General features: G+C 69.9%; 52 protein-coding genes and 1 riboswitch (2 of these 53 cut by a window edge). Of the genes, 27 read left to right on the top strand and 25 right to left on the bottom strand.

The window, feature by feature from the left end; all coding sequences use genetic code 11:
- The 10 genes from glcE to pssA form a co-directional block, all read left to right on the top strand.
- On the top strand, window positions 1–671 hold the 3' portion of the coding sequence (gene glcE, locus CDN99_RS29415) for a glycolate oxidase subunit GlcE (RefSeq protein ID WP_238139633.1). It extends 664 nt beyond the left edge of the window; the window shows 671 of its 1,335 coding nt (coding positions 665–1,335); the start codon falls outside the window, past its left edge; the stop codon is at window positions 669–671.
- Entirely contained in the window at window positions 671–1,915 is a 1,245-nt protein-coding gene (gene glcF, locus CDN99_RS21180; protein ID WP_088386889.1) for a glycolate oxidase subunit GlcF, read from the top strand. The genes glcE and glcF overlap by 1 nt, the downstream gene beginning before the upstream one ends.
- 442 nt (window positions 1,916–2,357) lie before the next feature.
- Window positions 2,358–4,058: an alkaline phosphatase family protein gene (locus tag CDN99_RS21175; protein WP_088386888.1), complete on the top strand. Its 1,701-nt coding sequence runs from the start codon at window positions 2,358–2,360 to the stop codon at window positions 4,056–4,058.
- A gap of 144 nt (window positions 4,059–4,202) precedes the next feature.
- Window positions 4,203–6,110, top strand: a complete 1,908-nt coding sequence (locus CDN99_RS21170) for an ABC transporter ATP-binding protein (protein WP_088386887.1) — start codon at window positions 4,203–4,205, stop codon at window positions 6,108–6,110.
- A gap of 85 nt (window positions 6,111–6,195) precedes the next feature.
- A complete protein-coding gene (locus CDN99_RS21165) occupies window positions 6,196–6,657 on the top strand; it encodes a hypothetical protein (protein ID WP_088386886.1) in 462 nt (153 codons plus the stop codon).
- A 174-nt stretch (window positions 6,658–6,831) separates the two neighbouring features.
- On the top strand, window positions 6,832–7,521 hold the full coding sequence (locus CDN99_RS21160; protein ID WP_088386885.1) for a hypothetical protein: 690 nt from the start codon (window positions 6,832–6,834) through the stop codon (window positions 7,519–7,521).
- Complete coding sequence (locus tag CDN99_RS21155) at window positions 7,521–7,829, top strand: HPr-rel-A system PqqD family peptide chaperone (RefSeq protein WP_088386884.1); 309 nt, start codon at window positions 7,521–7,523, stop codon at window positions 7,827–7,829. Before CDN99_RS21160 ends, CDN99_RS21155 begins: the two co-directional genes overlap by 1 nt.
- Window positions 7,826–8,740, top strand: a complete 915-nt coding sequence (locus tag CDN99_RS21150; RefSeq protein WP_088386883.1) for an HprK-related kinase A — start codon at window positions 7,826–7,828, stop codon at window positions 8,738–8,740. The genes CDN99_RS21155 and CDN99_RS21150 overlap by 4 nt, the downstream gene beginning before the upstream one ends.
- Window positions 8,737–9,927 carry a nucleotidyltransferase domain-containing protein gene (locus CDN99_RS21145; protein WP_088386882.1) on the top strand — a complete coding sequence of 397 codons (1,191 nt, stop codon included), beginning with the start codon at window positions 8,737–8,739 and terminating at the stop codon, window positions 9,925–9,927. Before CDN99_RS21150 ends, CDN99_RS21145 begins: the two co-directional genes overlap by 4 nt.
- A gap of 143 nt (window positions 9,928–10,070) precedes the next feature.
- Entirely contained in the window at window positions 10,071–10,688 is a 618-nt protein-coding gene (gene pssA, locus CDN99_RS21140; protein WP_088386881.1) for a CDP-diacylglycerol--serine O-phosphatidyltransferase, read from the top strand.
- Window positions 10,689–10,862: 174 nt separating this feature from the next.
- Here pssA and CDN99_RS21135 read toward each other — a convergent pair whose 3' ends face one another.
- On the bottom strand, window positions 10,863–12,509 hold the full coding sequence (locus tag CDN99_RS21135; protein ID WP_238139632.1) for a S41 family peptidase: 1,647 nt from the start codon (window positions 12,507–12,509) through the stop codon (window positions 10,863–10,865).
- A gap of 127 nt (window positions 12,510–12,636) precedes the next feature.
- Window positions 12,637–12,894: a DUF2917 domain-containing protein gene (locus CDN99_RS28725; RefSeq protein ID WP_158218914.1), complete on the bottom strand. Its 258-nt coding sequence runs from the start codon at window positions 12,892–12,894 to the stop codon at window positions 12,637–12,639.
- 151 nt (window positions 12,895–13,045) lie between these two features.
- Here CDN99_RS28725 and CDN99_RS21125 point away from each other — a divergent pair, with 151 nt between their 5' ends.
- Entirely contained in the window at window positions 13,046–14,500 is a 1,455-nt protein-coding gene (locus CDN99_RS21125) for an aminotransferase-like domain-containing protein (protein ID WP_088386879.1), read from the top strand.
- A gap of 21 nt (window positions 14,501–14,521) precedes the next feature.
- On the opposite strand, the gene CDN99_RS21120 is transcribed toward CDN99_RS21125, so the two are convergent.
- From CDN99_RS21120 to CDN99_RS21100, 5 genes are all read right to left on the bottom strand, one after another.
- Window positions 14,522–15,601, bottom strand: a complete 1,080-nt coding sequence (locus CDN99_RS21120) for an alpha/beta hydrolase family protein (protein WP_088386878.1) — start codon at window positions 15,599–15,601, stop codon at window positions 14,522–14,524.
- 51 nt (window positions 15,602–15,652) lie between these two features.
- Window positions 15,653–16,660, bottom strand: coding sequence for a DMT family transporter (locus CDN99_RS21115; RefSeq protein WP_088386877.1), 1,008 nt, complete (start codon window positions 16,658–16,660; stop codon window positions 15,653–15,655).
- A gap of 21 nt (window positions 16,661–16,681) precedes the next feature.
- Window positions 16,682–17,509: an AraC family transcriptional regulator gene (locus CDN99_RS21110; RefSeq protein ID WP_088386876.1), complete on the bottom strand. Its 828-nt coding sequence runs from the start codon at window positions 17,507–17,509 to the stop codon at window positions 16,682–16,684.
- Between the two features lie 144 nt (window positions 17,510–17,653).
- On the bottom strand, window positions 17,654–18,688 hold the full coding sequence (locus CDN99_RS21105; protein ID WP_238139631.1) for an AraC family transcriptional regulator: 1,035 nt from the start codon (window positions 18,686–18,688) through the stop codon (window positions 17,654–17,656).
- Window positions 18,685–19,578, bottom strand: a complete 894-nt coding sequence (locus tag CDN99_RS21100; protein ID WP_088386875.1) for a GGDEF domain-containing protein — start codon at window positions 19,576–19,578, stop codon at window positions 18,685–18,687. Before CDN99_RS21100 ends, CDN99_RS21105 begins: the two co-directional genes overlap by 4 nt.
- Before the next feature lie 187 nt (window positions 19,579–19,765).
- On the opposite strand from CDN99_RS21100, the gene CDN99_RS21095 reads away from it, so the two are divergent.
- The 3 genes from CDN99_RS21095 (at window position 19,766) to CDN99_RS21085 (ending at window position 24,669) form a co-directional block, all read left to right on the top strand.
- Window positions 19,766–22,366: a TonB-dependent receptor gene (locus CDN99_RS21095; RefSeq protein ID WP_158218913.1), complete on the top strand. Its 2,601-nt coding sequence runs from the start codon at window positions 19,766–19,768 to the stop codon at window positions 22,364–22,366.
- A gap of 23 nt (window positions 22,367–22,389) precedes the next feature.
- Window positions 22,390–24,138: a phytase gene (locus tag CDN99_RS21090; protein ID WP_238139630.1), complete on the top strand. Its 1,749-nt coding sequence runs from the start codon at window positions 22,390–22,392 to the stop codon at window positions 24,136–24,138.
- Window positions 24,139–24,207: 69 nt separating this feature from the next.
- A complete protein-coding gene (locus CDN99_RS21085) occupies window positions 24,208–24,669 on the top strand; it encodes a GNAT family N-acetyltransferase (protein WP_088386873.1) in 462 nt (153 codons plus the stop codon).
- A 37-nt stretch (window positions 24,670–24,706) separates the two neighbouring features.
- Here CDN99_RS21085 and CDN99_RS21080 read toward each other — a convergent pair whose 3' ends face one another.
- Window positions 24,707–25,249, bottom strand: coding sequence for a diguanylate cyclase domain-containing protein (locus CDN99_RS21080; RefSeq protein WP_088386872.1), 543 nt, complete (start codon window positions 25,247–25,249; stop codon window positions 24,707–24,709).
- Between the two features lie 304 nt (window positions 25,250–25,553).
- Between CDN99_RS21080 and CDN99_RS21075 the strand changes: the two genes are divergently transcribed.
- From CDN99_RS21075 to CDN99_RS21065, 3 genes are read left to right on the top strand one after another with little or no spacing between them, the layout of a single operon-like run.
- Entirely contained in the window at window positions 25,554–26,108 is a 555-nt protein-coding gene (locus tag CDN99_RS21075) for an ECF-type sigma factor (RefSeq protein WP_088386871.1), read from the top strand.
- A 48-nt stretch (window positions 26,109–26,156) separates the two neighbouring features.
- Window positions 26,157–28,889, top strand: coding sequence for a serine/threonine-protein kinase (locus CDN99_RS21070; protein ID WP_088386870.1), 2,733 nt, complete (start codon window positions 26,157–26,159; stop codon window positions 28,887–28,889).
- Window positions 28,890–28,928: 39 nt separating this feature from the next.
- The gene (locus CDN99_RS21065) at window positions 28,929–29,321 is read left to right on the top strand and encodes a hypothetical protein (RefSeq protein WP_088386869.1); all 393 of its coding nucleotides are present in this window, start codon (window positions 28,929–28,931) and stop codon (window positions 29,319–29,321) included.
- A gap of 146 nt (window positions 29,322–29,467) precedes the next feature.
- Here the strand turns inward: CDN99_RS21065 and CDN99_RS28350 are convergent, their stop codons facing one another.
- The gene (locus tag CDN99_RS28350; RefSeq protein ID WP_141100900.1) at window positions 29,468–30,220 is read right to left on the bottom strand and encodes a hypothetical protein; all 753 of its coding nucleotides are present in this window, start codon (window positions 30,218–30,220) and stop codon (window positions 29,468–29,470) included.
- Window positions 30,221–30,321: 101 nt separating this feature from the next.
- Here CDN99_RS28350 and CDN99_RS21055 point away from each other — a divergent pair, with 101 nt between their 5' ends.
- A complete protein-coding gene (locus CDN99_RS21055; RefSeq protein WP_088386867.1) occupies window positions 30,322–30,834 on the top strand; it encodes a hypothetical protein in 513 nt (170 codons plus the stop codon).
- A gap of 171 nt (window positions 30,835–31,005) precedes the next feature.
- Entirely contained in the window at window positions 31,006–32,976 is a 1,971-nt protein-coding gene (locus CDN99_RS21050) for an RDD family protein (protein ID WP_088386866.1), read from the top strand.
- Between the two features lie 42 nt (window positions 32,977–33,018).
- On the opposite strand, the gene CDN99_RS21045 is transcribed toward CDN99_RS21050, so the two are convergent.
- The 10 genes from CDN99_RS21045 to glpD form a co-directional block, all read right to left on the bottom strand.
- Window positions 33,019–33,489, bottom strand: a complete 471-nt coding sequence (locus CDN99_RS21045) for a tellurite resistance TerB family protein (protein ID WP_088386865.1) — start codon at window positions 33,487–33,489, stop codon at window positions 33,019–33,021.
- Window positions 33,490–33,533: 44 nt separating this feature from the next.
- Window positions 33,534–34,151: a DUF4276 family protein gene (locus CDN99_RS21040; protein ID WP_088386864.1), complete on the bottom strand. Its 618-nt coding sequence runs from the start codon at window positions 34,149–34,151 to the stop codon at window positions 33,534–33,536.
- Entirely contained in the window at window positions 34,148–35,353 is a 1,206-nt protein-coding gene (locus CDN99_RS21035) for an AAA family ATPase (protein WP_088386863.1), read from the bottom strand. Before CDN99_RS21035 ends, CDN99_RS21040 begins: the two co-directional genes overlap by 4 nt.
- A 111-nt stretch (window positions 35,354–35,464) precedes the next feature.
- Window positions 35,465–37,177, bottom strand: coding sequence for an ABC transporter substrate-binding protein (locus tag CDN99_RS21030; RefSeq protein ID WP_375134456.1), 1,713 nt, complete (start codon window positions 37,175–37,177; stop codon window positions 35,465–35,467).
- Window positions 37,178–37,285: 108 nt separating this feature from the next.
- On the bottom strand, window positions 37,286–37,594 hold the full coding sequence (locus tag CDN99_RS21025; protein ID WP_088386861.1) for a DUF2160 domain-containing protein: 309 nt from the start codon (window positions 37,592–37,594) through the stop codon (window positions 37,286–37,288).
- A gap of 13 nt (window positions 37,595–37,607) precedes the next feature.
- Window positions 37,608–38,435: a carbohydrate ABC transporter permease gene (locus CDN99_RS21020; protein WP_088386860.1), complete on the bottom strand. Its 828-nt coding sequence runs from the start codon at window positions 38,433–38,435 to the stop codon at window positions 37,608–37,610.
- The gene (locus tag CDN99_RS21015; protein ID WP_088386859.1) at window positions 38,428–39,312 is read right to left on the bottom strand and encodes a carbohydrate ABC transporter permease; all 885 of its coding nucleotides are present in this window, start codon (window positions 39,310–39,312) and stop codon (window positions 38,428–38,430) included. The genes CDN99_RS21020 and CDN99_RS21015 overlap by 8 nt, the downstream gene beginning before the upstream one ends.
- The gene (locus CDN99_RS21010) at window positions 39,309–40,499 is read right to left on the bottom strand and encodes an ABC transporter ATP-binding protein (RefSeq protein ID WP_088386858.1); all 1,191 of its coding nucleotides are present in this window, start codon (window positions 40,497–40,499) and stop codon (window positions 39,309–39,311) included. Before CDN99_RS21010 ends, CDN99_RS21015 begins: the two co-directional genes overlap by 4 nt.
- A complete protein-coding gene (locus CDN99_RS21005) occupies window positions 40,499–41,569 on the bottom strand; it encodes an ABC transporter ATP-binding protein (RefSeq protein WP_088386857.1) in 1,071 nt (356 codons plus the stop codon). Before CDN99_RS21005 ends, CDN99_RS21010 begins: the two co-directional genes overlap by 1 nt.
- Before the next feature lie 31 nt (window positions 41,570–41,600).
- Window positions 41,601–43,187, bottom strand: coding sequence for a glycerol-3-phosphate dehydrogenase (gene glpD, locus CDN99_RS21000; protein WP_238139640.1), 1,587 nt, complete (start codon window positions 43,185–43,187; stop codon window positions 41,601–41,603).
- A gap of 262 nt (window positions 43,188–43,449) precedes the next feature.
- On the opposite strand from glpD, the gene CDN99_RS20995 reads away from it, so the two are divergent.
- The 5 genes from CDN99_RS20995 to CDN99_RS20975 all read left to right on the top strand — a co-directional run bounded on the left by CDN99_RS20995 (window position 43,450) and on the right by CDN99_RS20975 (window position 47,252).
- Window positions 43,450–44,214 (top strand): DeoR/GlpR family DNA-binding transcription regulator, encoded by a 765-nt coding sequence (locus tag CDN99_RS20995; RefSeq protein WP_088386855.1) that lies wholly within the window; start codon window positions 43,450–43,452, stop codon window positions 44,212–44,214.
- Window positions 44,215–44,244: 30 nt separating this feature from the next.
- Window positions 44,245–45,738 (top strand): glycerol kinase GlpK, encoded by a 1,494-nt coding sequence (gene glpK, locus CDN99_RS20990; protein ID WP_088386854.1) that lies wholly within the window; start codon window positions 44,245–44,247, stop codon window positions 45,736–45,738.
- Between the two features lie 116 nt (window positions 45,739–45,854).
- Window positions 45,855–46,148 carry an AbrB/MazE/SpoVT family DNA-binding domain-containing protein gene (locus tag CDN99_RS20985; protein WP_088386853.1) on the top strand — a complete coding sequence of 98 codons (294 nt, stop codon included), beginning with the start codon at window positions 45,855–45,857 and terminating at the stop codon, window positions 46,146–46,148.
- Window positions 46,149–46,476: 328 nt separating this feature from the next.
- Entirely contained in the window at window positions 46,477–46,773 is a 297-nt protein-coding gene (locus tag CDN99_RS20980) for an AbrB/MazE/SpoVT family DNA-binding domain-containing protein (protein WP_088386852.1), read from the top strand.
- Window positions 46,770–47,252, top strand: a complete 483-nt coding sequence (locus CDN99_RS20975) for a type II toxin-antitoxin system VapC family toxin (RefSeq protein WP_088386851.1) — start codon at window positions 46,770–46,772, stop codon at window positions 47,250–47,252. The genes CDN99_RS20980 and CDN99_RS20975 overlap by 4 nt, the downstream gene beginning before the upstream one ends.
- Here the strand turns inward: CDN99_RS20975 and CDN99_RS20970 are convergent.
- From CDN99_RS20970 to CDN99_RS20960, 3 genes are all read right to left on the bottom strand, one after another.
- Window positions 47,174–47,752 (bottom strand): TMEM165/GDT1 family protein, encoded by a 579-nt coding sequence (locus CDN99_RS20970; protein ID WP_088386850.1) that lies wholly within the window; start codon window positions 47,750–47,752, stop codon window positions 47,174–47,176. The two genes, CDN99_RS20975 and CDN99_RS20970, sit on opposite strands and share 79 nt — an antisense overlap.
- A gap of 78 nt (window positions 47,753–47,830) precedes the next feature.
- Window positions 47,831–47,964, bottom strand: a riboswitch (yybP-ykoY riboswitch).
- Window positions 47,944–49,401, bottom strand: coding sequence for a M16 family metallopeptidase (locus CDN99_RS20965; RefSeq protein WP_158218912.1), 1,458 nt, complete (start codon window positions 49,399–49,401; stop codon window positions 47,944–47,946). Its footprint overlaps the riboswitch before it by 21 nt.
- On the bottom strand, window positions 49,398–50,729 hold the full coding sequence (locus CDN99_RS20960; protein ID WP_088386848.1) for a M16 family metallopeptidase: 1,332 nt from the start codon (window positions 50,727–50,729) through the stop codon (window positions 49,398–49,400). The genes CDN99_RS20965 and CDN99_RS20960 overlap by 4 nt, the downstream gene beginning before the upstream one ends.
- 162 nt (window positions 50,730–50,891) lie before the next feature.
- On the opposite strand from CDN99_RS20960, the gene CDN99_RS20955 reads away from it, so the two are divergent.
- Window positions 50,892–51,275, top strand: a complete 384-nt coding sequence (locus tag CDN99_RS20955; protein ID WP_088386847.1) for a VOC family protein — start codon at window positions 50,892–50,894, stop codon at window positions 51,273–51,275.
- Between the two features lie 67 nt (window positions 51,276–51,342).
- On the opposite strand, the gene CDN99_RS20950 is transcribed toward CDN99_RS20955, so the two are convergent.
- Window positions 51,343–52,665, bottom strand: coding sequence for an NAD(P)/FAD-dependent oxidoreductase (locus tag CDN99_RS20950; protein WP_088386846.1), 1,323 nt, complete (start codon window positions 52,663–52,665; stop codon window positions 51,343–51,345).
- 62 nt (window positions 52,666–52,727) lie between these two features.
- Here CDN99_RS20950 and CDN99_RS20945 point away from each other — a divergent pair, with 62 nt between their 5' ends.
- Window positions 52,728–53,420, top strand: a complete 693-nt coding sequence (locus CDN99_RS20945; protein ID WP_088386845.1) for a helix-turn-helix transcriptional regulator — start codon at window positions 52,728–52,730, stop codon at window positions 53,418–53,420.
- A 125-nt stretch (window positions 53,421–53,545) separates the two neighbouring features.
- Here the strand turns inward: CDN99_RS20945 and CDN99_RS20940 are convergent, their stop codons facing one another.
- Together CDN99_RS20940 and CDN99_RS20935 are read right to left on the bottom strand one after the other, a co-directional pair.
- On the bottom strand, window positions 53,546–54,628 hold the full coding sequence (locus tag CDN99_RS20940; RefSeq protein WP_088386844.1) for an acyltransferase family protein: 1,083 nt from the start codon (window positions 54,626–54,628) through the stop codon (window positions 53,546–53,548).
- Between the two features lie 164 nt (window positions 54,629–54,792).
- On the bottom strand, window positions 54,793–55,362 hold the full coding sequence (locus tag CDN99_RS20935) for an SRPBCC family protein (RefSeq protein WP_088386843.1): 570 nt from the start codon (window positions 55,360–55,362) through the stop codon (window positions 54,793–54,795).
- Between the two features lie 51 nt (window positions 55,363–55,413).
- Here CDN99_RS20935 and CDN99_RS20930 point away from each other — a divergent pair, with 51 nt between their 5' ends.
- Window positions 55,414–55,896, top strand: the 5' end (the start) of a protein-coding gene (locus tag CDN99_RS20930; RefSeq protein ID WP_088386842.1) for an XdhC family protein. 525 nt of this gene lie beyond the right edge of the window; the window shows 483 of its 1,008 coding nt (coding positions 1–483); the start codon lies at window positions 55,414–55,416; the stop codon falls past the right edge of the window.

Genomic DNA, 55,896 nt, shown 5'->3' with positions numbered 1-55,896 from the left:
AGAACGTCGCCGGCTATGACGTCTCCCGGTTGATGGCCGGCGCGATGGGCGTGCTGGGCCTGATCGTCCAGGTGACGCTGAAGGTGCTGCCCCTGCCGGTCGCGACGGCGACGCTGCGTTTCGACCTGTCGCAGGACGACGCCGTCGTGCGCATGAACGGCTGGGGCGGGCAACCGCTGCCGCTGTCCGCGACGGCATGGTGGGATGGCGCGCTGGTCGTGCGGCTGTCGGGGGCCGAGGCGGCGGTGCGCGCGGCCATGCAGCGGATGGGCGGCGACGTCATTCCGGAGGACATGGCCGCGCCCTTCTGGCAAGGCCTGCGCGACCAGTCCGACGAGTTCTTCATCGGCGCGCGCCGCGCGGTGCAAGGCGGCGCGTCGATGTGGCGCATCGCCGTGCCGGCGACCGCGCCCGCGATGGCGCTGCACGGCGAGCAGTTGATCGAATGGGGCGGCGCGCAGCGCTGGGTCGTCACGCCGATGGCCCCGGCGCAGTTGCGCGAACGGATCGCGGCGGTCGGCGGCCACGCGACGCTGTTCCGCGCGCACGACAAGTCGGCCGGCGTCTTCGCGCCGCTGTCGCCGCCGCTGGCGCGCATTCATCGCGAATTGAAGGCGCAATTCGATCCGCAGGGGGTGCTGAATCCCGGGCGTCTTTATCCAGAGTTCTGATGCAAACCCACCTCGCCCCCGAGTTCCAAGGCACCCCGGAAGGCACGACCGCCGAGGCGATCCTGCGGCGCTGCGTGCATTGCGGCTTCTGCACCGCCACCTGCCCGACCTATCAACTGCTGGGTGACGAGCTGGACGGCCCGCGCGGTCGCATCTACCTGATCAAGCAGGTGCTCGAGGGCGAGACGCCGACGGTCGACACCCAGCTGCACCTGGACCGCTGCCTGACCTGCCGCAACTGCGAGACCACCTGTCCGTCGGGCGTGCAGTACGGGCAGTTGGTCGAGATCGGCCGGCAGGTCGTGGACGCCAAGGTCGAGCGCCCGCGCGAGGAACGTCTCAAGCGCTGGCTGTTGAAGGAAGGATTGACCTCGCCGCTGTTCAAGCCGGCGCTGCGGCTGGGGCAGGCGTTGCGACCGCTGGTGCCGGGCGTGTTGAAGGACAAGGTGCCGCCACGTCCGGACGCGCGCGCCCATCAATGGCCGCAACGTGCGCATCCGCGCAAGGTGCTGATGCTGCTGGGCTGCGTGCAGCCGGCGATGATGCCCAACGTCAACGCCGCCACGGCGCGCGTGCTGGACGCGGCCGGCGTGCAGACGCTGGTGGCGGACGAGGCCGGCTGCTGCGGTGCGATCCGGGCCCACCTGGACGACCACCATGGCGGGCTGGACGACGCGCGACGCAACATCGATGCCTGGTGGCCGATGGTCGACGGGCACGGCGAGCAAGTCGAGGCGATCGTGATGAACGCGTCCGGCTGCGGTGTCCAGGTGAAGGACTACGGCCGGCTGCTGGCCCACGACCCCGACTACGCCGACAAGGCCGCGCGCGTGTCCGCGCTGACCCGCGATCTCAGCGAGTACCTGCCGGCGCTGGCCGCCCCGTTGCGCTCGCGGCTGGGCGCCTCGGGCGCTCGGCCCAGGCTGGCCTACCACCCGCCCTGCACGCTGCAGCACGGCCAGCAACTGCGCGGCGGTGTCGAGGGCCTGATGCGGGAACTGGGCTTCGGCATCGCCATCGCACCGGTCGACAGCCATCTCTGCTGCGGCTCGGCCGGAACCTATTCGGTGCTGCAGCCGGTGCTGTCCAAGCAACTGCGCGACCGCAAGCTCGCCGCGCTCGCGCCGATCGAGGCCGACACCATCGTCTCCGCCAACGTCGGCTGCATTCAGCATCTGCAATCCGGCACCGACACGCCGGTCCGCCACTGGATCGAAGTCCTGGACGACGCGCTGGGGCATTGACCGCGGCGTCGCCCCCCTCAGGCACCGCAAGACCCGGCCGGACGTCGCGTCGGCGCATCATTTCCCGTCTCAACGCCTCCCCCATGAGCAGGAGTTCTCGCCTCGACGGGGCCTCCCAGGGCAAACCCGGGCACGTGCCTTGCCTGGGGCCCGCACAATCGCCTCCCATAACAGGAGGGGAGCGCGAAAGCGATTCCAATCAGAAAGCGAAGAAGGCCGGTCACCGTAGGGGACCGGCCTTTTTTCCGTCCCTGACCCCTCCTGCGTCCCGTCCTGGATTTCCACTTCGGGTCAACCCTGACGCGGTGGCGGCACGGCGGTGCGCTCCGTGTTTCCTCGGTGTCCAGGCGGTCGGCCAGCGCCCTGCGCGGCGCGGCGCGAGGGAGATACTGCGCCGTCACATTTCCTTCACGACGCTTCCCCCACGAAGCCGCTGACCGCCATGTCCCTGACCCGTCGCACCTGGCTGCTCGTTCCCGTGCTGGCCGCGCTGGCCGCCTGCGCCAACTCGCCGTCATCCTCGTTCTCCGCGGCCTCCGTCGCCGCGCCCACGGACGTGGTCGCGCCCGCGAAGAAGCCGCCCAAGCTGATCGTCTTCATGGTCGTCGACGGCCTGCCGATCCGCCAGGTGCTGGGCTACCGCGACCAGTTGCAGCCCGACGGCTTCAAGCGTTTCCTGGACCGCGGCGCCTGGTTCGCCAACGCGTATTACGGCCACGGCTACACCGTCACCGCGGCCGGCCACTCGGTGATGCTGAGCGGCGCGTATCCGCAGCGCAGCGGCATCGTCGCCAACGAGTGGCGCGACCCCGCCACCGGCGCGCCGCAATACAACACCGCCGATCCGCGCTACCAGTACATCGGCAACAAGACCGAACCGCTGGCCGGCACCAGCCCTGAGAACTACAAGGTCGAGACCGTCGGCGACGTGTTGCGCACGCTGCAGCCCGGCTCCAAGGTCATCGGGGTGTCCGGCAAGGACCGCGGCGCGATCCTGCCGTCCGGCCACAAGGGCACCGCCTACATGTTCATGGGCTCCACCGGCCAATTCGCGTCCAGCACCTATTACATGCAGCAGCATCCGGCCTGGGTCGACGCGTTCAACGCGGCCAAGCCGGCCGACCAGTTCTTCGGCAAGACCTGGGCGCCGATGCTGCCCGAGTCCGCCTACGCGCGCAGCGTGCCGGACGGCCAGCCGTGGCAGTCCAACACCGGCAACGGCAACCGGCTGCCGGCGGTGCTGGGGGCCGGCATGGACGGTCCGGGGCCGCGCTTCTACGGCAACATCCTGCCCTCCCCGTTCGGCGACGAGCTGACGCTGGCCTTCGCGCGCGCCGCGGTCGAGGGCGAGCAACTCGGCAGCGACGACCAGACCGACATCCTCTCGGTCAGCCTGTCCAGCCACGACTACGTGAACCACGCCTTCGGGCCCGAGTCGCGCCTGTCGCATGACCACTTCCTGCATCTGGACCGCTATCTGCAAGGCTGGTTCCAGTACCTGGACGCGCGCGTCGGCCGGGACAACTACATCGCCGTGCTGACGGCGGACCACGGCTTCACCGACACGCCCGAATGGGCGAAGACGCAAGGCCGCGACGCCGGGCGCATCGTGCCGGCGCAGGCGGTCGGCTTCGTCAACGCCGGGCTCGCGAAGCACTTCGGCGAGGGACGCTGGGTCGTCGGCATGTCCGGCACCGGGATGATCTTCGACGAGGCGCTGATCAAGGCCAAGGGCCTGCAGGCCGACGACGTCTACGCGGCGGCGAAGGCGCTGGTGGAGCAGGTCGACGGCGTGCGGGTCGCCTTCACCCGGGCGCAACTGGCCGGCGACGACACGGCCACGCCCTACCTCGCGCAGATGCGCAAGTCCTGGTACCCGGGCATCGCCGCGCCGCTGCAGGTGGTGGTGAAGGAAGGCTGGATGTTCGGCTCCCGCCTGATGGGCACCACCCACGGCTCCCCCTATGAGAACGACACGCACGTCCCGCTGCTGACCTGGGGGCCGAACTGGGTCGGACAGGGCCGCGTGGAGCAGCGCGTCGAGATCGCCGACCTGGCGCCGACGCTGTCCAAGCTCCTCGGCATCCCCGCGCCGAGGCAGGCGCAGGGCAAGCCGTTGCCGCTGCCCGTCCAGGCCCGATAGGCCGGACAGGCCGGATCGCCCGCCACCGAAGCGGGCGATCCCGCCATCCGCCCCACCCACCCGCCACCGACCCCGGGGCGGGTCGACGCGCGCCACACACGTCCTGTAGGCTTTGCGGTTTCGCAGAAGTACAGGGAGACCACCGTGTTTGGCTGGTTTGAAAAACTCGTCGATCCGTTTCCACGGACGCCCGCGCCGCAACCGCCCGCGGGTTTCTTCGCCTTCGTCTGGGCCGGCTCGCAGGGGATGCGCGGGCTGATCGTCGTGCTGACGATCCTGACCGCCGCCATCGGCGCCTTCGAGGCCTTGCTGTTCTCGATGCTGGGCTCGATCGTCGACTGGCTCAGCCACGTGCCGCCGGGGCAATGGTGGTCGACGCAGCAGGACAAGCTCCTGATGCTGGGCGGCATCCTGCTGGCCAGCCCGCTGCTGATCGCGCTGCAGGGCATGAGCAAGTACCAGGGCCTGTCGAGCAACTTCCCGATGCGGCTGCGCTGGAACTTCCACCGGCACCTGCTCGCCCAGAGCATGAGCTTCTACCAGGACGAGTTCGCCGGCCGCGTCTCCGCCAAGCTGATGCAGACCGCGCTGGCGGTGCGCGAGTGCTGGCTGATCGTCACCGACATCCTGGTCTTCATCACGATCTACTTCGTGACGATGCTGGGCGTGGTGGGCAGCTTCGACATGACGCTGCTGATCCCCTTCCTGGGATGGCTGGCCTGCTACGTCGTGGCGCTGACCTACTTCGTGCCGCGCCTGGGCAAGGCCGCCGCCGCGCAGGCGGACGCGCGCAGCCTGATGACCGGCCGCATCACCGACGCGTACACCAACATCAGCACCGTCAAGCTGTTCTCGCACTCGCAGCGCGAGGCCGGCTTCGCGCGCGGCGCGATGCAGGACTTCCTGGGCACCGCCTACCGCCAGATGCGCCTGATCAGCGCCTTCGAGATCGTCAACCACGCGCTCTCGATGGGCCTGATCGCCAGCACCGCCGGCATGACGCTGTGGCTGTGGACGCAGGGCCAGGTGGGCATCGGCGCGGTCGCTGCGGCCACGGCGATGGCGCTGCGGCTGAACGGCATCTCGCACTGGATCATGTGGGAGATGGCCAGCCTGTTCGAGAACATCGGCACCGTGCAGGACGGCATCACCACGCTGTCCCGCCCGATCGCGATCCAGGACGCGCCCACGGCCCGGCCGCTGGCGGTCACCCGGGGCGAGGTGCGCTTCGACCACGTGGACTTCAGCTACGGCGGCCGCAAGACGGTGCTGCACGACCTGACCCTGACGATCCGGCCGGGCGAGAAGATCGGCGTCGTCGGCCGCTCCGGCGCCGGCAAATCGACGCTGGTCAACCTGCTGCTGCGCTTCCACGACATCGACAAGGGCCGCGTGCTGATCGACGGCCAGGACATCTCGCAGGTCACGCAGGACAGCCTGCGGGCGCAGGTCGGCATGGTGACGCAGGACACCAGCCTGCTGCACCGCTCCGTGCGCGACAACCTGATGTACGGCCGCCCGGACGCCACCGAGGCCGACATGCGCGCCGCCGCCGAGCGGGCCGAGGCGCAGGACTTCATCGACGGCCTGACCGACCCCAAGGGCCGCCAGGGTTACGAGGCCCATGTCGGCGAGCGCGGCGTGAAGCTGTCCGGCGGCCAGCGCCAGCGCATCGCGATCGCGCGGGTGATGCTCAAGGACGCGCCCATCCTGCTGCTGGACGAAGCGACCAGCGCGCTGGACTCCGAGGTCGAGTCCGCCATCCAGCGCAGCCTGTACCGCCTGATGGAAGGCAAGACGGTGGTCGCGATCGCGCACCGGCTGTCGACGATCGCGGCGATGGACCGGCTGATCGTGATGGACCAGGGACGCATCGTCGAGCAGGGCGACCACGCCTCGCTGCTGGCGCAGGGCGGCCTGTACGCCAAGCTGTGGACGCACCAGAGCGGCGGCTTCCTGGTCGAGGAAGGCCTGGACGAGGACGCCGGGGCCCGGTCGGCGCGCGGCCACGACGCCTCGGATCGCGACGTCGTTCACGACGAGGCGGACTGAATCGCGTCCTCGCGAAACTTGATGGGCGAAGTCCCCGATGTCGCGTCACACTGGCCGGGCTCAATATGGATCGGCGAGGTGAAGGTTGAAACGCGATATCCATACCTATGTGGGCGGCCCCTTCCGGGCCCACGGCCAGATCGAGATGTGGCGCGAGGGCGATGTCATCCGGCTACGCGGGCAAGGCCCGTTCAATCGGGAGGCGGTGCTCGGACTGGGCGCGGCGATGGCGGACCTGCTGACCCGGGATCCGCCGCCGGCGGTGTTCGGCGACATCCTGGAGCTGCGTGGCAGCATGGTGACGTCGCCCGATTCGATGGAAGAGCTGGGGCAGTTCATGGCCCGCATGGCCGCGCACCGGTCGCCCCCGGTGGCGGTGGCCTACGTCGCCGGGCCGGAAGTCGAGGGCCGCGATTTCATGCTGCCCCTGTTCGAGGCGCTGTACCAAAAACACGGACGCCGCTTTGGTGCTTTCGGCTCACTGGACGATGCGAAGGCATGGATGGCCGAGCAGTTGAAGAAAGCAACAGCAAAGGATTCCGCGTAAGCCGGCGCTGACTTATCCGCAGTTCGACGGACACTGCGCGCCACCCGTTCAAGGGGTTCGGCGGGCTTTGCGACCGTCGCCTTGTATGAAACACTGCGCTCGCAGGTCGGACAACGCCGGCCCGCATGAGCGTCTGCCCCTCTCAGGGGCGCGTGCACCACGAAAGCTGAGCATATGGACCACAGCAGCGACACTTCCCAGCAGCCCTCGGCCGCCCCGACGCCCGTGGCGGGTGCCGTTGTCTCGCAACGCCGTCGTCGTTTCATCCAGGCGGGCGTGGTGCCGGTCGGTCTGACGCTGGCCAGCCGGCCGGTCATGGCCTGGCACTGCAACACCACCTCGGCCTGGGGCTCGGCGGTGCTGCGCAATGGCGGCGCCAGCGTGCAGGCGCGCGCCAGCGCCGCGGTGCTGAACAACACCGAGTGCTGGACCGTGGCCAACTGGGTCGGCAACTCGGTGCGCAGCGCGGTGTCGTCCGCGACGCCCTGGAGCTTCGTCGTCGCTCGCTGGTTCAACACCGGCCCCAGCAACACGCGCACCGTCGCCTACGCCCAAGCCAACCTGACCGTGGCGATGGTCTTCCCCGGCGGCCTGAACGGCGTCAGCGTCAACAACAGCGCCAAGGTCACGCAAGTCTTCGGCAACTCTTCCAGCATGGGCACCCTGATGCTGGTGGCGCGCCTGAACACCTTGTTCGCCGGCCACAACGTCGCGCAATGCGTGGTCTCGTCCAACGGCGCGGACCAGTTGGTGAACATGGCCTCGCAAGGCCCGGGCGTCTTCAAGCCGACCAATTCCACCGGCGCGGCCTGGTCGTCGGATGACTTCAAGCGCTACCTCACCGAAAACTACCTCGTGAGCTGATGACGCGCCCCGCGACGTGGCGCTGTCTGCATCCGATCGCTGACGTGCTGCTGGCCTGGGAGGGCGAGCAGCACGCTGTCTTTTTCGACCCCCGAAGCGGGGACACCCACCTGATCGCGGCGCTCGGCGCCCAGCTCGCCGAATGGCTGGCCGACGGCCCGCTGACGCGCGAGGATCTGTTGCATCGGCTCGCCACCGCCGTGGACTGGGACGAGCCCCCCACCCCCGACATGCTCGCCGATCTGCTGGACCTGCACCTGAGCCGCCTGGCCGACATCCAGCTGCTGGCGGAGGAGACCGCCGCTTGAGGCTCCAGGAGGTCGGCATCGACGGGCTGCGCGCCCGCCTGCGCGGCGACGGCGTGACGCTGCGCCTGGCTCCGTTCGTCGTGCGCGTGCGCTCCGACCTGGCCCATCTGGCCGACGACATCGCCGCGATGTACCGCGACTTCGACCTGGCCGACGACGACGCGTTCGTCGACTTCCACGTCGCCGTGCTGCGCAGCCCCCATTGGCTGAGCCGGCTGCGCGGGCGCGCGGAGTTCTGGTTCGACGGCCAGCGCTCGTTCACGCCGCTGCCGGCGGCGCAGGCGCTGGCGATGCTCGAGTGGGGCATCAACTGGTGCATCGCCGCCCATGCCCACCAGTTCCTGCTGATCCACGCGGCGGTGCTCGAGCGCGGCGGCCGCGCGCTGGTGATGCCGGCGCCGCCCGGGTCCGGCAAGAGCACCCTGTGCGCGGCGCTGGCCCATCGCGGCTGGCGCCTGCTGTCGGACGAGCTCGGTCTGCTGGACATGACCACCGGCCTGATCCACGGCATGGCGCGGCCGATCAACCTCAAGAACGCGTCGATCCCGCTGATCCGGGACTTCCTGCCGGAGGCGCGGTTCAGCGCCTCCATGCCCAACACCAGCAAGGGCACCGTCGCGCTGGTGCGCGCGCCGCAGGACGCGATCGCCGCCCGCCTGGCGCCGGCGCGGCCGGCCTGGGTGGTGCTGCCGACCTGGCGCGCCGATGTCCCGGCCCGGCTCGCGCCCATCGAGCGCGCGCGCGCCTTCATGGACCTGGCCGAGCAGTCCTTCAACTACGACCTGCACGGCCAGGCCGGCTTCCGCGCGCTGGGCCGGCTGGTCGACACCTGCGAGTGCTACCGCTTCGAGTACAGCCGGCTGGACGAGGCGCTGGCCCACTTCGAATCGCTGGCGGAGGGGGCCGAATGAGCGCGCACGCCGCCTCGCACGGACACGACCATGACCACGCCCATGGCCGGCCCCACGGCGAGGATCGCCGCCGTCCGCTGCTGGTGCGCGTGCTGCTGCGGCCCGCGATCGCGGCCGGCCTGAGCCTGTCCGACTGGGACCTGCTGCTGCGCCAGGCCCGGCGCTCCAACCTGGCCGGCAAGCTGGCGCACCAGATGCAGGCCGGCGGCTGGCTGGACACGCTCCCGGAGCCGGTCCAGCCGCATCTGCGCTCGGCGCTGCTGCTGTCGCGGCGGCAGGCGCAGATGCTCGCGCGGGAGGTCGACCTGCTGGCGGCGACATTGGCCGAGCTGCCCGGCCCGCTGATCCTGCTCAAGGGCGCGGCCTACGCGCTGGGCGGCCACGCGCCCGCGCCGGGGCGCATGTTCAGCGACATCGACCTGCTGATCCCGCCGGCCCAGCTGCCGCGCTGCGAAACCACGCTGCTGGTGCACGGCTGGGACTTCGGCGACGACCTGGACGCCTACGACCAGCGTTACTACCGCGACTGGATGCATGAGCTGCCGCCGTTGCACCACAAGCGCCGCGGCACCTCGCTGGACGTGCACCACACGCTGCTGCCGCCGACGGCGCGCACGCCGCTGGACAGCCGCGCGCTGTTCGACGCGCCGCGCGCGCTGCCGGATCACCCAGGCGTCTTCGTCCTGCCGCCCGAGGACATGCTGCTGCACAGCGCCGCCCACCTGTTCCACGAGGGCGAGTTGCCCAACGGCCTGCGCGACCTCTTCGACCTGGACGCGCTGCTGCGCGAGTTCGGCGCCATCGAGGGCTTCTGGCCGCGACTGACGGCGCGCGCCCGGCGCATCGGCCTGACGCGGCCGTTGTGGCTGGCGCTTCGCTACACGCGGGCGATGCTGGACACCCCCTATCCGGACGACCTGCCGGCCGAGCTGGGCCCGCCGCCGGGACCGCTCTCGCGGCGGCTGCTGGACGCCTGCTACCGGCGCGCGCTGCGTCCTGCGCACGACAGCTGCCGGTTGCCCGGCCACGAGCTGGCCGAGACGGCGCTTTATGTCCGCTCGCACTGGCTGCGCATGCCCTTCGGCCTGCTGGCCCTGCACCTGAGCCGCAAGGCCTGGGGCCGCCTGACCGCGATGCCCGAGGAACCGCCGGCCCCGGGCGGCGTGCCACCGACCGACAAGACCTGACGCCCTCTCCCCATTCGGCGGGGCTTTTCCCGGTGTTCCCCCGGTGCCCTCGCTCGATCGAGCGATGTGCCGCCGGCAGCGGCCGTTCCCCGGGCGCGGCCTTTGCCACGAGCGCGGCGGACCATCGCTTATGCTCGCCCCCCATGAACCGACCCAAGCCTTTCTCCATGATCCGCGAGTTCCATCTGGCGGACTGGTTCACCCTGGGCAATGCCTTCTGCGGCGTGGGCGCCCTGTTCTCGGTGATGACGTTCCTGCAGACCGGCCTGACGACGCACCTGTATTACGCCTGCGCCTTGATCCCCGCGGCGCTGGTGTTCGACGTGCTGGACGGCCGCATCGCGCGCTGGCGCCAGAAGAGCTCGGCGATGGGCCGGGAGCTGGATTCGCTGGCGGACGTGATCTCCTTCGGCGTCGCGCCGGCGGTGATCGCCTACGGCTGCGGCATGCAAGGCCTGTGGGACCGCATCGTGCTGGGCTTCTTCGTGGCGGCCGGCGTGTCGCGGCTGGCCCGCTACAACATCACCGCGGAAGAGCTCAGCGACGGCGGCGACAAGGTGAAGTACTTCGAGGGCACGCCGATCCCGACCTCGCTGCTGCTGGTGGTCGTGCTCTGGGTGGCCGCCGCGCAAGGCGCCATCGGCCCGGCGTTGTGGGGCGGCGAGCTCAAGCTCGGCGGCTTCACACTGCATCCGCTGGTGCTGATGTTCGCGATCTCGGGCTCGTTGATGATCAGCCGGATCCGGATTCCCAAGCTCTGAACGCCCGCCCATGAACGAAGGCCCGTCCTTGGACGGGCCTTGTCGTTTCCGGCGCGCTCGGGCGCCACACGCGCCGCGGATTCGGCGTGCTCGGCGTGCTCGGCGTGCTCGACGGATTTCACGGCATCCGCGACCGCCTCGCACCCGGCGCCCTGAGCGCGCCGGGCCCGATGCTCAAGGGCGTCCGCCCACGATCCGGTTGCTGCGCGCGGCCAGCCGCTGCAGCGACAGCGCCACCGCATCGGAGCCCGCCTCGCGGACGGCCAGCGCCTGCGCGCGCGGGGCCTCGGACGCCGTCGCCGGGCAGCTGCCGTTGGCGCGGAACTGCAGCGCGGCGGCCAGCATGCCTTCGCCGGTGTCTCCCAGCGCGTGCTCCAGGTCGTCCGCCACCTTGCAGCCGCGCACGCCGGTGGCGCCGCTGCCGCCGGGCACGAAGCCGTCGGCGTAGTCGCCGAAGCCCTTGTTGTTGGTGCCGACGAACTCGATCGGGAAGTAGCTGTAGCCGCAGTTGTCCTTCGCGGTGAAGCCATAGGGCTTGCCGCAGGTGGTGCCGCCGATCAGCACGACGTCGATGTCGACGCCGCGCAGGCCGTTGATCAGCGCCTCGCTGGCGGAGCAGGTGCCGCTCTGCGCCAGCACGAAGACGCGCTTGAGGTTCAACGCCGGCAGCGGCTGCTGCGAGGTGCAGCGGTTGTTCACCAGCACGCAGGAGGTGTCGTAGAACGGCGTCTTGGCGTCGGCGCTGTTGGTCTGCGCGTTGCGGCGGCTGTTGTAGCGCAGTTGCTCGAAGGTCTTGCCGCTGGTCGGCGACGCACCGGCGATCATGTAGGCCAGCTCGCTGGCGATGAACAGGTAGCCGCCGCCGTTGTAGCGCAGGTCCACCACCAGGTCGGTGGTACCGCGCGCGCGGAAGTCCTGCATCGCGGCGATCAGTTGCGACTCGGCCGGCGCGATGTGATCGTTGAACACCATGTAGCCGACCTGCGCGCCGTCGGCCGCGGTCAGCACCTGGTGGATGGGCACCGGCGTCTTGGTGACGTTGCCGGCGGTCAGGCCGACCGTGCGCGTCACGCCGGCGGTGGACGTCAGCACGAAGCTGCGGGTGCGGCCCGCGGTGCCGGGAAACAGCGCGTCGTTGAGCACGTTCACGCCGGCCGTGTCGTTCGCGTCGGCGGAGGTGCCGTCGACGGTCACCAGCGTGTCGCCGCGGCGCACGCCGGCATTGGCCGCCATGCTGCCCGGCTCGACGAAGGACACGCGGATCTTGCGCGGCGGCGTCGGCGACGCCATCGTCCATTCGACGCCGTACCCCAGCGAGACGCCGCCGTCGGACAGCGCGTTCCATTCCCGCGTGCTCATGACGAAGCTGAACTGGTCGCGCCGCTTGCCGGTGGAGGTGATCACCGGCGACAGCAGCGCGTCGAAGTACTTGCTCAGCGCGGACGCGACATCGCTGCCGCTGTAGGCCGCCGCGGACGGATCGACCGTCGGCACGTCCTCGCGCCACAGGTAGGCCTCGTCCATGTAGGAGCGGATCCAGTTCTTCTCGGTGGCCAGGCTGCCGTTGCGGGTCGACGCCTCGGCGTTGCCCGGCGCGCACTGCTGCGCGTAGGTCGAGCTGGCCTGCAGCGGGGTCGTGCCGCCCGATCCGGAGCCGCCGCCGATGATGATCGTGCCGCCGCCGCCTCCGCCGCCCGGGTTGGTGCCCACCAGCGGCGCGCCGCTCTCGTTGCCGCCACCGCCGCAACCCTGCAGCACCATCGCGCCCACGGCGCCGGCCATGGCCAGGCGCGCCGCCCGCTTCATCGCGGATCGATTCATCGCTACTCCCTCGTCGGGTCGACGGACCCGTGTGTGTTCTTGTCCCGGCGCGGGGTGTCAGCACGTGACACCCACCGGCAACGTCGAGGGACGATTTATAGCGGGAAATGGTTGCGAACCGCAGGGATCACGCCAGCGGTTCCGCCTTCAGGGTGACCGCTGATGCGCCGTCGCCACTGACCATCAGGCGCCAACCGAACCAGCGCGACGGTGCCAGTTCCAGCGTCTGGCCGGCCTCGATCCAGTGGTCGTCGGGACAGCCGACGCGAGTGATCCAGGCCCTGCCGCCGATCGCATGCAGACGCACCGGACGGCGCAGACGCAGCGGCACGGCGCGGCCGTCGGCGGGCAGGACGAGGGAGGCTGTGGGGGACGGCGGTTTCATGTGCTCACGATAAAAGTCGGCTGTGTGGCGCTCCATCCACAGCCGCCGGCCGACCCGGGCACACAGCCCTCGCACCGCCGGGCGCTGTGCTGGCCGGCTTGCCGCCCATCTGTATTGGTTACGGCCGGGGCACAACACACAGAATCGACGCATGGACGCGCCGCTGTTACCGCTGTATATGCAACTCGCCGACCGCATGGCCCGATCGATCCGGTCCGGCACGCTCAAGCGCGGCGAGCGGCTGCCCTCGGTGCGGGAGCTGGGCGGCCAGCACGGCGTGTCGCTGTCGACGGCGGTCCAGGCCTACCGATGGCTGGAGGACGCCCGCTTGATCGAGGCCCGCCCGCGGTCCGGCTACTTCGTCGCGGCGCGCCCGCCGCGGCTGCCGGAGCCGCAGGTCTCGCGCCCCGACAACGCCTCGCGCCAGGTGCGGCTGGACCAGCTCGGCGCGCAGGTGATGGCGCTGTCGCAGGACGGATCCTTCATCTCCTTCGGCGCGGCCTGCCCGGGGCCGGAGCTGTTCGACCAGGACCGCGTCCGGCGCGCGATGGCCCGCTCGGTGATGCGCCATCGCGAGCTGCTGTGCACCTACCCCATCGGTCCCGGCATGGAGGAGGCGCGGCGCGCCGTCGCCCGCCATGCGCTGGGACTGGGTTGCGTGCTCGATCCGGACGAGGTCGTGTTGACCAACAGCTGCATGGAGGCGATCAGCCTGTGCCTGCGCAGCGTGTGCAAGCCCGGCGACGTGGTGGCGCTGGAGTCCCCGACCTATTACGGCTTCCTGGAGATCCTGCAGAGCCTGCACCTGCGGGCGCTGGAGATCCCCACGCATCCGCGCCACGGCATGTCGCTGGACGCGTTGCAACTTGCCTTCGAGACCCAGCAGGTCAAGGCCGTGCTGCTGGTGCCGACGCTGTCCAACCCGCTCGGCGCCAGCATGCCGGTGCCGGAGCGGCGCCGGCTGGCGGCGATGCTGTCGCGGCACGACGTGGCGCTGATCGAGGACGTGCTCTACAACGACCTGTCGGAGCAGGAGGACAAGCGCCGCGCGGTGAAGTCCTTCGACACGACGGGCCACGTGATGATCTGCGGCTCGTTCTCCAAGACGATCGCGCCGGGGCTGCGGCTGGGCTGGGTCGAGGCGGGCCGCTGGGGCGCCGTGCTGCGGCAGACCAAGGCGGTGCAGTCCGGCGGCCAGACGGCCGTGCTGGAGCTGGCGCTGGCGGACCTGCTGACGCAGGCCGGCGGAGGCGCGGCGCTGCGCCAGTTGCGCGCGACGATCGCCGCGCGCGTGGACGAGGCGCGGCAGCTGATCGCCGAGAGCTTTCCCAAGGGCACGCGCGTCTCGGATCCCGCGGGCGGCTTCATCCTGTGGGTGGAGCTGCCGGAATCGATGGATGCGGCGCAGCTCTACGAGTCCTGCCTGGCCGAGCGGATCGTCATCGCGCCGGGGTCGATGTTCTCGGCCAGCCCGCGCTTCCGGCATTGCCTGCGGCTGGGCGTCGGCGGCCGGTGGGGGCCAGAGCATCCCGCCGCGCTGCGGCGCATCGGCGCGCTGGCCAAGGCGCTCATGGCGCAGGACCGGGGCGACGACCTGGCGGCCTGAGCGCGGCGCCCGGCCGCGCGCTCAGCCCTGCAGCCATTCGTCATCGGCGTTCAGGCCCTTCGGCGCCTTGAGCCGGGCGATGGCGCCCTCGTCTTCCAACAGGCGCCAGCGCCACCAGTCCGTCGTGATCGTCTTGATCACCGCGGCGTGATGCGCGGCCAGCTTCTCCGGGGCACCGTCGCGCTCGCGGCCCAGCAGCCGCTGGCCGAAACCGGCGCCGCGTTCGCCACCTCCGCCGAAGGTCATGTGGTCCGCGCCTTCCAGCCACAGCAGCGCCTTGGCGCCGGCCGGCAGCGTGTCGTAGACGGCGCGGCGGTAACGGCCGTCGCGCTCCTGGCCGAGCGGGTTGCCGTCCAGGCTGCCGGTCAGGCACAGCATGGGTCGAGTGATGCCCTTGATGCCGCCGGGGAAATGCCCGGCCGACGGGCTGAACGCGGCGAAGGCCTTGAAGCGCGACTCGGACAGATCGGGCGCGCTGCGCATCTGGAAGTCCCGGCCCGCGACCGCCAGCGTGGTCTGCGCGCCGAAGGAGTGGCCCGACATGCCGAGCGCGTCCGGCCGCACGCGCGCCCAGGCGGCGTCGCCGCTCTTCTGCAGTTGCAGCAATTGCTCGACGGCGAACTGCACGTCGTGGCCACGGTCGATCAACTGCTCGGCGCTGGCCGCCGCCTTCACCGCCGCCAGCCCGCCGCTCCAGATGGCCCGGTCGCTGCCGGCATGCTGCAGGTGCAGGGTGGCGATGCCCGCGTCGGCCCAGGCCTGCGCCCATTCCGTGCCGCCGTCCAGGCTGCCACCCAGGCCGTGCGAGAACACCACCAGCGCCACCGGCTTCTCGCCCGCGGGCAGGCGCAGCCGCCAGGGCACGTCGCGCAGGCGTTTCTGGTCGCGCCACACGCCTTGTCGCACCGCCGCCTCGCCCGCCGCGGCGGGTTTCGCCGTGTCGGCCGCCCAGGCGGGCAGCGCCGTCCAGCCGCCCGCGCCGAGCATCGCCGATGCCGCCGACATCGCGGCAGCGCGCGTCAGCAGCGCGCGTCGGCCCGGGTCGCACGCCTGATCGTGGGCCGTGTCTTGAGATCGCTCGAAGTGCTTCGCCTTGTCCATCCGTCGATTTTGCAAAGCGAGGCGCCGGCGACGCGCGGCTTTTACCTGCCTTTACTCGGCGATGCGGGCAGATGCCGTTCCCGGCCCCGCGCCGGGATTCGCGCCCGAGCCGGGCGCCACCGGCTTGAGGCGCAGCGCCCAGCACACCCCGCCGACGAGCAGCAGCACCCCCGCCACCCCCAGCGCCGGAGGCCAGGCCCCACGATGCATCTGCGAGTAACTCAGCGCGGCCAGCGTCTCGAAGACGATCAGCTGGCCGACCAGGGCGGTCGGCAGGCGCTGGCTGGCCTCGTTCCAGCACAGCGTGCCTAGCCAGGACGCGAACAGGCCCACGGCCGCCATCAGGCCGACGTACGGCCACACGCGAGGCCCGGCCGGGAAGTCGAAACCGCTGGGCAGCAGCGGCAGGCCGACGCCGTCCGCCACGGCGAGCAGCGCGAACGCCAGCGCCGCCATCGGCAGCGTGACCAGCCCCTGCGCCGTCGCCCAGGCGCGCGGGCTGCGGTCGGTGTGCGTGCGCAGCCAGTCGGCGTTGCGGATCGGATACCAGGTCCAGCAGGCCAGCGCCACGATCGCCAACGCCGCGCCCTGCAGGTAGCGCCCCATCGCCTGCGGCGCGAGCGAGGCCTGCTCGACCTGGTTGACGCAGCCGATGCCGGCGGCGATCAGCAGCAGCGCGGGCGCCAGGTCGCGCCAGCGGTAATGGCCGTCGCGCGCGGCGTTGCGGCGGTTGGAGCAGACCGCGATGACGACGGGCAGCGTGCCGATGATCATCGTCGGCAAGGGCCCGCCCGCGCGCTGGATCGCCGCGGCCAGCGCCAGGTAGTAGAGGAAGTTGCCGATGGCGGAGAGCCGCACCGCGTCGCGCCAGTCGGCGCGCGTCAGGCGACGCAGCTCGCGCCGGTCGATCAACGCCAGCGGCACCGCCAGCAGGCCGAAGGCCAGATAACGACCGGCCACCAGCATGGCGGCGGGGTACTCCGGCAGCAGCAGGGGGGTGACGAACACCAGGCCCCACATCAGGCCGGCGGCGAGCGCGAACAGGAATCCGGACAGCATGCGGCGCAATGTCGCGCCGCGTCAGGGTCGCGGTCTTGTACCCAGTTGCTGCTGGTAGCGCGCCGGCGTGACGCCGTAGCGGCGCGCGAAGCCGCGCGTCAGGTGGGCCTGGTCGGTCAGGCCCACGGCCGCGGCCACCTGTGCCGGCGGCTGGCCTGCGGCCAGCTGGCGCTTGGCCTCGTTCAGGCGCAGCGCCATCAGCGCCTGCTGCGGCGTGGCGTGATGCTGGGCCTTGAAGCTGCGCAGGAAGTGGAACGGGCTGAGCCCGGCGACGGCGGCGAGCCGGCCGGTGTCCAGCGATTCGTCGAGGTGCGCGCGCATGTGCTCGATCACCGCCGCGAAGCGTGGCGCGGCGCCGTCGTGGCGCGTCGGCGCGCGATGCGCGTGGCGGCTCAGGCCCTGGACCAGCTCCAGCAGCGCGCTGTCGAAGGCCAGCGGCTCGCTGGCGCGCCACAGCGCCGCGATCAGCGCGGCGGCGCGCGTGGCGGCCTGCGCGTCGTGCGCGACGGCGGCATTGAAGCGCCAGGCGGGGCCGCCGTAGAGCTCCGCCAGCAGCGACTCCTCCAGATAGACCATCCGATAACCCCACGCCTCGGCCGTGGCGGCCTCGCCGGTGTGGATGTCCTCGGGATTCATCAGCATCAGCGTGGCGCGCGGCGCCAGGTGCTCGCCGCCGCGCCAGCGGAAGCGGCCGACGCCGCCGGTGATCGCGCCCAGGCCGTAGGCCTCGTGGGTGTGCGGCTCGAAGCTGTGTCGCAGGATGTGGGCGTGGTACAGCTCGACGCCCTCGCGGTGCGCGGGGCGGCGGTACTGGGCCTGATCCTGGGGATGCTCGAACGCCGTGGGCATGGTGCGAGTCTAGGCGTCCCCGCCGGAGCGCGCCGCGCGCGCTCCGTCCGCGGGCCTTCGCAAGGCGTGATGGCCGGGTCCGCGAGCGGCCCCATCGCTCGGGTGGCTCCGATGGATCGCCTGGATCGGAAGGCGCCGGCCGCCTCAGAGCATCCCCGGCGTCATCCCCGTCCAGCGTCGGAACGAGCGCCGGAAGTTGCTCTTGTCCTGGAAGCCCAGCGAGCGCGCCACCGCCTCGCCGCGCTGTCCGCGCAACGTCATGAGGTAGAGCGCCGCGTGCGCGCGGACCTGGTCGAGCTGCGCCTGATGATGCGTGCCGAGTTGCGCCAGCTGGCGTTTCAACGTCGCCGGGCTGACGCCGAAGCGGCGCGCGCTGCGGTCCAGGGACGGCTGCCCGCCGATCTCCGCCAGCAGGTGGTCGTAGAGCGCCGCGAGCTGCCCGCGCCAGGCGGCTTCGGGATCGGCGCCCTGCGCCAATGCGCCCGCCGCCAGCGCGGGTCGGCCCGTCGCGGCGGTGGCCCACGGCACGGTCGCGGCCGCCAGGGGCAGGCGCATCGCGTCGACCTGGCAACCGAAGTGCAGGTCAGGGCCGAGGTAGGCGGCATGCTGCGACAGCTCGCGCGGACGGGTCCGGTTGAAGCTGAAAGTCCACGGCAGCGCGCGCCCGCCGCCCAGCCACTGCGCCATCGCGACGACGGCGCCCATCTGCATGTCCACCAGCAGCGGCTGCAGGCTGGGCGGCGCGCCGCAGGCCTCGGTCCAGACGAGCAGCAGCTCGTCGTCGGTCTGGATCAGGCGCGGCGTCAGCAGCGGCGAGAGCCGCGCCGGCCAATCGCACAGCACGCGCAGGGCCTGGCGCAGATCGCCGGCCTGCTGCAGCGCCTGGCTGGCCAGGCCGTAATGCCCGGGCAGGCTGAGCTGGCCGATGACGAAACCCACGTCGCGCGACAGCGGCTGCAACGCCGCCAGCATCGACAGCAGTTGCCGCGCCGACAGCGCCTGCCCCGGCACGACGCCGCAGCGGTGCAGCCACTCCTCGGGCGCGATCGAGCGGCTGCGGGCGAACTCCGCCAGCAGCGCGCCCTGATAGGCCCACGGGATGAAGGCGTGATCGGCGCCGTAATGTGGCGCGATGCCGGCGGGCAACGCTTGACGCAGGCTCGCCAGCGCGTCGCTCACCGCAGCCGCTCCAGCAGACGCAGCAGTTGTGCTTCGGCGTCCTCGGACGGATGGAGCTCGGCGCTGGCCAGGCAGGCGTCCAGGCGCGTGCGGGTGCGCCCATCGGCGCAGGGATGGACATGGGCGTTCAGCGCCGCCAGCAGGTCGCCGGGCAGGCCCGCGTCGGCCACCGGCAGCAGCGCGACGAAACGGTCGGCGGCGTATCGGCACAGCAGGTCGCCGGGCCGCAGTTGCAGCAGCAGCAAAGGCCCGGTGGCCTGCAGCAGGCGGTCGGCCTCGGCCAGTCCATGCCCGCGTGCCAGCGCGGGCAGGTCCTGCCAGCCGAGCATGACCAGCGTGGCCGGTCCGCCCGCGCGCTGCTGCAGACGGATCTGATCGAGCAGGTAGGCGCCGTCGCCGAGCTGGGTCAGTCCGTCGATCTGGGCGTGCTCGCGATAGCCGCGCTCGCGGCCGGTACGCAGCGCGTTGAGGGCCAGCTGTTCCTGCCGCCACAGGTGCAGGCCGAAGGTCAGCCCGACCATGCCGATGACGTGGAAGGTCGATTCCATGCCCATCAACAGCGTGTACTCGCGCGGCAGCTTCCAGAATTCATCCATCAGGTCGGCCCAGCCGCCCATCAGCATGCCGGACAGTCCCAGGCACAGCCAGGTGGTGACGCGGCCAGCGGGCCGGCTGGCGCGCAGTTGCACCAGCCACAGCCCCAGCATGGCGACAATCGCGGCCTCGCTGACGATGTCGATCCAGCGCCAGACCGCGACCGGCTTGGCGATCGCCCAGTAGGCGAAGAGCCAGGTGATGCCGGCCATCGCCAGCAGCAGCGCGTGGCCGAAGTGACGCGACCCGGCGACCGGAGCGAGCACCAGCGGCGGGCGGGGCAACACGAGTTTCATGGCGCGCGATGCTAGGCAGCGTTTGTGACACTCGCCGTCGTCGCGCGGACGGGGGGTCGGATCGGCTCACCGGCGCGCCGCGATGGAGCCGTCCGCGCCGGACCTTGGCGCGGATGCCGCACTGTCACGGCGTCGCCATTCGCGATTCCTAACGTGCGCCGCATTCCCGACTCACCGACCCACGACCATGCGCACGCCGTCCCGCCCCCTCCCCCGCCCCACCCTGCTGGCCCTGTGCCTGTCCACGCTGTTCGTCGCCGCGCCCGTGCTGGCGCAGCAAGCCCCGGCCGCCGATGCCAGGAGCGACGCCAAGCCCGCCGACAAGTCCGCCGAGAAGGACAAGGCCTCCCCCGCCAAGGACGTCAGGCCTGACGCGCACAAGCTCGACACCGTCGTGACCGTCGGCCAGGCGGCCGCGCTGCGCTCGGCGATCGACAAGCAGTCCGCCGCGCAGGGCATCGTCAACATCGTGCATGCCGACGGCATCGGGCAACTGCCGGACAACAACGCCGCCGAGGCGTTGGCGCGCCTGCCGGGCGTGTCGGTCGAGCGCGACCAGGGCGAGGGCCGCTTCATCCGCGTCCGCGGCCTGGGGCCCGACTACAACGCCGTCAACATCAACGGCGCGCTGACGCCGGCCTCCGAGGCCGACCGCCGCGCGCCGGGTCTGGACCTGGTGCCGGCCGGCCTGATCCGCTCGCTGGAAGTGCAGAAGACGCTGACACCGGACCAGGACGCCAACTCGCTGGGCGGCACGGTGACGGTGCGCACGCTGAGCGCGTTCGACCAGCCCGGCCGCCTGTTCACGATGGAGCTCGGCGGCAACTACGACGCCAACGCCGGCGCGACCCGCCCGCGCGGCTCGGTGGCCTTCGCCGACCGCTTCGCCGGCGGCACGCTGGGCGTGGCCGTGGCGCTGTCCGGCGACCGTCGCCGCTTCGCCAGCGACAACACCGAGACCGGCGGCGACTGGGACGGCGACAAGCTGAACAGCTTCGAGCTGCGCCGCTACGCCATCACCCGCGAGCGCGTCGGCGCCGCGCTCAACCTCGACTTCAAGCCCGACGACGGCACGCTGCTGTACCTGCGCAGCTTCAGCAGCAAGTTCACCGACGAGGAGAGCCGCCAGTCGATGAAGGTCGAGTTCGAGGAGGCGCAGGCCCCCGGCGAGACCGGCGACGGCACCGTCAGCCGCGGCCTGAAGGCACGCCGCGAGATCAACAAGTCCAGCGCCGTGGTGCTGGGCACCGAGCTGACGCGCGGCCCCTGGAAGCTCTGGGGCGAGGCCGGCGCCGGCCGCGCCAGCGAGAACAAGCCCGACACGCTGAGCTCGTCGTCCTTCACCGCCGACTTCTCCGGCCTCGGTTACGCCGACACCGTCAAGCCGATGCCGACCGCGGTCGCAGGCTTGAACGACGCGTCGCGCTACAGCTTCAACAAGGCCAAGGTCGAGCAGAGCCAGGCCACCGACCGCGTCCGCCACCTGAAGGCCGACGTGCAGCGCGAGTTCGGCCTGGCCGGCTGGGACGTCGACCTCAAGGTCGGCCTGAAGGCGTCGCGCCGCGACAAGGACAACACGCAGGAGACCTACGCGCCCAGCGCCAAGGTGCTCAAGAAGGCGCCGTACAACGTGGCGTCGTCGAAGCTGGGCCTGGGCGGCTTCCTGTCGGACGACGCGGTCGACTATCCGTGGACGTCCTTCGGCCCCGGCATCGATCCGGGCAAGCTGCGCGCGCTGTACGGCGCCTACGACCTGAACGCGTTCCGCGATCCGGTCGATTCGGTGGTGAACGACTTCGGCATGAAGGAGCGTGTCGACGCCGGTTACGTCCAGGCGCAAGTCGAGCAAGGCGGCACGCAGTGGCTGGTCGGTCTGCGCCATGAGCGCGTGCGCTTCACCGCCGACGGCACCGCGGCCAAGGACGGCGCGCTCAGCCCCATCCACCAGGAGACCCGCAGCCGTCACTGGCTGCCGGCGGTGCTGCTGCGCCAACAGCTCGGCGGCGGGCTGGTGCTGCGCGCGGCGCTGACGCACTCGGTGGTGCGGCCGGCCTTCGGGCAGTTGAGCCCGGGCGTCACCGTCGACGGCGACGAGGCCACGGTCGGCAATCCGGCGCTCAAGCCGCTGCGCTCGCGCAACCTGGATCTGGGCGTGGAGCAGCGCCTGGGCCGCGACGGCACGGTGTCGGCCTACGTCTTCCACAAGAAGATCCGCGACTTCGCGTTCCAGACCGACCTGGCGGGCGCGCCGGGCTGGGAGGACTTCAGCCACGTCGAGTCCTTCGCCAACGGCGGCGATGCGACGGTGCGCGGTCTGGAGCTGTCCTGGACGCAGGCGCTGAGCACGCTGCCGGCGCCGTGGAACGGGCTGGTGGTCGGCGCCAACGGCAGCTTCGTGAAGTCGCGCGCGACGATCGGCGGCTACGACGACGGCAAGCTCGTCACGCGCCGCATCGCGCTGCCCAGCCAGTCGGACCGCAGCATCAACCTGAGCCTGGGCTGGGAATCGCCGGCCTTCGGCGCCCGCATCGCGCTGAACCACAAGTCGCCCTACCTGCTGGAGGTCGGCGACGTGCTGGACGCCGCGCAGGACCGCAAGGTCGACAAGCAGAACCAGATCGACGCGTCGATGCGCATCCAGCTGGCCAAGGGCCTGCAGTTGCAGCTCGAGGCGCTGAACCTGAGCAACGAGCGCTACTACGTCTACCAGGGCGACAAGGCCCGCAACATGCAGTACGAGCAGTACGGCCGCGCCTACAAGGTGAGCCTGAAGCTGGCGATGTTCTGAAGCGCGGACAGGAAACGATCCCCATGACGATGACGAACAAGACGAAGAAGACCAAGCCCATGAAGCGGACGATCGCGGCCCTGTCCGTGGCCGCGATGCTGGCGCCCGTGGCGATGGCCGCCCCCGCCGCGACGGCAATGGCGCAGGCGACGACGGGCGCCCCCGCGATCCGCGCCTCGACGCCGGCGATCAAGGCCTCGGCGGCCGCCGCCACGACACCGGCCCTTGCCCTGTCGCTCGCCAAGAGCGGGTTGCGCCTGCTCGACGCGCAGGGCCGGGTGGTGGACGAGTTCAGTGTCCGCGCCAAGCGCTGGGACCGGCGCGCGCTGGCCGACGGCACGACCGTCGCGCTGCTGCAGGACGCCGACAGCGGCGCGCTGCGGCTGATCGAGGTCCGCGGCGATCGCCTGCGCGAGCGTGCCCGCTGGGCCGCGCCCGCCGTCGACGTGGAGGCCGTCTGTCTCTACCTGGAGCCGCGTCAGCAGACGTTGCAGGCCTTCCTGCTGGGCAGCGACGGCCTGTCGGAGCAATGGCTGCTGACGACGCCGTCGTCGCCCACGCGCGGCATGGCCGAGGGCCAGGTCTTGCGCCTGTTCGCCGCGGTGCCCGACGCCAAGGCCTGCGCCGTCCGAGACGACGAGGGGACCTTGTACGTCGCCGAGTCCGACGTCGGCCTGTGGGCCTTCAACGCCGATCCGGAACGAGCCGGCCGCGAGCTGGTCGCGCCGGGCCTGGCGCCGCAGGACCTGCCGCTGTGGCTGGAGGCGCGCGCCTCGCGCCTCGCGCCGGTGATCCCGGTCGCGGTGCCGTCCGCGCAGACCGAGCCGGTCCGCGGCGCCGGCGATGCCGCGGACGATCCGGCGATCTGGGTCCACGCCTCGCAGCCGGCCAGGAGCCGCATCCTGGGCACCGACAAGAAGCGCGGCCTGGCCGTCTACGACCTGCAAGGCCGCGAGACGCAGTTCCTGCCGGTGGGCCGGGTCAACAACGTCGACCTCCGTCAACGCCTGCGCTACGACGGCCGCGACTGGGACCTGGCGGTCGCCACGCAGCGCGACCAGCGCAGCGTGCTGCTGTTCGGCATCGATGCCGCCGGCCGCGTGAAGACGCTGGCCGAGCTGCCCACCGGGCTGGAGGACGTCTACGGCATCTGCAGCGCGCGCAATCCGGCCGGCGGACTGGACGTTTTCGTCAATGACAAGGATGGGCGTCTGATCCAGCTGCGCGTCGCCCGCAAGGGCGGCGGCTGGACGGCGGCGGAAGTGGCCTCGCTGAAGCTGGCGACGCAACCCGAAGGCTGCGTCGCTGACGAGGCCGGCCGGCAGTTCTTCGTCGGCGAGGAAAAGCGCGGCCTGTGGCGCGTGGCGCTGGACGCCGACGGCAAGCTCGGCGATGCGACGCTGATCCTGCCGGTCGGGGAGACCTTGCACGCGGACGTCGAAGGCATGGCGGTGCACCGCGGGCCGCGCGGCGCCTGGCTGGTGGTGTCCTCGCAGGGCAACGACAGCTACGTCGTGCTGGACGCCGACGCACCGCATGCGGTGAAGGGTCGCTTCCGCATCGGGCTGAACGCGGCGCGCGGCATCGACGGCGTATCGGAAACGGATGGGCTGGACGTGACCTCCACGTCGCTGGGCGGCGAGTACGGCGAGGGCCTGCTCGTCGTGCAGGACGGCCACAAGCGTTGGCCGATGGGACGGCAGAACTTCAAGCTGGTGCCGTGGGGGGAGGTGGTGCGGGTGATCGAGGGGAGCGGCACGACGCCGCGGTGATCCATCTCTTGATCATTCGGGGCGAAAAGCTAACCATGCGAGCTTTTCGCTCCTCCGCTTCTCGACGTCATGCCCTCCGCCTTCTTGATCCGCGCCGTCCGCCCCTCCGACCTCCCCGCCTGGCGCCCCCTCTGGGACGGCTACAACGCCTTCTACGGCCGGGCCGGCGAGACGGCGCTGCCGGAAGCGGTCACGGCCACGACCTGGTCGCGCTTCTTCGACGAAAACGAGCCGGTGCATGCGCTGGTCGCGGAGCTGGACGGGAAGTTGGTCGGCCTGACGCACTACCTCTTCCATCGCAGCACCAGCCGCAGCGATGACGTCTGCTACCTGCAGGACCTGTTCACCGCCGAGGACGTCCGCGGCCGCGGCGTCGGCCGCGCGCTGATCGAGGCGGTCGCGACGGCGGCGAAGGCAGCCGGTAGCTCGCGCGTCTACTGGCAGACGCAGACGACGAATGCGCCCGGCCGCGCGTTGTATGACCAGGTGGCGCAGCACAAGGGATTCATCGTCTACAGCCGCGAGCTGTGACGGCATCGGGCGTTGCCGAGCGGCGGGCCCGGTGTCTTCAGGCGAGGCGGCGACGCAGATCCGCCCGCGCGCTCTCGGCCAGCTCGGTGCCGCGCACGCCGCCTTCCGGGAAGGCCGCCGCGCCCATCTGCAGGCCGACGTGCATCGTGTGCTCGCCAACGCCGTAGGGCCCGTTGAGCATCTGCAGCAGTCGCTGCTGCACGATGTGCGCCTCGGGCGAGCCCGCGTCCAGCAACAGCACGGCAAAGCTGGTCTCGCCGATCTGCAGGACCATGTCGGTCCCGCGCACCCGGCTGCGCAGCCGGCGGCCCACCGCCGTCATCAGCTCGTTCTGCGTCTCGGCGGGCCAGGACTGGCCCTCGCGCGCCAGCGGCTCGGCCTCCAGCCACAACACCGACAGGTGGCCGCCATAACGACGGCATTGCGTCAACTGGCGCGAGATCATCAGACCGAACTCGGCCAGCGAGTCCACCCGCGGCACCCACAGCGCCGGCGTCTGCCGCGGCGGCTTGGTGCGGTCCGCCCCGGCCTCTTCCACGACGGCGGAAGGGGCGGCGGCGGTGGCGGGGGACGGACTCATGCGCGACTGCTCCAGACTGAAGACGGATCACGCCCGCGTCGCGCCGAAGCGGTCGCAGGGTGTCATTGATTCGGGGTGAGGACACGACCCGCTGAAGCAGCCCGTTCCATGCCGGCCTCCCTTGCCACATGACAGAGCCGTGCCCTCATCTATGTAAAACGGAATCCCGCCGCCAGCCCCGACATCTGCTCACAAAAATCTTCTAGGTGGAAACCCTTGAAATGACGCCGAGGGTGCCGGTTTGATTCATCGCGCGCCCAGTGACGTGTAACAAGGTCATGCGACACCGCTAGAGTTCCGGACCATGACGGACATCACCCAACTGCTGCACGCCGCAGGTCAAGGCGATCGAACCGCCGCCGACCAGGTGGTGGCGCAGCTGTACGGGGAGTTGCAGAAGCTGGCCCGCCAGCGCATCCGCCAGGCCGGCGAGATGACGCTGCTGGACACCACCGCGCTGGTGCACGAGGCCTGGTTGCGGCTGGCCGGCGCCAACGGCCAGTCCTTCCCCGATCGGCGTCACTTCCTGGCTTACGCGGCGCGCGTGATGCGCCATGTGGTGATCGACCTGGTCCGGGCCAGGCAGGCCGAGCGCCGCGGCGGCGACCAGATGGCGGTGACGCTCAACACCGCCGTCGTCGAACAGACGCCGCAGGGCGACGACGACATCCTGCGCGTGCACGAGGCGCTGGAGGAACTGGCCGCCATCGACCCGCGCATGGCGCAGGTGGTGGAGATGCGGTACTTCGGCGGCTTGCTCGAGCAGGAAATCGCGGAAGCCCTCGGCGTCACCGAACGGACTGTTCAACGCGACTGGCAGAAGGCGAGAATCCTGCTTTCGATGAGCCTCAAGGCCTGACCCCGTCCGGCCTCGCCGGCTCCTTCCGACCTTCAGAAGACGGCCCCGATGGATGCACTCGACAAGCAGCGCTGGATCGCGCTGAGCCCGCTGCTGGACGAACTGCTGGACTTGCAGGAGCCCGAGCGCGGGCGCCGCCTGGCGCAGATCCGCGCCGACGACGTCGCCATGGCGGAGCATCTGGAGGCGCTGCTCGCGCGGGACGCGGCGCTGGACGAGGACCAGTTCCTGGAGCAGCCCGCCGCCGAGGTGTTGCAAGGCCCGCTGCCGCCGGCCGAGCCGCCCGTCGTCACGCCCGACCTGAGCGGCGAGACGCTCGGCCCCTATGTGCTGGAACGCGAGCTCGGCCAGGGCGGCATGGGCGCGGTCTGGCTGGCGCGCCGCGCGGACGGCCGCTTCGAAGGGCATGTGGCGATCAAGTTCCTCAAGTCGGGGCTGTTCGGCAAGGGGGATGGCGGCCGCTTCGAGCGCGAAGGGCAGATCCTGGCCCGGCTCTCGCACCCGCACATCGCGCGCCTGCTCGATGCCGGGCTGCACAACGGGCATCAGCCCTATCTGGTGCTGGAGTTCGTCGACGGCCAGGCGATCGATCGCTACTGCCACGCCAACGGCCTGGACATCGAGGCACGCGTGCGGCTGTTCCTGGACGTGCTGGCCGCGGTCGCGCACGCGCATCAGCGGCTGATCCTGCATCGCGACCTGAAGCCGAGCAACATCCTGGTCACGCACGACGGGCAGGTGAAGTTGCTGGACTTCGGCATCGCCAAGCTGCTCGGCGACGCCACCCAACCCGCGGCGGCGACCGAGCTGACGCAGCGCGCCGGCAGCGCCTTCACGCCGCAGTACGCGGCGCCGGAGCAGGTCCAGCAGACCGACGTGACGACGGCCACGGACGTGTACGCGCTGGGCGTGCTGCTCTATCAATTGCTGGCCGGCCGCCACCCGACGGCGGACGACACGGAGACGCACCTGGAGCGCCTGCGCGCGGTCGTCGACCTGGTGCCCAAGCGGCTCTCGGACGTGGCCGGCGGCCAGCTCGACCCGGTCATCGCGCGCCACGCGAAGCTGCTCAAGGGCGACCTGGACACGATCGTCGCGAAGGCGCTGAAGAAGAAGCCGTCGGAGCGCTACGCCAACGCGGAGCTGATGGCCGTGGACCTGCGCCATTGGCTGGCGCACGAGCCGATCACGGCGCGGCCGGACAGCCGGCTGTACGTGCTGGACCGGTTCGTGCGCAGGCATCGCTGGAGCGTGGCCGCCGGTAGCGCCGCGGTGCTGGCGCTGGTGACGCTGACGGCGGTCAGCGTGCTGCAGGCGCGGCGCGCCGAGGACGCGGAACGCCAGGCGCAGGAACGGCGTCAACAAGCGGACGACCTGCTCAGCTACATGCTCGGCGAATTCGCCGACAAGCTGCGGCCCGTCGGCCGGCTGGAGCTGCTGGACAGCGTCGGCAGCAAGGCGCTGACCTATCTGGCGCAGGACGCCGACGCGTCGCCGCAGGAGCGGCTGCAGCGCGCCAAGGCGTTGACGGTCATCGGCGAGGTGCGGGTGTCCAAGCGGAACTTGAAGGAGGCGCTGGAGCCGCTGGAGGCGGCGCGCAAGCTGCTGGTGGGGCCGCCGCCGTCCAAGGAACTGGCAGGGGCCTGGTTCAAGGCGCAAGGGGCCGCCGCCTTCTGGGTGGGCCACGTCCACTATTACGCGCGCGACCTGCAGTTGGCCACGAAGGCCTGGGAAGACTATCGCGACACCGAGCAAGCCTGGGTGACCGCGGAGCCGAGCAACCAGGAAGCAGTGATCGAACTCTCCTACGCCTACAACAGCCTCGGCACGGCGCGTCTGGAACTGGCGGACCTGCGAGCCGCGACCGATTACTTCCGACAATCGATCGAACTCAAGAAGCGCGCGCTCGCGGCTTCGAAGGAAGCGGGCAACGCCGCGGCTCGGATGGATCTGGCCGACAGCTTGAGCTGGCTGGGCACCACCCTGCTGTGGCAAGGCCTGGACCGGGCGGCCGCACGCTCCTTCTCGGAGGGCGCGGAACTCGTCGCCGACGTCCGACGCGACGCTCCGCAGGATGGCTGGGCCTATCGAGAGGCAATCCTGCATCGCTGGAAGGCCGAGGCATTGCTGAATCTCGGACAGCGGCCGGCGGCCATTCAGGATGCTTCCGCCGCGCGCGCACTCCTCGATGCACTCGCGACCAAGGATCCAGCCAACCTGCAATGGCAGATCAATCGCGCGCGCATGCAATTGCTTGAGGTGGAGATCCAGGGGTCGACACTGTCATTGTCGGAACGTCGGGAACGCCTGCGGGCCATTCGGGCCACTTTGGGCACCCTGAGAAAGGACCCGGTTCGCATTGAAGTACGCATTGCGGATGCCTGGCTCAAATGGACCGTGCTTCACGCGCGCGTGTCACTGGAAAGTGGCGACCTCGCCGATGCGCGCCAAACGCTCAACGATGCCGCGGAGTTGGCGCGACCCACGCTGGATGGTCGTCCGGACGACGTTCGCTACCTCGCGGCCTATCTTCTTGTGCGGCAGTACCAAATGGAGCTGTGGAAGAGCCAGCCCGGCAATGCCGGCAACGCCGAGCGACAGTTGGTCTGTCGCGATGTCGTTGACAGGATCGAGAAGATGCACGGACTGTTACGGGTTCATCAGCAGATCAGTCGCGCCTGGATTGATGCCCAATCCTGCTTGGGACAGGGAGGACGCGACGACGTCAAGCGGACCACCGATTGGCTCGAGCGGGATCGCTCCGGCGACTCTCCGACCTGACCCGACCCAATCTCAAAATGCCTGCTCAAGGAGAGTTTCATGTCCAACACGTTCTATGTCGCTGCGGAAATCAGCTCCGACGGCAACTTCGCTGACTGCACTTACTACGCCGATCGCGAGGGCACCCAGCCGATCGAAGGCTCGACGCTCCACATTCCGCGCAATGCGGGCGTGTGCATCTTCGAACAAGCCGACACGACCAGCCTGTTGCTGATCGGCGCCACCTTCAAGACCATCGGCTCCGTGCCGGGAATGAATGTCAGCAATTTCACGCCGGCCGATGACGAGAACGTCATCAGCGTCGCGATGCCGACCAACGGCACCGTGATCACCAAGGGCATCGTGCTGCTGTTCTCCACGCCCGGCACGGTGCAGAACCTGTATCCCAGCAGCGACCCGCAAGTGCTCAATGACGGTCCGCTGACCTGCTGAATCGTTTCCGATTCGACCATCAAGGGGCCGCTTCGCGGCCCTTTTTCATTCCAGCGTCGAATTGGACGTTCATGTTCTCGTCAATGAGAATGGCAAGCTCGCCGAGCATCCGCGCAATCAATCGTGCAATGAATGAACGCGTGGTTTCATTCCGATGAACGTCGTCTATTTCCCAGGGCGTCCTGCAACGCTTCCTCCCCCATTGACCGCCCGAGCTGCCGCGGATCCGCACGCTCCAGCGCGCGGCTGTCGAGCGTGAACTCACGCTGCTGCGTGTATCCGACCGGGCCGATGCGCGGCTGACTGTCGGCCATCTTCGGCCCCAACAACCCGAGCACCGGATAGAGCCGCACACGCGCGATCAGCAATCCGGCTGCCTCGTCGGCGAACACCGCCGTCTCCAGCACTCGCGTGCAGCCACGTCGCTTGACCTCCGCCACCAGTCTTTGCAGGTTGCCCGGCACGTCCGTGGCAGCGACCGGCAGCACCACGCTGACAACTGGCACCCCGGCGGCGGCCAGCGATTCCCGCACCGCCAGGCTGAACGCCCCGTTCGCCTCGTCCCAGCGCCGATTGCGCGTCGGCTGATCGGGATCGAAGTTGCGGCCCTGGCCGAAGAGCATCAGACACGGTCCCTGCATCGCGGCCGGCGCCGAGGCCGGTGACATCGCTGACGCCACGGGCACGGGCACGGGCACGGGCACGGGCACGGGCACGGGCACGGAGGCGGGTGCGGGTGCGGGTGCGGGTGCCGTTGCCGTTGCCGTTGCCGTTGCCGTTGCCGGCACCGGGGTCGTGGAGGCAGCGGGCACCTGCTGCGCGCCGGCCGGGACGGCGGCGCACAGCGACGTCATCAGGACACCCGCAAGGGTCATCGATCGAAGGGAGCGGATCGGCATGGGCGCGGATTGTGCGCCGGCGGCCGTCGCTTCGGCAGGCTGCCGCCAGGGTCTTGCGGGCGCAGCACAATGGCCGTACAGCAGTTTCCTTGGAGACGTCGATGCGCGAATGGATGACCCTGGGCGGCGCCGCGATGGCGGCGGTCGCCACCGTGGCGCTCAGCGGCTGCGCGACGCCGGTCAGGGACGAGCGGCTCCGTCCCGGCGTGAGCACCGGCGCCGAGGTGCAGCAGTACTACGGCATGCCCACCCGCGTCTGGCCCGAGGCCGACGGCGGCCGCACGCTGGAGTACGCCACCCAGCCCTTCGGCCGCACCTGCTACATGGTCCGCCTGGACGCGCAGGACCGCCTGGTCGGTGCGACGGACGCCCTCACGCCCGCCAACCGCAACCGCGTCGAGCCCGGCATGACGCCGCAGCAGGTCACCCGCCTGCTCGGCCAGGAGCGCTCCCGCGTCTTCTTCAATCTCAGCGGCGAGGACGTCTGGGACTGGAACATCGAGCCCGAGATGAACGGCTACCTGCTGCGCTTCAACGTCCACTTCAAGGACGGCGTGGTGCTGCGGACATCCCAGAGCGTGGTCTATCCGGACCGCCGCTTCCTGTGGGACTGATCGGCCCGCCGCCCGCGCGCCGCCGCTGACGACGCCCCTCGCCGCCACCCGAAAGGGGGAGCCGCCGGCGTATCCGTGACCGAATCGATACAGGCGCGAAGGCCTGCTCGCGTGCGCTCCTTGGTCGACATATGCCCTGTCTACACTCCCCGCCGAAAGGGAGAGAAGAGGATGTCGAATCAATCCGTCGGCCTGGCGCCCCGCGTGCTGGCCATGGCCATCGACGGCGCGCTGATGTTCGCCGCGAGCGCGCTGCTGATGTGGGCCTTCTACGGCCACCCGATCGCCCACTGGGACGATGTCCGGCCGGGCAGCCTCGCGATCAACTGGGCGCTGCCGCTGCTGGTGTGTGTCGTGTTCTGGACCTGGCAGGGCGCCACGCCGGGCAAGCTGGTCGCCGGCATCAAGGTGGTCGACGCCGAGACCGGCCGCAATCCCTCGCCGCCGCAGGCGCTGCTGCGCTGGTTCGGCTACTTCATCTCCGCGATCCCGCTGTTCGCCGGCTTCCTGTGGGCCCGCGTCGACGCCCAGGGCCGCGCCTGGCACGACCGGCTGTCCCGCACGGCGGTGATCCGCAGCCGCCCGGCCCCCGCCGACGGCGAGGGCCTCCTGATCGGCTACATCGCCAGCCACTGGCGCGGCGAGCAAAGCCTGGCACGCAGCTACTGGCTCAACCACGTGCTGCTGATGTGGCCGGTGGCCGCCGGCGCGCAAGGCCTGATGGCCTGGATCGCCACCAAGAGCGACGGGCTGCAGGGCGTCGCCATCGCGGTGCTGCTGTGCTGGCCGCTGCTGCTGATCATCGAGACCTGGAGCACCGTCGGCGCCTGGCGCTCGGTGCGCGGCTACGTCGACGCCGGCGGATCCTTCCTGGTGTCGGGGCTGGCCCGGCTCGCGCTGCTGGCGGCGCTGGCGCAGATCCTGATCTCGCTGTGCTTCGGCCTGATCGGCAACTTCGGCCAGTTCTGGAAGCTGGCCCGCGGCATCGATCCCATCGGCAATGTCCGCATGGCCGTCAGCGAAGATGGCCGCACCTTGCGGCTCAACGGCCCCATCGGCGTGGGCGACGCGCGCCGGCTCGCCGCGCTGCTGGAGGCCTCGCCCACGGTGCGGATGTTCGAGGTCGCCTCGCCCGGCGGCCGGCTCACGGAGGCCGAGCGCATCGTCGACCTGGTCCGCAGGCGCGGCGCCAGCACGCGCGCGGTCGGCGACTGCCAGAGCGCCTGCACGCTGGTGTTCCTGGCCGGCGCCAAGCGCCAGTTGATGCCGGGCGCGCAGCTCGGCTTCCATCGCGCCTCGACCGGCACCTACAACCCCGCCTTCGACGAGATCGCCAATCAGGAGCTGGCCCGCACCTACCGGCGCATGGACCTGCCCGAGGACTACATCCACAAGACGTTGAGCACGCCGCCGCATCGCATGTGGTATCCGACCAGCGAGGACCTGGTGCGCCACGCGCTGATCCTGCCGCCGCCCAAGACGCTGGACGTCGCGCTGCCCGAGGGCGACAAGCCGGGCCATGCGGCACCGCTGTCCGACTACGTGGACGCGCTGCGCGCCAGCGATGCGTGGTTCCAGCTGGACAAGCGCTTCCCCGGCCTGATCGACGCGGCGTCGGTCCGCATGCGCGACGCGCACCTGGCGCTGGCCGGATCGCCGCAGGCCGTCGACGCCGCGCAGATGGCGGCGCAGGATGCGCTGGCGCCCTACGTGCGCGAGATGCTGCTCAACGGATCGACCGACCTGCGCCGGCGCTACCTGCAGGTGCTGCGGGCGCAACTGGCCGCGGCGCAGGCACTGGGCCGCGACACCTGCCAGGCCTGGCTGTCCGGATCGCCGGTGCCGCGCCGGCTGATGCCGCCGGAGGCGATGGCCTGGGAAACCAACTGGCTGACCGAGTCCGCCGCCGAGCCCGTGCCGACGCGCGCCCGTGCCGCCACGCCGACGGCCCTGGAACTGGAAGTCGTCTCGCGCACCGTCGGCGGGACGGCGGCGGGCATCTTCTCGCGGCTATGGACCGACCAGCCGGGCGGAGGCGCCCAGACCTGCGAGCGCGCCGCCCAGGTGCTGGACCAGGTCCAGCGCACGCCGATCGCGCCGCGCGAGCTGGCGGAGCGGGTGATGTTCCAGACGGTGCGTTGAAGGCGGGAGCGGCGACGGGCACGCCCCGGTCGCCGGGCCCGCTCAGGCGTCCTCGCCCAGCCCGGCCGCCGCGCGCGCGCGCATCCGCGCGTGCACGTACGCGCCCTGCGGCACGTGCAGCAGATCGGCCAGGCGCCACATCGTGTGGCGCTCGATGTCGCTGAGCTTGCCGTCGGCGTAGGCGACGCTCCACATCAACTCGACGATCCGCAGCTTGGCGGGCATGTCCCAGCGCTCGTCGATCGGCGACGTGAACGCGAAGAGATCGGTGGCCATGCGGGCCGCCGATTCGGCCTGCGTGATCAACACGTCGACCTGGGTCTCGGACAGCGGGAACAGCTCGGTCAGCGCGCGATGCACCGCGCGGCGCTCCACCAGGGAATGGTCGGCATCGGCGCGCATCACCTCGACCAGCAACACGGCGGCGGCCAGTTGCAGCGACGGCGCACGCCCCGCGGCGGCGCCGTCAGCCGGGGCCAGACCGTCGATGAAGTCCATGAGCGACTTGAGCATGGGCTCATGGTGGCACAGTGCCCACGACGAGCCTTACGGCCGCCTTAAGCCGCCGCGGGCGACTCACTCTCTTCGTCGAGTTGGAAGTTCTTCTTCCATTCGGAGCACATCTTCCTGAAGGAGCGGCTGTTTGCGGCCGCCTCGTCCAAGTCGAAGCGCGCCGCGAAAGCGGGTTGATCGGTCGTCTCTCCGTAGCTCGCCCCAGCCATCCGTTCCTTCAGCCAGCCTTTTGCATTTCTTGGCCGCTCTGCATCGATAGGGTCTGCGGGATCAAAAGCAAAACCTCTAACACCCTCAAGGGAGGCCGCTGCGGCAATGAACCATGCCTCAAACTCTCGTTTGGGAATTACCACCGCTAGACGCCTATGAGGAATATGGACAGCTGCTCTGGCGCGTATGCGCTCCGCCAGCTCCTTCGGGCATTCGTCGTCGGCATCAAGGACGATCAGAATCCAGCCGCTTTCGCCGCATTTCGCAGCCGCGAGCAGCAGGTGCCTCCGGAATTCGTCCTCTTTGTTCAGAAATCGATCTTTGTACACGCGGATAGGCGTGAGCACGTTCACAAAACCTTCCGGACCGAACCGTTGCTGCAACCGCCGGAGTACAACCGGCAAAGCGGCGACCTCACCGTCGCCTTCCACGATGGAACAAATACAGCTCATGCACGTGCCTCTCCGAATAGATCTATCTGCGAAGTCATCTGCCTCTGGATCTCGGCGGGGTCAGGCGATAACTGGTTCAGCCGAAGTAACTCACCCGCAGAGAAAAGATGTGTCCGCAGCGCCTCGCGAGCACCACCATCCAAAGCGGCAACATGCGTCTCCCCTCCCTGTGAAACCACCGCGAAGATTGCATCCGAATCAATACTCCGATCATTTAGAAGATCGGGACTGTGACTCGTGATAATCACTTGCGAATGATGTGATGCTCGTTCGAGTGCTTCACGCAATGCAGCGCTCGCCGCAGGATGCAACGCAGTTTCGGGTTCTTCGATCCCCACAACTGTGGGAGCGTAGTCTCTATTTCCCTGGAAGAGCGCCGTTAGCACGCCGAGAGCTCGCAGTGTTCCGTCAGACATATTTTGAGCCAAAAACTTCCATGGGTGCTTGGCACCCGCCATATCTTGGCGAAACTCCAATGTTTCCATTGGTCCGACCTGTATTCGCTGCACACCGTGCACCATCGGAACCACTGTCTGCAGATACTCTTGGATTTTTGCAAGGCTTTCTGGCGCCACTCGTTCCAAATGACCTATGACGCTAGCAATATTCTCTCCAACAGGCTTTAATAGCTTCCCTTCCTGCGGCTTCTGCAACTCTCGCATAACTTTGGGATTTAGGTTATAGAATCCCATAGCAGTCAGTGCATCATATACAGGGCGAAAAGCCGCAACGCCTGAGAGAGCAACTAGTGCCAGTCTGTCCCCTGTCACGGCAGGGAAAGTAGCTTCACTGGTCGACCGAACCACGCCCTTTTCGATGCGATAACTCGGCCCTTGCCCCTTCTTGCCTATAGTGCATTCTTCATTCTGTACTTCATAGCCACCATTGGCCAGCGCACCAATGCTGAACGCATAACGACCAGCTAGACCATTTGGGAGAAAGAATTCAAGGCGAATTCCAAAATTTGTTGGGTGCCCACTGGACCGACGTCGGACCTCGCCTAGTCCACCTCGTTCATTGAGTGCGTTGTCCAAAGAACCACTCAGCGCGTCTCGTACCAAATGAAGCGCGTCCAAGAAATTACTTTTTCCAGAGCCATTCATCCCTACGAGATAAGTAAGCTTCCGAAGAGGCACATCGCAGTAGCCAATGCTTTTATAGTTTCTAAGAACGACCCGTGTAAGAAAGATGGAATGAGTCATCGAGCACCTTGAATTCAAACCTGTAGCCACTGGCTAACGTAACTCGAATGCTACAGGCTGGGGCTCCAAAATTTTATAGGGCCCCAGCGCGGGACTCAACGACGTCCGACCTCAGCGCACCCGCCCTTCCTTCCACGCGTTCAGCAGCTTCTCGTACGCGATCGTCTCGCCCTTGGGCTTCTCGTTGGCCAGCTTGGCCCACGGCGCGCCCTTGTCGGAGAGCCACTTCTTCGGGTCTTCCTTCTTGTTGAGCTTGGGCGCGCAGCGCGCCATGCCGGCGCGCTCCAGGCGGGCCATCACCGCGTCCATCTCGTCGGCCAGCGTGTCCATGGCGGCCTGCGGGGTCTTCTCGCCGGTGACCGCCTGGGCCACGTTCTTCCACCACAGCTGCGCCAGCTTCGGATAGTCCGGCACGTTGGTGCCGGTCGGCGTCCAGGCCACGCGCGCGGGCGAGCGGTAGAACTCGATCAGGCCGCCGTACTTGTTGGCGTTCTTGGTGAAGTAGTCGCTGCGGATGTCGCTGTCGCGGATGAAGGTCAGGCCCTGCACGCTCTTCTTCAGGCTCACCGTCTTGGCCGTCACGAACTGCGCGTACAGCCACGCCGCCGCGGTCCGGTTGGCGTCGTGGCCGCTGAAGAAGGTCCAGCTGCCGACGTCCTGGTAGCCGTTCTGCATGCCCTGCTTCCAGTAGGGCCCGTTGGGGCCCGGCGCCATGCGCCACTTGGGCGTGCCGTCGGCGTTCACCACCGGCAGGCCGGGCTTGACCATGTCGGCCGTGAAGGCCGTGTACCAGAAGATCTGCTGCGCGATCTGCCCCTGCGCGGGCACCGGGCCGGCCTCCCCGAAGGTCATGCCGGTGGCTTCCTTCGGCGCGTACTTCTTCATCCAGTCCACGTACTTGGTCAGCGCGTAGACCGCGGCCGGCGAGTTGGTCGCGCCGCCACGCGCCGTCGACGCGCCCACCGGCGTGCACTTGTCGTCGGCGACGCGGATGCCCCACTCGTCCACCGGCATGCCGTTGGGAATGCCCTTGTCCGCCGCGCCCGCCATCGACAGCCACGCATCCGTGAAGCGCCAGCCCAGCGACGGGTCCTTCTTGCCGTAGTCCATGTGGCCGTAGATGGACTTGCCGTCGACGGTCTTGACCTGCGTGGAGAAGAACTCGGCGATGTCCTCGTACGCGCTCCAGTTCAGCGGCACGCCCAGCTCATAGCCGTACTTGGCCTTGAACTTGTCTTGCAGGTCCTTGCGTGCGAAGAGGTCGGCGCGGAACCAATACAGATTGGCGAACTGCTGGTCGGGCAGCTGGTAGAGCTTGCCGTCCGGCGCCGTCGTGAAACTGGTGCCGATGAAGTCCTTCAGGTCCAGGTCCGGATTGGTGTACTCCTTGCCCGCGCCGGCCATGTAGTCGGTCAGGTTCATGATCTTGCCGTAGCGGTAATGCGTGCCGATCAGGTCGGAGTCGGAGATCCAGCCGTCATAGATGCTCTTGCCCGATTGCATCGAGGTCTGCAGCTTCTCGACGACGTCGCCCTCCTGGATGATGTCGTGCTTGACGGTGATGCCGGTGATCTCGGCGAAGGCCTTGGCCAGCACCTTGCTCTCGTACTCGTGCGTGGTGAGCGTCTCCGACACCACCGAGATCTCCTTCACGCCCTTGGCCTGCAGCTTCTTCGCGGCCTCGATGAACCACTTCATCTCGGCCATCTGCCTGTCCTTGGACAGCGTCGACGGCTGGAACTCGGCATCCACCCACTTCTTCGCCTCGGCCTCGCCGGCCCATGCCGAGTGGACTCCCAGCGCCAGCAGCGCCGCCACGGCCAGCGCGGAATACTTGGTCTTGTGCACGCTTGTCTCCTGTGTCGTTGAACCTCCCCCTGCTTGAGGACGAATCGCGGCTCCGGGGGAGGAGAAGCCGAATTCCTTGATGCTTCAACCTTTTCGCATGATCAGCGCCAGCACCAGCATCGACGCCACGAAGCTGATCCAGACGCTGGGCTCGGCCTCCAGCTGGAACCACTCGACCCACTTCGCGCCCAGCCCGACGAAGGCCAGGTTGAGGTAGGCGGCGGCCAGCAGGCCGATGAACAGCCGATCGCCGCGCGTCGTGCGCATCGGCAGCCAGCCCTTGCGCTGGGTCGTCGGCGACTTGATCTCCCACACCGTCATGCCGACCAGCATCAGCGCCACGGCGCTGAAGAAGATCGCGACCGGCGTCGTCCACACCATCCAATCGAACATCGCGGCGCTCCCTTCAGACCCGTCCCATCGCGAAACCCTTCGCGATGTAGTGACGGACGAACCAGATCACGATGGCGCCCGGCACGATCGTCAGCGTGCCGGCCGCGGCCAGCGTCGCCCAGTCCATGCCGGACGCGCTGACCGTGCGCGTCATCGTCGCGACGATGGGCTTGGCGTTGACGCTGGTCAGCGTGCGCGCCAGCAACAGCTCGACCCACGAGAACATGAAGCAGAAGAACGCCGCCACGCCCACGCCGGCCTTGATCAGCGGCAGGAACACCGTCAGGAAGAAGCGCGGGAAGCTGTAGCCGTCGATGTAGGCGGTCTCGTCGATCTCGCGCGGGATGCCGCTCATGAACCCTTCCAGGATCCACACCGCCAGCGGCACGTTGAACAGCAGATGCGCCAGCGCGACCGCCAGGTGCGTGTCCATCAGCCCCAGCGTCGTGTAGAGCTGGAAGAACGGCAGCAGGAAGACCGCCGGCGGCGTCATCCGGTTGGTCAGCAGCCAGAAGAAGACATGCTTGTCGCCGAGGAACGAGTAGCGACTGAACGCATACGCCGCCGGCAGCGCCACCGTGATCGAGATCACCGTGTTGATCGCGACGTAGATCAGGCTGTTGATGTAGCCGCCGTACCAGGACGGATCGGTGAAGATGGTCCGGTAGCTGGCCAGCGAGAAGTGCCGCGGCCAGAGGCTGAAGCTGGACAGGATCTCCTCGTTGGTCCTGAAGCTCATGTTGACCATCCAGTAGATGGGCAGCAGCGCGAAGACCAGGTACAGGATCAGGAAGATCGAGCGCTTGCGGAAGCGGCCGCGCGGGCCTTGGCCCTCATCCATGGTTCACCTCGTTCCGGTCCTGCGTGCCGAGCGACTGCATCCAGTTGTAGAGGATGAAGCACAGCAGCAGGATGATCAGGAAGTAGATCAGCGAGAACGCCGCCGCCGGGCCGAGGTCGAACTGGCCGACCGCCTTCTGCGTCAGGTACTGGCTGAGGAAGGTCGTCGCGTTGCCGGGCCCGCCGCCGGTCAGCACGAAGGGCTCGGTGTAGATCATGAAGCTGTCCATGAAGCGCAGCAGCACCGCGATCATCAGCACGCCGCGCATCTTGGGCAGCTGGATGTAGCGGAAGACGGCCAGCTTGCTGGCGCCGTCGATGCGCGCGGCCTGGTAGTAGGCGTCCGGGATGGAGCGCAGCCCGGCGAAGCACAGCAGCGCCACCAGCGGCGTCCAGTGCCAGACGTCCATCACCAGCACCGTGAGCCAGGCGTCGGTGGCGTCGCCGGTGTAGTTGTAGTCCACGCCCAGCGCCTGCAACGATGCGCCGAGCAGGCCGATGTCGGCGCGGCCGTAGATCTGCCAGATCGTGCCGACGACGTTCCAGGGGATCAGCAGCGACAGCGCCACCATCACCAGCACCGCCGACGCCCTCCAGCCCTGCGCCGGCATGGACAGCGCCAGCGCGATGCCCAGCGGGATCTCCACCAGCAGCACCGCCAGCGAGAAACCGAGCTGCCGCAGCAGCGCGCCGTGCAGTTCCTCGTCCCGCATCACCGCGGCGAACCACTCGGTGCCGACGAAGACGCGCCGCTCCGGCGAGATGATGTCCTGCACCGAGTAGTTCACCACCGTCATCAGCGGCAGGATGGCCGAGAAGGCCACGCACAGGAACATCGGCAGGATCAGGAACCAGGCCTTCTGGTTGATCGGTTTCATCGCAGGTCCTCCGCGTCGCGGCGCGTGCGGTCCGGGCGCTCCTCGCGTCCCGGCGCCGCCGTGGCGATCAGCGCGTCGTCCGCGCCGTAGATGCAGGTGTGCGGGCCCAGCACGCGCAGCGCCACGCGCGCGCCGACGGCCGGCGGGTGCGACTGCGCGGACAGCCGCGCCTTCAGCGTCTCGCCGCCGATCGCGGCGGTCAGCAGCCAATAGGTGCCGATGTCCTGCACGCGCTCCACCTGACCGGCGACGCAGCCGTCCGGCAGCGGTCCGCCGTCGGCCAGCGCGTGGACCTCGACGTACTCCGGCCGGATGCCCAGCGACAGCGCCGCGCCCGGCGGCAATCGGCCGTCGGGGCGCCACCCCGGCACGTCGCCGTCGGCCTGGCCGGGGATGGGCCGGCCCGCCAGCGTCAGCGCGCCGGACGCGTCCGTTGCCGCGCGCAGGAAATTCATGCCGGGCGAGCCGATGAAGTGGCCGACGAAACGGTGGCTGGGTCGCTCGAACAGCTCGCCCGCCGAGCCGACCTGCACCGCGCGGCCACGCGTCATCACGACGATGCGGTCGGCGAAGGTCAGCGCCTCCACCTGGTCGTGCGTGACGTAGATCAGCGTCAGCTTGAGCTCGTGGTGGATCTGCTTGAGCTTGCGTCGCAGTTGCCACTTCAGATGCGGATCGATGACGGTCAGCGGCTCGTCGAACAGCACCGCCGAGACGTCCTCCCGCACCAGTCCGCGGCCGAGCGATATCTTCTGCTTCGCATCCGCCGTCAGGCCCGACGCGCGCCGGTCCAGTTGGTCGCTGAGCTCCAGCATCTCGGCGATCCTGCCGACGCGCGCCCGGATCCGCTCCTTCGCCACGCCGCGGTTGCGAAGCGGGAAAGCCAGGTTCTCGGCCACGGTCATCGTGTCGTAGATGACGGGGAACTGGAACACCTGCGCGATGTTGCGCTGCTGCGGCGTCAGCGCGGTCACGTCGCGCCCGTCGAAACGCACGCCGCCTTGAGAGGGCCGCAGCAGGCCGGAGACGATGTTCAGCAGCGTCGTCTTGCCGCAGCCCGAGGGCCCGAGCAGCGCATACGCGCCGCCGTCCTCGAAGCTCATCGTCAGCGGCAGCAGCGCGTAGTCGCTGTCCTCCTTCGGATCGGGGCGATAGGCATGGGCCAGGTCCAGGTCGATGCGCGCCATCAGCGGTCTCCCCGGCGCTCGGGCGCGCGCGTCAGCAGGCCGGCCGCGTCGAAGACGTGGACATGGGCCGCGTTCAGGTGCAGCGTCAGCGGCGCGCCGAGCTGGAAGTCGTGCACGCCGGTCAACTGCGCGACGAGCTCGCCCAGCTCGGTGCGCGCATGGACGAAGGTGTCGGAGCCGGAGATCTCCGCCAGCTCGACCTCGCCACGGATCGCGATGTCGCCGGGCCGCGGCTCGACGCGCAGCGCGCCGGCCCGCACGCCGACGGTGACGCCGCCCTGCCCCGGCAGCGCCAGCTCCAGGCCCGGGCGCAGTTGCAGCCGGTCGCCCAGGCCTTGCGCGATCAGCAGGTTCATCGGCGGATCGCTGAAGGCGCGCGCCACGCGCAGCGAGGCGGGGCGGTGGAAGACCTCGGCGGTCGGGCCGTACTGCAGCAGCTCGCCGGCGTCCATCACCGCGGTGTGCCCGCCGAGTTGCAGCGCCTCGGCCGGCTCGGTGGTGGCGTAGACGACGGTCGACTCGCCGGCCGCGAAGAGCAGGCCGAGCTCCTCGCGCAGTTCCTCGCGCAGCTTGTAGTCGAGGTTCACCAGCGGCTCGTCCAGCAGCATCAGCGGCGCCTGCTTGGCCATTGCCCGCGCCAGCGCGACGCGCTGCTGCTGCCCGCCGGACAGCTGCGCCGGCAGCTTGTCCAGATGCATGTCGATGTGCAGCTTGTCCGCGAGCTGCCGCACGCGCCGGTCGATCGCGTCGCGGTCAAGACGGCCACGCAGCTTGAGCGGCGAGGCGATGTTGTCCCGCACCGTCATCGACGGATAGTTGATGAACTGCTGGTAGACCATCGCGACATCGCGCTTGCGCACCGGCCATCCGGTCACGTCGGTGCCGTCCACGCCGACCTGGCCCTCGCTGGGCCTGTCCAGGCCCGCCATCAGGCGCATCAACGTCGTCTTGCCGGCCTGCGTCGCGCCCAGCAGGACCGTCACCGCGTTCGGCGCCAGGCGCAGGTCCATCGGATACAGGAACTGCTGCGCGCCGACGCGATGGCTCACGCCTCGTAGGCTCAGCTCCATGAGGGGTCTCTCCGCATGTCGTGATCGCTCGTCATGTCTTGTCGTCGTTGCCGGCATGGGGCCGTGACCACAGGTGCTCGCGCTCGGCGAACCACTGGACCACGGCCATGCGCTGCGCCTCGGTGTAATGCAGGCCCAGCTTGGAGCGCCGCCACAACACGTCGTCGGCGGCGCGGGCCCACTCCTCGCGGACCAGGTACTCGAGTTCCGCCTGGTGCAGCCCGGGCCCGATCTCCGGCCCCAGGTCGGCCAGTCGCTCCGCGCCGTGCAGCACGCGGTCGACGCGGGCGCCGTAGGCCCGCGCGAGCCGCCGCGCCAGCGACGGCGGCAGCCAGGGATGGCGCTGACCGAGCGCGGACAGCAGGCGCTGGAAATCGGTGTCGGGCCGCTGCGGCGCGCCGATCCAGCCGCGCAGGTCGCCGCCGGGCAGGTGGGCGTTTTCGGTCCAGGCGCGGCGACGCTCGCCGAGCAGATCGCCGAGCAGATCGGCGGCGTCCTCCGCCAGCTTGCGGAAGGTGGTGATCTTGCCGCCCCAGACGCTCAGCAGCGGTGCGCCGCCGTGGGCATGCGTCTCCAACAGGTAGTCCCGCGTAACGGCGGACGGATCGCCGGACGCGTCGTCCAGCAGCGGGCGCACGCCGGCATAGGTCCAGACCACGTCGGCCGGCGTCACGGGCGCTTCGAAGTAGCGGCTGGCCTGCTCGCAGAGGTAGGCGATCTCCTGCTCGTCGATGCGGGCCTTGCCGAAACCGGCCAGCGCCTCGACGGGCAACTCCACGTCGGTGGTGCCGATCAGCGTGAAGTCGTCTTCGTAGGGGATGGCGAAGATGATGCGCTTGTCGGGGTTCTGGAAGATGTAGGCGTGGTCGTGCTCGAAGCGACGCCGCACGACGATGTGGCTGCCCTTGACCAGGCGCAGGCTCTTGGTCGCGAGCGCCTCGCCGGCGGCGGGCGACGCGACCTCGCGCAGGAAGCCCTCGGCCCATGGCCCGGCGGCGTTGACCAGCGCGCGGGCACGCAGCGTGCGGTCGCCGTCGGCGCAGCGCAGGGTCGCGATCCAGTGGTCGGCATGGCGTTGCGCGGCGGTCACCGTCGTGCGGGTGTGCAGTACGGCCCCGTGCTCACGCGCGTCGAGCGCGTTCAGCAGCACCAGCCGCGCGTCATCGACCCAACCGTCGGAATAGAGGAAGCCCTTCGTGTACCGCGGCTTCAGCGGCGCGCCCAGCGGGCGGCCCTTGTCGGAGTTGCGCAGGTCGACGCCCTCGGAGGCGGGCAGCACCTCGCGCCGCGCCAGATGGTCGTAGAGGAACAGGCCGATGCGGATCATCCAAGCCGGCCGCATGGCCGCGTCGTGGGGCATCACGAAGCGCAGCGGCCACATGATGTGCGGCGCGCTGCGCAGCAGCACTTCGCGTTCCTGCAGCGCCTTGCGCACGAGCGAGAACTCGTAGTACTCCAGGTAACGCAGCCCGCCGTGGATCAGCTTGGTCGACGAGGACGAGGTATGCGCCGCGAAGTCCGACGCCTCCGCCAGCACCACCTTCCAGCCACGCCCGGCCAGGTCGCGCGCGATGCCGGCGCCGTTGATGCCGCCGCCGACGACGAGCACGTCGCACACGCCGGGCGCCGAGCCATCGGTGGCGAGCGCCGTGGCGCCGGCGCCCGTCGCGGCCGTCGTGGCGGACGGCGGTGGAAGCGAAGCGGAATTCAAGGGTGGGCTCTCCTTGGGAGCGACTCGGTCAGGATCGGAACGCGGGGCGCCGGCACGTCTGAAAGTTCGCAATTCTGTTCTTCTCTTTTCTTTTTAGCGCGATTGGGCGCGTTTCATCTCGGGGATAACCCGATCAGTTGTTCGTTTCGGTTGCTTTAGCCTGCGCGCCATGAACCCCAACCCCCGCCAGAACGATCTGCTGCAGGAGGTGCGCGCGCGCGGCTCGGTCAGCGTCGAGACGCTGGCCGAGAAATTCGGCGTGACGCTGCAGACGGTGCGCCGCGACGTGCAGCGGCTGGCCGAGGCCGGCCTGGTGGCGCGCTTCCACGGCGGCGTGCGCGTGCCCGCCTCCACCACCGAGAACATCGCCTACCGCCAGCGCCAGGCGATGCAGGCCGACGGCAAGGCGCGCATCGCGCGCGCCATCGCGGCGCGCATCCCCGCCGGCAGCTCGCTGATCCTCAACCTGGGCACGACGACCGAGGCGGTCGCGCATGCGCTGCTCAGCCACCAGGGACTGCGCGTCATCACCAACAACCTGAACGTCGCGACCATCCTGAGCGACAACCCCGACTGCGAGCTGGTGATGGTCGGCGGCACGGTGCGGCATCGCGACCGCGGCGTCGTCGGCGAGGCGGCGGTCGATTTCATCCGCCAGTTCAAGGTGGACATCGGCCTGATCGGCATCTCCGGCATCGAGGCCGACGGCAGCCTGCGCGACTTCGATTACCGCGAGGTAATGGTGGCACGGACCATCGTCGAGCATTCACGCCAGGTCTGGGTCGCCGCGGACGCGACGAAATTCAATCGCCCCGCGATGGCCGAGGTCGCCCGCTTGCCGCAGATCGACGCGCTGTTCACCGACGAGGCGCCGCCCGAGCCCTTCCCCGCGCTGGTGGCCGACGCGGGCGTGGAGCTGGTGGTGGCGCGCTGAGATGACAGAACGACAGGAGCGAGACACACCATGACCTACCTGCTGGCCCTGGACCAGGGCACCTCGAGTTCCCGCTCCATCGTCTTCGACGCGCAGGGGCGCATCGTGGCGATGGCGCAGCGCGAGTTCCGCCAGATCTACCCGCGGCCGGGCTGGGTCGAGCACGACGCGATCGAGATCTGGGACAGCCAGCTCGCGACCGCGCGCGAGGTGCTGGCCAAGGCGAATCTCAGTGCCGCCGACGTGAAGGCGCTGGGCATCACCAACCAGCGCGAGACCACGCTGGTCTGGAACCGCAAGACCGGCCACCCCGTCCACCACGCGATCGTCTGGCAGGACCGGCGCGCCGAGCCGCAATGCGCAGCGCTGCGCGAGCAGGGTCATGCGGCGTTGATCCTGCGCAAGACGGGCCTGGTGGTCGATGCGTACTTCTCGGGCACGAAGCTGCAATGGATCCTCGATCACGTGCCCGGCGCGCGCGACCAGGCGGCGCGCGGCGAGCTCGCCTTCGGCACCATCGACAGCTGGCTGATCTGGAAGCTCACCAACGGCGAGGTCCACGTCACCGACGTCAGCAATGCGTCGCGCACGATGCTGTTCAACGTCCGCGAGAACCGCTGGGACGAGGAACTGCTGGCGCTGCTGAACATCCCCGCGTCGGTGCTGCCGGCGGTGAAGCCGTCGGCGCATGACTTCGGTCGCTCGGCGCCGGAGCACCTGGGCGGCGCGTTGACCATCGGCGGCATCGCCGGGGACCAGCAGAGCGCGCTCTTCGGGCAGGCCTGCTTCGACGCCGGCATGGCCAAGAACACCTACGGCACCGGTTGCTTCATGCTGATGCACATGGGCGAGCGTTTCCAGGTCAGCGGCAACGGGCTCATCACGACCAGCGCGGCGCAGATCGACGCGGCGCCGCGGTATGCGCTGGAGGGCAGCGTCTTCATCGGCGGCGCGGTGGTGCAGTGGCTGCGCGACGGACTCAACGCCATCAAGGCCAGCGGCGAGGTGCAGGGCCTGGCGCAGAGCGTGCCGGACGCGGGGGGCGTGATGTTCGTACCGGCGTTCACCGGACTGGGCGCGCCGTACTGGGACGCGGAGGCGCGCGGCGCGATCGTGGGCCTGACGCGCGGCTCGACGGTGGCGCACATCGCGCGCGCGGCGCTGGAGAGCATCGCGTTCCAGAGCGCCGCGCTGCTGCAGGCGATGAGCCGCGACGCCGTCGACGCCGGCGGCGCGCCGGTGAGCGAGTTGCGCGTCGACGGCGGCGCCTGCGTGAACGACCTGCTGATGCAATTCCAGGCCGACCTGCTCGGCATCCCGGTCGTGCGGCCGAAGGTGATCGAGACCACCGCGCTCGGCGCCGCGTACCTGGCGGGCCTCACGGCCGGCGTGTACGGCAACCTCGACGACATCGGCCGCAACTGGCAGACGGAGCGGGTGTTCCGGCCGACGATGTCGCGGGATCGGGCGGAGGAGTTGATGGGGCAGTGGGAGCGGGCGGTCAGGCAATCGTCGGCGCGTTGATCCCCATTCAGGGGGCCAGGTCTTGCCTTGGTGTTGACTGATTTGGGGAAGTGCGGTGAGACGACGTCGTCTCTAGAGTGACGGACTTCCCTTTCCATCGAAAAGAGGCGTGCCAGATGACCCTTGCACGCGTCGTCGGCCCGACGGCCGAGCTCACGAAAGCGCACCAGATCACATTGCCAGCAGAGATCTGCGCCGCGTTGAGCATCGGTCCTGGCGATAAGGTGGGGTTCTTCCCCCACGCACCGGGCGAATACCTGTTCTACGTCTCGACCCGCCCCTTGGCGCTCGCCGGGATTCTTCCAAGGCAAAAGCGTCGGCGACAAAGCATCTTCGACATGACCCACACCTACGCCTCCATGGAGCGGGAGAAGCGCAGGACCGACAAGGGCAAGCGGAGCAGGAAATGACGGGCCTCGACACCAACGTGCTGGTGCGTCACGTCATGGCGGATGATCCCCGCCAGTCGCCAGTCGCCCGCCGCCACGCGGCTGCTCGACAGCTTCACCGAGCGATCCCGCGATGCCTTGATCGCAGCTTGCGCAAGTGACCACGCGCGTGTGCCGATATCGCGAGAGTGGCCTCGGCGCGCTGATTCCTGACAGCGGTCTTCCTCGCGGAACCCCCATCGGAGGGTCAGGTCTATCCCCCTCCCACAACTGATTTGAGGAAGTGCGGAGCGTGGGTGAGGTCCATAGAGTCACCGGCTTCTTTCACTGAAACGAAGAGAGCGCCGTCATGGCATCCCACTGCGTCCGTTCCGTCGGCCCCGTTGCCACCATCGACGATGGTCGCCAGATCACGATTCCCGAGAAGGTGCTGGAAGCGCTTCGCATCGGTCCCGGCGACAAGGTGGAGTTCTTCCATGTCGCGCCCGAGGAGTTCCTGTTCTACGTCGCCACGCGGCCCTTGCCGGGCGCGGGCATTCTTCCGAAGCGCGTGCGCCGCCCAGTGACGATCGACGAGATGAGCCACACCTTCGCGTCCATGGACCGGGAGCGTCGCAAGGCACGCAAGGGAAAGGACAAGAAATGACCGGCGTCGACACCAACATCCTGGTGCGCTACTTTTCTCCCGACACACCGCGCGAGTACGAGGCGGCGTGCGCCCTGCTGGAGGGTTTCTCGCAGGAGGAGCCGGGATTCATCAGCATTCCGACCGTCGTGGAGCTGGTCTGGGTCTTGCACAAGCGCTACAAGGTCAAGCGCGATGAAGTCGTGCGCATCGTGCTGAAGCTGTTGCGCGACGGCGGACTGGTCTTCGACCGCGTCGAGCATGTGGCCGATGCCATTGCACGATTCCAGACCAGTCGCGCCGACTTCGCGGACTACCTGATCGAGCGGATGTGCCGTTTGGGCGGGTGCACACGCACGATGACCTTCGACCGCGACGCAGCGTCATGCGCCGGCATGACGCTGCTGCCGGTTCGTGGCGGTCAAAGCCCCAACGACTCCCCCGCGCCCAGCAGCGTCAGCACCCCCAACACCGCGAAGATCACGGCCGCGATGCCGTGAACCAGCCGCACGGGCAGCTTGTGCGCGAGCTTGTCGCCCACCAGCACCGCCGGCACGTTGGCGATCATCATGCCGAAGGTCGTGCCCGCCACCACCGGCCACAGGTCGTTGAAGCGCGCGGCCAGCGCGACCGTCGCGATCTGCGTCTTGTCGCCCATCTCGGCCAGGAAGAACGCCACGATCGTCGTGCCCAGCACGCCCAGACGGAATCGGCCGCCCGTCTCCGCCTCGTCGATCTTGTCCGGGATCAGCGTCCACACCGCCATCGCGATGAAGCCCACGCCCAGCACCCAGCGCAACGTCTGCGGCGACACCTGCGTCGTGATCCAGCTGCCGACCGCGCCGGCACAGGCGTGATTCACCAGCGTCGCGATCAGGATGCCCAGCACGATCGGGCCGGGGCGCCGGAATCTCGCGGCCAGGATGAAGGCCAGCAATTGGGTCTTGTCGCCGATCTCGGCGAGGGCCACCAGGCCGGTGGAAATGAGGAAGGCTTCCATGAAAAACGCTCAGCGGCCGAGACGTACCAATGACCACGCCTCCGCCGGCCGCAACCCGGGAGCATGGTCAAAGGTCTCGCCAGGCTGGGAACACGACGGTTCCTGGCTACCTCGCGCCATGAGCACAAGCTCAAGTCTGTTGACGCGGGTCTGCTGAGTAAGCCCGTCGGGCGACGGGCGGGGTGCAGCGGCTACTCCCCAATGACAGCGCGCATTGTAGCCAGGCTCAGTCCCGGCCAGGCGCGCTGCGCCGGCTCCGGCGGCCCGGCGTCGCCAATCAGCAGCAGCTGTGTGCGGTTGTCGCGCCAACTGGCGCTCATCAGCAACTGCAGCACCGGCGCGCTGACGGCCCGCACGCGTTGCGGCCATTGCTGGCAGTCCTCGAGCTCCCCGGCCGCGATCGCCCGCGCCAGCAGCTCATCCGGCGCCTCGGCCAGACGCGCCTGCCAGTCGCCGAGCGCCAATGCCTGCGCCATCGCCAGATCCTCCGGCGAGACCGCCTCGGCCGCGATCATCGGCAGTTGCTCGCGCAGCAGCGCCAGTTGCTCGGCCACCGCGGACACGGGCAGCGTCACGCTCATCCGCCAGCAGAAGGTGCCGCCCAGTGATTCGATCTCGCTGTCCCACGGCCACGGCAGGCGCGAGGCCAGCCGCTGATGCATCAGCTCGCGCGCCAGCGCCCGCAGCACCGGCGGCGTGCCGCGCGGCACCGCCGTCTGCACGATCAGCCGGCAGCCCTGCCCTTGCGGCAGTTGCAGGAACTGCGCGGTCGGCGTGGTCGCCCCGGGCGGCGTGGTCGACGCGAGCGCGACGGCCGGTGTCGTCGTCGGCGGCGGCGCCTTCGGCACGCGCCAGTCCGCCATGAAGTCGTCCGCCAGCCCGCGCGCCGTCTCCAGCGACAGGTCGCCGGCGAACAGCAGCACGGTGCGCTCCGGTCGCCAGTACTGGCGGTGGAAGGCGAGCACGTCCTCGCGCTTGAGCCGCTTCAGGCTCGCCGACGTCTGCACCGGTTGCGACCGGCCCCAGAACGCCCGCCGTGCCACCCACGGCGCCAGCAGCAGCGCATCGGCGCGGCGCAGCACCAGCGCGTCCTGCGCGCGGCTGCGCATGTGCTCCAGCGACTCGAACGCCAGCGTCGGCCGCTGCGTCAGGTCCGCCATCAGATTGACGGCGTCGTCGCATTGGTCCGGCAGCGCCTCCAGCACCAGCTCCGCGCCGCCGGGCGTCAGCTCCAGGCGCAGCGGCAGACCCAGGAGATCGCCGGCATAGGCGATGTCGGCGGACTCCATCAGCTCGCCATCGCGTTTCGCGCCCTGCGCAAGCATCGCCAGCGCCACCTCGGCCAGCCCTTCCTTGCCGGCCGGATCTCGCAGCCAACCGCCGTCGCCGATCAGACGGATCGCCGTGCGCGTCGCGCCGGGTCGCGGCAGCACGACGATGCGCAGCCCGTTCGGCAGCTTCGTCTGCTGGATGGCGAGCGGCGCCGGCTGGGGCGCGGGCGGTGCTTCCGGCGGCTGCTCGAAGCCGTCCTGCGCCAGGACCGGCACCACCGCCGAGCCCGACACGAGCGTCGCGCCGAGCAACCAGTCGCGCCGCTTGATGCCGCCGCGGTCCTGTTTCGTTTCGTTCATGCCGCCGATGGGACTCATGCCGCGACTCCCGCGGCGGCGCCGATGTCCGCCAGCAGCGTCAGCACCGGCGCCTGCACCACCTGCTTGCGCCACAACTGCTGCACATCGGCCGCGACCAGCTTCGCGCGAAGCGCTGCGTCCTTGGCCTCGGCGTTGACATCGCCGCGCACCGCCCAGGCTTCGCCGAGCGCCCGCGCGAGCCGGTCCGCGGTACATTCCGCGGACTGCGTGTCGCGGCTCAGCAGGGCCTTGGCCTTGTCGAGCTCCTCATCGGTGACCGGCTCGTCGGCCAATCGCAGCACTTCCTGCTGCAGGGCCTGCGCCACGGGCGCCGCCGTCTGCCCATGCGCCGCCAGCGCCTGGGCGACGAGCAGGCCCGCCTCCCGATGCTGGACCAGCCTCAGGCTGAGCTGGTGCGCGAGCGCCTTCTCGTCGACCAGCGTGTCGATCAAGCGACCGGACCGGCCCAGCCCCAGCAGCGCCTGCGCCACTTGCCAGGTCGGGGTGGAGGGATCGTCGGCGCGCGGCGCCTGCCAGACCAGCGCGGCCGCCGGCAGCGGCGCCTGCGAGAGCGCGAGCTTCAAGGTCTGGCTCTGCGGGCGACGGCTTTCTCGCAGCTCGGGGGCCGAGGCGCCGGAGGCGGCGGGCCACTGCTGCGGCAGTGTCGCGGCGCTGGACACCACCGGCGCCGAGGCCGGCGGCAACGGCGGCCGGATCGAGCCGAAGTAGTGCAGCACCCAGCGCGCCACCGTCGCCTCGTCGAAGGCCCCGGTCACGATCAACATCGCCCGGTCGCAACGGAAGTTGGCGGCGTGAAAGGCGCGCACCGTGTCGATGTCGACATCGCGCAGTTGCTCGGGGTCGCCGAGCGCGCCGCGTTGATAGGGATGCGTCAGGTAGCCGTGCCGCTGCACCGCTAGGTCCAGTCGCGCATAGGGATTCAACTGCGGCTCCTGCACCGCCTGGCGCAATTGAAGCCGCGCGCTGGCCAGCGTGTCGGGATCCAGTCGCGGATTGCTCATCCGCTCGGCCTCGGCCCAGAGCACGCGTTCGAGCTGATGCGCCGGGACGACGGTCTGCAACGCGGCGAAATCCTCGTCGATCTCGATGCGCGAGCGCCCGCCCGCCGACGCGATCAGCCGCTGGAACTGGCCGGGCTCCAGATAGCGGCTGGCGCCGGCCACCAGGCGCAGCGTCAAGTGCGACAGGCCGCTGCGGCCGGTCGGATCGTCGCGCCCGCCGCAGCGGTAGACAATGCGCACCGCGGCCTGCGCGCCCGCCGCCGGCCGTGCCAGCCAGAGCAGGCCGTTCGGGAGTCGCTGCGGCTCGAGGGCGGGAGAACTCATGAGGCGGCAGCATAGCTGCCATTCCGCTGTCAGCAGCCGGTCCGCATCATCGGCGCGACATCGTCCTACGACCGAATGCGGCCAGCAGGAGACGATGCCCCGCCCACGAGGGACAGCCGTCCCCCGCGCCACTGTCCACGATCAACGCCCGGGAACCCCGCCATGAACTTCGCCTACACCATCGTCTACGTCGCGGAGGTGCCGGCCTCGCTGAGCTTCTTCGAGCAGGCCTTCGGCCTGACGCGGCGCTTCCTGCATGAATCGGGCGCCTACGGCGAACTGGAGACCGGCGCCACGACGCTGTCCTTCGCCCGCCACGACATCGCCCGCGGCAACCTCGGCCAGGACTACCGCCGCGCCGACGACGGCGCGCCGCTGGGCATGGAGATCGGCCTGTCCACCACCGACGTGCCGGCCGCCTACGCCCGCGCGCTGGGTGCCGGGGCGCAAGGCCTGACCCCGCCGACGACCAAGCCCTGGGGGCAGGTGGTGGCCTATGTGCGCTGCCCCGACGGCACGCTGGTCGAGATCTGCACGCCGATCTGAGCGGGCGTCCGCCCGCCCTCGCGACCGGGCATGCCGCGGGGCCACCGCCCTCGCGCCCGATCGAACCTCAGGCCTCGTCCTGCCTCAGGCCCCCCTTGGGCTCCACGACGATGCGCGCGTGGCGCTGGAAGGTGAAGTAGGCCCAGGCCCAGTCGGCGAAGACCCGGACCCGGTTGCGGAAACCGATCAGGAAGTACACGTGGACGAAGAGCCAGAACAGCCATGCCGCGAAGCCGCTGAACTGGATCGAGCCCAGATCGGCGACCGCGGCCTTGCGGCCGATGGTCGCGAGGTTGCCGTAGTCGCGGTAGCGGAACGGCGGCTCCGCACGCCCGTTCATGCGCGCCAGGATCTGCCGCGCCGCGTGCCGGCCGGCCTGCTTGGCGCCGGGGCTGACGCCGGGCACCGGCTTGCGGGTGCCGTCCTTCTCCAGGCTGGTCGCGGCGGCCATGTCGCCGACGACGTAGACCTCGGCGTGCCCAGGGATGTTCATGTGCTCGTCGACGATCACCCGCCCGGCGCGGTCCAGCGGCACGTCCAGCGTGCGCGCCAGCGGCGACGCGGCCACGCCCGCGGCCCAGACCTTGGTCCGCGCGGCGATGCGCTCCCGGCCGCCGTCGGCGGTCTGCAGGTCCACGCCCGCCTCGTCGATGCCCACGACCCGGCAGCCGACCCGCACCTGCACCCCGAGCCGCTCCAGCTGCGCCTTCGCCTGCGCGGACTGCTCCGGCTTGAACGCCGCCAGGATCCGCTCCGAGCCTTCCACCAGCAGCACCTGCGCGCGGCCGGGGTCGATGCGGCGGAACTCGTCACGCAGCGTGTGACGGGCGATCTCGGCCAGCGTGCCGGCCATTTCGACACCGGTCGGGCCGCCGCCGATGACGACGAAGTTCAACCAGGGCGCCCGGCTGGCGTCGTCGGGCAGGGTCTCGGCGCGCTCGAAGGCGCTGAGCAGCCGCGCGCGCAGCGTGAAGGCGTCGGCCAGGGTCTTCAGCCCGGGCGCGTGCTCCTGCCACTGGTCGTTGCCGAAATAGCTGTGGGTCGCGCCCGCGGCGACGATGAGCTGGTCGTAGGGAATGGCCTGGCCGTCGGCGAGGCGGACCTCGCGGCGCGCCTTGTCGATCGCCACGACGTCGGCCATCAGCACCGTCAGGTTGCGTTGGTGCCGGCGCATGTGCCGGATCGGCGCCGCGATCGCCGGCGCGGACAGGCCGGCGGTCGCGACCTGGTACAGCAGCGGCTGGAACAGGTGGTGGTTGCTGCGGTCCAGCAGCGTCACCCGCACCGGCGCGCCCTCGAAGACCTTGGTCGCCTCCAGGCCGCCGAAACCGCAACCGACGATGACGACATGGGGCAGTTCCGGGGAAGGCTTGGCGGTGTGGGCATCCATGCGACACATCCTAGCGGGGATGACGACCCGTACCCGTCATGCCCTTGGCTGACAATCGCCGGATGCGCCGCGCCGACCGCTTGTTCCAGATCGTCCAACTGATCCGTGGACGCCGCCTCACCACCGCCGAGTTCCTGTCCCAGCGGCTGGAGGTCTCGATCCGCACCGTCTACCGGGACGTGGCCGCGCTGCAGCAGCAGGGCGTGCCGATCGACGGCGAGGCGGGCGTGGGCTACCGCATGCGCGTGGGTTTCGAGCTGCCGCCGCTGATGTTCAGCGCGGAGGAGGCCCAGTCGCTGGTCGCCGCGGTGCGGCTGGCGCAGCCGCAGCTGGACGCGGTGCTCGGCCAGCGCGCCGAGGAGGCGCTCAGCAAGATCTTCGCGGTGCTGCCCGGCACCGCGCGCGCCGCGGCCGAGAGCCTGACCGTCTACGCGCCGCAACGCGGCCTGGACGACGCGACCCGCGAGCGCCTGACCCAGTTGCGCCTGGCCACGGAGTCCCGCACCAAGCTGCGCCTGCATTACCTGGACCTGAACGACCAGACCAGCACCCGCCTCGTGCGACCGCTGGCGTGTTTCTTCTGGGGCCCGGTGTGGACCTTCTCGGCCTGGTGCGAGTTGCGCGAGGACTTCCGCAGCTTCCGCGTCGACCGCGTGCAGCAGCTGGAACTGACCGAGGAGCGCTTCCGCGACGAGCCCGGCAAGACGCTGGCCGACCTGCAGCGCCACGAGAGCGCGCGCGAGAACTGGGCCTGAGGGAAGACGCCGGGACCCGGGCACCCGGCGCGAGGCTGGGTCACGAGGCGGCGCGAGGCGCTGGCGGGAACACCGAAGCGTCGCCGGCACATCGTGGCAGGAAGGACCGCACGAGGCGGCGCCGCTCAGCGGGTCGCGATCGGCGCCGGCAGCGCGGCGGCGCGTGGCCGCCAGCGCAACAGCGGCGCCTCGATCCAGCGATGGAAGGGCACGGCGGCCATGTTGCTCAGCAGCCAGGCGGCCAGCAGCGCCAGCGGGGCGAGCGCGTCCAGCATCGGGGCGGGGCTTTCGGCGCGGTGCTCGTAGACGGCGTTGACCAGCAGGCAGACCGGGAAGTGGACCAGGAACAGCGCATACGCATGGCGCGCCAGCGTCTGCAGGTGCTGCTGGACCCAGGCCGGGCCGGCGCCGCGGCGCCACAGCACGATCACGGCGGCGGTCAGCGTGGCCACCACCAGCCGCTCGCGGAACTGAAGCGCCAGCGCCGCCGCCATCAGCAGGCCCAGGGCGATCAGGCCGACGCGCCGGGCGGGCGTCGGCCAGCCCCGGCACCACCAGAGCAGCGCGCCCAGGCCGTAGGCGCCGAAGAAATAGATCGCGTAGGCATCCAGGGCGGCCATCCGGTTGAACTTCAGCAACGAGGCGGCGCAGAGCACGCCCACCACGGCGGGCGCGAGCCATTGCCGCGTCGCGCGCTTCAGCGGCAGCCAGCGCAGGCCCCACATCACCGCCAGCAGCAGCGCGAAGAGCTGGAAGTCGATGGCCACGTACCAGGCGCCGACCGTCAGCGCCTCGACCTCCACCAGGTCGTGCAGCAGCAACGCATGGGCCAGGACCTGGGTGAAGTGGACCTGCGTCGGCACCAGCTCCGGCAGCAGCGGCGCCACCAGCCAGGACACCGCCAGCGTCAGGCCCACCGCCGCCATGAACGGCGGCACCAGCCGCCAGTAGCGCTGTGCCAGCAGGGCCGGCGCGGACTGGCGCAGTTGCGCCTCCTGCGCCGACAACGCCCGCGCGCTCAGGTAGCCGCCCAGCACCAGGAAGATCTGCACCGCCATCCGGCCGTAGTCGTGGAACCAGCCCGACAACAGCGGAAACAGCCCGTGCATCGCCTCCGCGATCGGGCCATAGACGGACAGGTGGTGCAGCACGATCAGTTGCGCGGCAAGCGCGCGCAGTGCATCGAGCGGGAGGAGGCGTGAGGCCATCGGGAGCAGGCGGGAAAAACAAAGGCCACCGCGAGGTGGCCGTCAGGACGGGGCGGATTCTAGTGGCGAATCAAGGAGTTACGTCCCGGAACGTCCGCCTCGGCCGCCGCATGGCGCCCCGGCGCCACGGTGGGCCGGCGGCGGTCGTGGCGGCGTGGCGGCGCTCATCGCCTCGCGCGCGGACGCCGTTGGCGCGGCTTCGGCGGTGGGAACAGCGTCCCGTTGAACATGCCCGCGAACCAGCCCAGGTACCAGTCCAGCAACCGCTGCGGCCAGGGCTTGGGCGGCGGCGTCACCGGCTTGGGACGATCGGCCGGATGGCGGCGATCGACCGCCGCTTCGAAGGCCGCCAGGCGGGCCCGGAGCAGGTCGAGGCCGACGATCTTGGACGGCACCTGGCGCTCGGCCTGGATCACCAGGGCGACATGCACCAGCGTGCGGTAGGCGCCGAGCGACTCCAGCCGGAACTGCGCCTGCCCGGTCGCTCCGCCGGTGCGCGGGCCCTGCCCCTCGAAGCTCAGGCGGAGCCGGCTCGGGCGCTCGATGTCGAGCAGCAGCACGCGGCCCTCGAAGCCGGGCAGCGCCAGCGCGAACGAATGGGCCGCGTCGCCAGCAGCCAGGCGCGCGTCGGCGGGCAGGCTGTCGACGAGCAGCGTCAGATCGTGCAGCGCGTTCCAGGCGGTCGCCTGCGACACGGGCAGGACGAGGTCGGCATTCAGGGCAAGGGTGGGCATGGGCGGATTGTCCGCCCGGCAGGCGGGAACGGAATTCGCTATGGTGCGCGCATGGACAACATGGACCTGCAGGTGCTGCGTCAGGTGCAGCAATGGCACGACGCCGATCATCGCGTCGTGCTGGGCACGATCACGCGGACCTGGGGCTCCGCGCCGCGTCCGGTCGGATCGATCGTCGCCGTGCGATCGGACGGGATGATCGCCGGCTCGGTCTCCGGCGGCTGCATCGAGGACGACCTGGTGGCCAGGATCCGCGAGGGCGCGCTGACGCTCAAGGCGCCCGAGCTGATCCGCTACGGCGTCGGCGCGGAGGCGGCGCAGCGCTTCGGCCTGCCGTGCGGCGGCACGTTGGAGCTGATGCTGGAGCCGGTCGGCGCGGGCTCCTCGATCGCGGCGCTGCTGGAGCGGCTCTCTCGCGGCGAGCGGGTGCTGCGGACGCTGGACCTGACCACGGGCGTGGTGACGCTGACCGAGCCGCCCGCCCATTCACGCGACGGCGCGGACCGGCTGGTGCTGAGCGGGACGCGGATGGTC

Origin of the sequence: Roseateles aquatilis (genome assembly GCF_002205645.1) — a bacterium.
Classification (GTDB): domain Bacteria; phylum Pseudomonadota; class Gammaproteobacteria; order Burkholderiales; family Burkholderiaceae_C; genus Roseateles; species Roseateles aquatilis.
The sequence above is the reverse complement of the archived record's forward strand: the minus strand, read 5'-3'. Positions and strand labels throughout refer to the sequence as shown.

What these genes read in the sequence shown, in the direction of transcription:
- CDN99_RS21055 (WP_088386867.1), top strand. Translation starts at nt 30,322, where the DNA reads ATGCGCGAATGGATGACCCTGGGCGGCGCCGCGATGGCGGCGGTCGCC.
- CDN99_RS21125 (WP_088386879.1), top strand. Translation starts at nt 13,046, where the DNA reads ATGGACGCGCCGCTGTTACCGCTGTATATGCAACTCGCCGACCGCATG.
- CDN99_RS21175 (WP_088386888.1), top strand. Translation starts at nt 2,358, where the DNA reads ATGTCCCTGACCCGTCGCACCTGGCTGCTCGTTCCCGTGCTGGCCGCG.
- CDN99_RS21160 (WP_088386885.1), top strand. Translation starts at nt 6,832, where the DNA reads ATGGACCACAGCAGCGACACTTCCCAGCAGCCCTCGGCCGCCCCGACG.
- pssA (WP_088386881.1), top strand. Translation starts at nt 10,071, where the DNA reads ATGAACCGACCCAAGCCTTTCTCCATGATCCGCGAGTTCCATCTGGCG.
- CDN99_RS21075 (WP_088386871.1), top strand. Translation starts at nt 25,554, where the DNA reads ATGACGGACATCACCCAACTGCTGCACGCCGCAGGTCAAGGCGATCGA.
- CDN99_RS21020 (WP_088386860.1), bottom strand. Translation starts at nt 38,435, where the DNA reads ATGGATGAGGGCCAAGGCCCGCGCGGCCGCTTCCGCAAGCGCTCGATC.
- CDN99_RS28350 (WP_141100900.1), bottom strand. Translation starts at nt 30,220, where the DNA reads ATGCCGATCCGCTCCCTTCGATCGATGACCCTTGCGGGTGTCCTGATG.
- CDN99_RS21145 (WP_088386882.1), top strand. Translation starts at nt 8,737, where the DNA reads ATGAGCGCGCACGCCGCCTCGCACGGACACGACCATGACCACGCCCAT.
- CDN99_RS20950 (WP_088386846.1), bottom strand. Translation starts at nt 52,665, where the DNA reads ATGGATGCCCACACCGCCAAGCCTTCCCCGGAACTGCCCCATGTCGTC.
- CDN99_RS20940 (WP_088386844.1), bottom strand. Translation starts at nt 54,628, where the DNA reads ATGGCCTCACGCCTCCTCCCGCTCGATGCACTGCGCGCGCTTGCCGCG.
- CDN99_RS20955 (WP_088386847.1), top strand. Translation starts at nt 50,892, where the DNA reads ATGAACTTCGCCTACACCATCGTCTACGTCGCGGAGGTGCCGGCCTCG.
- CDN99_RS20935 (WP_088386843.1), bottom strand. Translation starts at nt 55,362, where the DNA reads ATGCCCACCCTTGCCCTGAATGCCGACCTCGTCCTGCCCGTGTCGCAG.
- CDN99_RS21090 (WP_238139630.1), top strand. Translation starts at nt 22,390, where the DNA reads ATGACGATGACGAACAAGACGAAGAAGACCAAGCCCATGAAGCGGACG.
- CDN99_RS21035 (WP_088386863.1), bottom strand. Translation starts at nt 35,353, where the DNA reads ATGACTCATTCCATCTTTCTTACACGGGTCGTTCTTAGAAACTATAAA.
- CDN99_RS21010 (WP_088386858.1), bottom strand. Translation starts at nt 40,499, where the DNA reads ATGGCGCGCATCGACCTGGACCTGGCCCATGCCTATCGCCCCGATCCG.
- CDN99_RS21040 (WP_088386864.1), bottom strand. Translation starts at nt 34,151, where the DNA reads ATGAGCTGTATTTGTTCCATCGTGGAAGGCGACGGTGAGGTCGCCGCT.
- CDN99_RS21155 (WP_088386884.1), top strand. Translation starts at nt 7,521, where the DNA reads ATGACGCGCCCCGCGACGTGGCGCTGTCTGCATCCGATCGCTGACGTG.
- CDN99_RS20995 (WP_088386855.1), top strand. Translation starts at nt 43,450, where the DNA reads ATGAACCCCAACCCCCGCCAGAACGATCTGCTGCAGGAGGTGCGCGCG.
- CDN99_RS21115 (WP_088386877.1), bottom strand. Translation starts at nt 16,660, where the DNA reads ATGCTGTCCGGATTCCTGTTCGCGCTCGCCGCCGGCCTGATGTGGGGC.
- CDN99_RS20980 (WP_088386852.1), top strand. Translation starts at nt 46,477, where the DNA reads ATGGCATCCCACTGCGTCCGTTCCGTCGGCCCCGTTGCCACCATCGAC.
- CDN99_RS20960 (WP_088386848.1), bottom strand. Translation starts at nt 50,729, where the DNA reads ATGAGTTCTCCCGCCCTCGAGCCGCAGCGACTCCCGAACGGCCTGCTC.
- CDN99_RS20965 (WP_158218912.1), bottom strand. Translation starts at nt 49,401, where the DNA reads ATGAGTCCCATCGGCGGCATGAACGAAACGAAACAGGACCGCGGCGGC.
- CDN99_RS20985 (WP_088386853.1), top strand. Translation starts at nt 45,855, where the DNA reads ATGACCCTTGCACGCGTCGTCGGCCCGACGGCCGAGCTCACGAAAGCG.
- CDN99_RS21120 (WP_088386878.1), bottom strand. Translation starts at nt 15,601, where the DNA reads ATGGACAAGGCGAAGCACTTCGAGCGATCTCAAGACACGGCCCACGAT.
- CDN99_RS28725 (WP_158218914.1), bottom strand. Translation starts at nt 12,894, where the DNA reads ATGAAACCGCCGTCCCCCACAGCCTCCCTCGTCCTGCCCGCCGACGGC.
- CDN99_RS21095 (WP_158218913.1), top strand. Translation starts at nt 19,766, where the DNA reads ATGCGCACGCCGTCCCGCCCCCTCCCCCGCCCCACCCTGCTGGCCCTG.
- CDN99_RS21085 (WP_088386873.1), top strand. Translation starts at nt 24,208, where the DNA reads ATGCCCTCCGCCTTCTTGATCCGCGCCGTCCGCCCCTCCGACCTCCCC.
- CDN99_RS20970 (WP_088386850.1), bottom strand. Translation starts at nt 47,752, where the DNA reads ATGGAAGCCTTCCTCATTTCCACCGGCCTGGTGGCCCTCGCCGAGATC.
- CDN99_RS21015 (WP_088386859.1), bottom strand. Translation starts at nt 39,312, where the DNA reads ATGAAACCGATCAACCAGAAGGCCTGGTTCCTGATCCTGCCGATGTTC.
- CDN99_RS21045 (WP_088386865.1), bottom strand. Translation starts at nt 33,489, where the DNA reads ATGCTCAAGTCGCTCATGGACTTCATCGACGGTCTGGCCCCGGCTGAC.
- CDN99_RS21080 (WP_088386872.1), bottom strand. Translation starts at nt 25,249, where the DNA reads ATGAGTCCGTCCCCCGCCACCGCCGCCGCCCCTTCCGCCGTCGTGGAA.
- CDN99_RS21135 (WP_238139632.1), bottom strand. Translation starts at nt 12,509, where the DNA reads ATGAATCGATCCGCGATGAAGCGGGCGGCGCGCCTGGCCATGGCCGGC.
- CDN99_RS21070 (WP_088386870.1), top strand. Translation starts at nt 26,157, where the DNA reads ATGGATGCACTCGACAAGCAGCGCTGGATCGCGCTGAGCCCGCTGCTG.
- CDN99_RS21110 (WP_088386876.1), bottom strand. Translation starts at nt 17,509, where the DNA reads ATGCCCACGGCGTTCGAGCATCCCCAGGATCAGGCCCAGTACCGCCGC.
- CDN99_RS20975 (WP_088386851.1), top strand. Translation starts at nt 46,770, where the DNA reads ATGACCGGCGTCGACACCAACATCCTGGTGCGCTACTTTTCTCCCGAC.
- glpK (WP_088386854.1), top strand. Translation starts at nt 44,245, where the DNA reads ATGACCTACCTGCTGGCCCTGGACCAGGGCACCTCGAGTTCCCGCTCC.
- glcF (WP_088386889.1), top strand. Translation starts at nt 671, where the DNA reads ATGCAAACCCACCTCGCCCCCGAGTTCCAAGGCACCCCGGAAGGCACG.
- CDN99_RS21005 (WP_088386857.1), bottom strand. Translation starts at nt 41,569, where the DNA reads ATGGAGCTGAGCCTACGAGGCGTGAGCCATCGCGTCGGCGCGCAGCAG.
- CDN99_RS20945 (WP_088386845.1), top strand. Translation starts at nt 52,728, where the DNA reads ATGCGCCGCGCCGACCGCTTGTTCCAGATCGTCCAACTGATCCGTGGA.
- CDN99_RS21050 (WP_088386866.1), top strand. Translation starts at nt 31,006, where the DNA reads ATGTCGAATCAATCCGTCGGCCTGGCGCCCCGCGTGCTGGCCATGGCC.
- CDN99_RS21100 (WP_088386875.1), bottom strand. Translation starts at nt 19,578, where the DNA reads ATGAAACTCGTGTTGCCCCGCCCGCCGCTGGTGCTCGCTCCGGTCGCC.
- CDN99_RS21065 (WP_088386869.1), top strand. Translation starts at nt 28,929, where the DNA reads ATGTCCAACACGTTCTATGTCGCTGCGGAAATCAGCTCCGACGGCAAC.
- CDN99_RS21025 (WP_088386861.1), bottom strand. Translation starts at nt 37,594, where the DNA reads ATGTTCGATTGGATGGTGTGGACGACGCCGGTCGCGATCTTCTTCAGC.